This window comes from Faecalicatena contorta (assembly GCF_003149105.1).
GTDB classification, from domain to species: Bacteria; Bacillota; Clostridia; order Lachnospirales; family Lachnospiraceae; genus Muricomes; species Muricomes contortus_C.
Window position 1 is genome coordinate 1 of the sequence record NZ_QGDS01000004.1, and the last position, 57671, is coordinate 57671.

Annotated in this window: 56 protein-coding genes and 2 pseudogenes (1 of these 58 running past the window's edge); 11 read left to right on the forward strand and 47 right to left on the reverse strand. The window is 41.9% G+C overall.

What is annotated here, in order from left to right:
* Positions 1-193: transposase (locus A8805_RS07950; RefSeq protein ID WP_146199435.1), on the forward strand; the 193-nt coding region annotated here is incomplete at its 5' end.
* 283 nt (positions 194-476) lie between these two features.
* On the opposite strand, the pseudogene A8805_RS07955 reads toward A8805_RS07950, so the two are convergent.
* The 3 genes and pseudogenes from A8805_RS07955 to A8805_RS07965 form a co-directional block, all read right to left on the reverse strand.
* A pseudogene (locus tag A8805_RS07955) lies at positions 477-845 on the reverse strand (desulfoferrodoxin); the annotation flags it as partial.
* A gap of 198 nt (positions 846-1043) precedes the next feature.
* Complete coding sequence (locus A8805_RS07960) at positions 1044-1625, reverse strand: hypothetical protein (protein ID WP_109709818.1); 582 nt, start codon at positions 1623-1625, stop codon at positions 1044-1046.
* Positions 1618-2508, reverse strand: coding sequence for a DegV family protein (locus A8805_RS07965; RefSeq protein WP_109709820.1), 891 nt, complete (start codon positions 2506-2508; stop codon positions 1618-1620). The genes A8805_RS07960 and A8805_RS07965 overlap by 8 nt, the downstream gene beginning before the upstream one ends.
* Before the next feature lie 127 nt (positions 2509-2635).
* Between A8805_RS07965 and A8805_RS07970 the strand changes: the two genes are divergently transcribed.
* Positions 2636-3172 carry a TetR/AcrR family transcriptional regulator gene (locus tag A8805_RS07970; protein ID WP_181392776.1) on the forward strand — a complete coding sequence of 179 codons (537 nt, stop codon included), beginning with the start codon at positions 2636-2638 and terminating at the stop codon, positions 3170-3172.
* Positions 3173-3253: 81 nt separating this feature from the next.
* Here A8805_RS07970 and A8805_RS22505 read toward each other — a convergent pair whose 3' ends face one another.
* Together A8805_RS22505 and A8805_RS22510 are read right to left on the reverse strand one after the other, a co-directional pair.
* Positions 3254-3562, reverse strand: coding sequence for a hypothetical protein (locus tag A8805_RS22505; protein ID WP_242992303.1), 309 nt, complete (start codon positions 3560-3562; stop codon positions 3254-3256).
* Positions 3510-3797, reverse strand: coding sequence for a hypothetical protein (locus A8805_RS22510; RefSeq protein ID WP_242992304.1), 288 nt, complete (start codon positions 3795-3797; stop codon positions 3510-3512). The genes A8805_RS22505 and A8805_RS22510 overlap by 53 nt, the downstream gene beginning before the upstream one ends.
* A 231-nt stretch (positions 3798-4028) precedes the next feature.
* On the opposite strand from A8805_RS22510, the pseudogene A8805_RS23100 reads away from it, so the two are divergent.
* Positions 4029-4127: pseudogene (locus A8805_RS23100) on the forward strand (lipoate protein ligase C-terminal domain-containing protein); the annotation flags it as partial.
* An 11-nt stretch (positions 4128-4138) separates the two neighbouring features.
* Here A8805_RS23100 and A8805_RS07985 read toward each other — a convergent pair.
* The 16 genes from A8805_RS07985 to cls all read right to left on the reverse strand — a co-directional run bounded on the left by A8805_RS07985 (position 4139) and on the right by cls (position 22857).
* Positions 4139-4528 (reverse strand): (deoxy)nucleoside triphosphate pyrophosphohydrolase, encoded by a 390-nt coding sequence (locus A8805_RS07985; RefSeq protein ID WP_109709826.1) that lies wholly within the window; start codon positions 4526-4528, stop codon positions 4139-4141.
* The gene (locus tag A8805_RS07990; protein ID WP_109709828.1) at positions 4525-5421 is read right to left on the reverse strand and encodes an HNH endonuclease; all 897 of its coding nucleotides are present in this window, start codon (positions 5419-5421) and stop codon (positions 4525-4527) included. The genes A8805_RS07985 and A8805_RS07990 overlap by 4 nt, the downstream gene beginning before the upstream one ends.
* 188 nt (positions 5422-5609) lie before the next feature.
* The gene (gene guaA / locus A8805_RS07995) at positions 5610-7157 is read right to left on the reverse strand and encodes a glutamine-hydrolyzing GMP synthase (protein ID WP_109709830.1); all 1548 of its coding nucleotides are present in this window, start codon (positions 7155-7157) and stop codon (positions 5610-5612) included.
* A 199-nt stretch (positions 7158-7356) separates the two neighbouring features.
* Complete coding sequence (locus A8805_RS08000) at positions 7357-8706, reverse strand: MATE family efflux transporter (RefSeq protein ID WP_109710511.1); 1350 nt, start codon at positions 8704-8706, stop codon at positions 7357-7359.
* A 312-nt stretch (positions 8707-9018) separates the two neighbouring features.
* Positions 9019-9249 (reverse strand): HPr family phosphocarrier protein, encoded by a 231-nt coding sequence (locus tag A8805_RS08005; protein ID WP_109709832.1) that lies wholly within the window; start codon positions 9247-9249, stop codon positions 9019-9021.
* A 120-nt stretch (positions 9250-9369) separates the two neighbouring features.
* Positions 9370-10899, reverse strand: coding sequence for a response regulator (locus A8805_RS08010; protein ID WP_109709835.1), 1530 nt, complete (start codon positions 10897-10899; stop codon positions 9370-9372).
* A gap of 235 nt (positions 10900-11134) precedes the next feature.
* Complete coding sequence (gene spoIIID / locus A8805_RS08015; protein WP_089982845.1) at positions 11135-11386, reverse strand: sporulation transcriptional regulator SpoIIID; 252 nt, start codon at positions 11384-11386, stop codon at positions 11135-11137.
* A 199-nt stretch (positions 11387-11585) separates the two neighbouring features.
* Complete coding sequence (locus tag A8805_RS08020; protein WP_109709837.1) at positions 11586-12146, reverse strand: ECF-type riboflavin transporter substrate-binding protein; 561 nt, start codon at positions 12144-12146, stop codon at positions 11586-11588.
* A 150-nt stretch (positions 12147-12296) separates the two neighbouring features.
* A complete protein-coding gene (locus A8805_RS08025; protein WP_109709839.1) occupies positions 12297-13139 on the reverse strand; it encodes an SAM hydrolase/SAM-dependent halogenase family protein in 843 nt (280 codons plus the stop codon).
* A gap of 41 nt (positions 13140-13180) precedes the next feature.
* Positions 13181-14011 carry an energy-coupling factor transporter transmembrane component T family protein gene (locus A8805_RS08030; RefSeq protein WP_109709842.1) on the reverse strand — a complete coding sequence of 277 codons (831 nt, stop codon included), beginning with the start codon at positions 14009-14011 and terminating at the stop codon, positions 13181-13183.
* Positions 14008-15726: an ABC transporter ATP-binding protein gene (locus A8805_RS08035; protein ID WP_109709844.1), complete on the reverse strand. Its 1719-nt coding sequence runs from the start codon at positions 15724-15726 to the stop codon at positions 14008-14010. The genes A8805_RS08030 and A8805_RS08035 overlap by 4 nt, the downstream gene beginning before the upstream one ends.
* A gap of 15 nt (positions 15727-15741) precedes the next feature.
* Positions 15742-17319, reverse strand: a complete 1578-nt coding sequence (locus A8805_RS08040; RefSeq protein WP_109709846.1) for a GNAT family N-acetyltransferase — start codon at positions 17317-17319, stop codon at positions 15742-15744.
* A 334-nt stretch (positions 17320-17653) separates the two neighbouring features.
* On the reverse strand, positions 17654-18514 hold the full coding sequence (locus tag A8805_RS08045) for an SAM hydrolase/SAM-dependent halogenase family protein (protein WP_109709848.1): 861 nt from the start codon (positions 18512-18514) through the stop codon (positions 17654-17656).
* A 110-nt stretch (positions 18515-18624) separates the two neighbouring features.
* Complete coding sequence (locus tag A8805_RS08050; RefSeq protein ID WP_109709850.1) at positions 18625-19899, reverse strand: serine dehydratase subunit alpha family protein; 1275 nt, start codon at positions 19897-19899, stop codon at positions 18625-18627.
* A gap of 257 nt (positions 19900-20156) precedes the next feature.
* Positions 20157-21251 carry a trigger factor gene (gene tig / locus A8805_RS08055; RefSeq protein ID WP_109709852.1) on the reverse strand — a complete coding sequence of 365 codons (1095 nt, stop codon included), beginning with the start codon at positions 21249-21251 and terminating at the stop codon, positions 20157-20159.
* Between the two features lie 130 nt (positions 21252-21381).
* On the reverse strand, positions 21382-22857 hold the full coding sequence (cls, locus tag A8805_RS08060) for a cardiolipin synthase (protein ID WP_109709854.1): 1476 nt from the start codon (positions 22855-22857) through the stop codon (positions 21382-21384).
* Positions 22858-23075: 218 nt separating this feature from the next.
* Here cls and A8805_RS08065 point away from each other — a divergent pair, with 218 nt between their 5' ends.
* Positions 23076-23501 carry a hypothetical protein gene (locus A8805_RS08065; RefSeq protein ID WP_420319469.1) on the forward strand — a complete coding sequence of 142 codons (426 nt, stop codon included), beginning with the start codon at positions 23076-23078 and terminating at the stop codon, positions 23499-23501.
* A gap of 54 nt (positions 23502-23555) precedes the next feature.
* Here the strand turns inward: A8805_RS08065 and A8805_RS08070 are convergent, their stop codons facing one another.
* The 13 genes from A8805_RS08070 to A8805_RS08130 form a co-directional block, all read right to left on the reverse strand.
* Positions 23556-24023 (reverse strand): DUF1934 domain-containing protein, encoded by a 468-nt coding sequence (locus tag A8805_RS08070; RefSeq protein ID WP_109710513.1) that lies wholly within the window; start codon positions 24021-24023, stop codon positions 23556-23558.
* A gap of 9 nt (positions 24024-24032) precedes the next feature.
* Positions 24033-24860 carry a glutamate racemase gene (gene murI / locus A8805_RS08075; protein WP_109709859.1) on the reverse strand — a complete coding sequence of 276 codons (828 nt, stop codon included), beginning with the start codon at positions 24858-24860 and terminating at the stop codon, positions 24033-24035.
* A 12-nt stretch (positions 24861-24872) separates the two neighbouring features.
* The gene (gene pfkA / locus A8805_RS08080) at positions 24873-25886 is read right to left on the reverse strand and encodes a 6-phosphofructokinase (protein ID WP_109709861.1); all 1014 of its coding nucleotides are present in this window, start codon (positions 25884-25886) and stop codon (positions 24873-24875) included.
* Between the two features lie 121 nt (positions 25887-26007).
* Positions 26008-29481, reverse strand: coding sequence for a DNA polymerase III subunit alpha (locus A8805_RS08085; protein WP_109709863.1), 3474 nt, complete (start codon positions 29479-29481; stop codon positions 26008-26010).
* A gap of 112 nt (positions 29482-29593) precedes the next feature.
* Entirely contained in the window at positions 29594-29833 is a 240-nt protein-coding gene (locus A8805_RS08090; protein ID WP_109709865.1) for a polya polymerase, read from the reverse strand.
* A gap of 365 nt (positions 29834-30198) precedes the next feature.
* On the reverse strand, positions 30199-31026 hold the full coding sequence (locus A8805_RS08095; RefSeq protein WP_109709867.1) for a S1 RNA-binding domain-containing protein: 828 nt from the start codon (positions 31024-31026) through the stop codon (positions 30199-30201).
* A 13-nt stretch (positions 31027-31039) separates the two neighbouring features.
* Entirely contained in the window at positions 31040-31741 is a 702-nt protein-coding gene (locus tag A8805_RS08100; RefSeq protein WP_109709869.1) for an acyl-[acyl-carrier-protein] thioesterase, read from the reverse strand.
* 135 nt (positions 31742-31876) lie between these two features.
* Positions 31877-33061: a cation diffusion facilitator family transporter gene (locus tag A8805_RS08105; protein ID WP_109709872.1), complete on the reverse strand. Its 1185-nt coding sequence runs from the start codon at positions 33059-33061 to the stop codon at positions 31877-31879.
* Positions 33062-33090: 29 nt separating this feature from the next.
* Positions 33091-33759 (reverse strand): stage II sporulation protein R, encoded by a 669-nt coding sequence (gene spoIIR, locus A8805_RS08110; RefSeq protein ID WP_109709874.1) that lies wholly within the window; start codon positions 33757-33759, stop codon positions 33091-33093.
* 137 nt (positions 33760-33896) lie between these two features.
* Entirely contained in the window at positions 33897-34574 is a 678-nt protein-coding gene (locus A8805_RS08115; RefSeq protein ID WP_109709877.1) for a GntR family transcriptional regulator, read from the reverse strand.
* On the reverse strand, positions 34564-35451 hold the full coding sequence (ispE, locus tag A8805_RS08120) for a 4-(cytidine 5'-diphospho)-2-C-methyl-D-erythritol kinase (protein ID WP_109709880.1): 888 nt from the start codon (positions 35449-35451) through the stop codon (positions 34564-34566). The genes A8805_RS08115 and ispE overlap by 11 nt, the downstream gene beginning before the upstream one ends.
* A gap of 48 nt (positions 35452-35499) precedes the next feature.
* Positions 35500-37059 (reverse strand): DUF3794 and LysM peptidoglycan-binding domain-containing protein, encoded by a 1560-nt coding sequence (locus A8805_RS08125; RefSeq protein ID WP_109709882.1) that lies wholly within the window; start codon positions 37057-37059, stop codon positions 35500-35502.
* Between the two features lie 12 nt (positions 37060-37071).
* Positions 37072-37479 carry a protease complex subunit PrcB family protein gene (locus A8805_RS08130; RefSeq protein WP_109709885.1) on the reverse strand — a complete coding sequence of 136 codons (408 nt, stop codon included), beginning with the start codon at positions 37477-37479 and terminating at the stop codon, positions 37072-37074.
* A gap of 225 nt (positions 37480-37704) precedes the next feature.
* Here A8805_RS08130 and A8805_RS08135 point away from each other — a divergent pair, with 225 nt between their 5' ends.
* The 7 genes from A8805_RS08135 (at position 37705) to A8805_RS08165 (ending at position 44887) form a co-directional block, all read left to right on the forward strand.
* Complete coding sequence (locus tag A8805_RS08135) at positions 37705-38439, forward strand: lysophospholipid acyltransferase family protein (protein ID WP_109709887.1); 735 nt, start codon at positions 37705-37707, stop codon at positions 38437-38439.
* Positions 38440-38612: 173 nt separating this feature from the next.
* Positions 38613-39629, forward strand: coding sequence for a GGDEF domain-containing protein (locus A8805_RS08140; protein WP_109709889.1), 1017 nt, complete (start codon positions 38613-38615; stop codon positions 39627-39629).
* 156 nt (positions 39630-39785) lie between these two features.
* Positions 39786-41240 carry a nicotinate phosphoribosyltransferase gene (locus A8805_RS08145; RefSeq protein WP_109709892.1) on the forward strand — a complete coding sequence of 485 codons (1455 nt, stop codon included), beginning with the start codon at positions 39786-39788 and terminating at the stop codon, positions 41238-41240.
* 18 nt (positions 41241-41258) lie between these two features.
* On the forward strand, positions 41259-42311 hold the full coding sequence (locus A8805_RS08150; protein WP_109709894.1) for a D-alanine--D-alanine ligase family protein: 1053 nt from the start codon (positions 41259-41261) through the stop codon (positions 42309-42311).
* A gap of 23 nt (positions 42312-42334) precedes the next feature.
* Positions 42335-43705, forward strand: coding sequence for a UDP-N-acetylmuramoyl-tripeptide--D-alanyl-D-alanine ligase (locus A8805_RS08155; protein WP_109709897.1), 1371 nt, complete (start codon positions 42335-42337; stop codon positions 43703-43705).
* A 2-nt stretch (positions 43706-43707) separates the two neighbouring features.
* Entirely contained in the window at positions 43708-44517 is an 810-nt protein-coding gene (locus tag A8805_RS08160; protein WP_109709899.1) for a Cof-type HAD-IIB family hydrolase, read from the forward strand.
* A gap of 16 nt (positions 44518-44533) precedes the next feature.
* On the forward strand, positions 44534-44887 hold the full coding sequence (locus tag A8805_RS08165) for an Hpt domain-containing protein (RefSeq protein WP_109709901.1): 354 nt from the start codon (positions 44534-44536) through the stop codon (positions 44885-44887).
* Between the two features lie 152 nt (positions 44888-45039).
* On the opposite strand, the gene A8805_RS08170 is transcribed toward A8805_RS08165, so the two are convergent.
* From A8805_RS08170 to A8805_RS08230, 13 genes are all read right to left on the reverse strand, one after another.
* Complete coding sequence (locus A8805_RS08170) at positions 45040-45984, reverse strand: DMT family transporter (protein WP_109709904.1); 945 nt, start codon at positions 45982-45984, stop codon at positions 45040-45042.
* A 226-nt stretch (positions 45985-46210) separates the two neighbouring features.
* Positions 46211-47260: an ABC transporter substrate-binding protein gene (locus A8805_RS08175; protein ID WP_109709906.1), complete on the reverse strand. Its 1050-nt coding sequence runs from the start codon at positions 47258-47260 to the stop codon at positions 46211-46213.
* 59 nt (positions 47261-47319) lie between these two features.
* Positions 47320-48111 (reverse strand): ABC transporter ATP-binding protein, encoded by a 792-nt coding sequence (locus tag A8805_RS08180; protein WP_109709909.1) that lies wholly within the window; start codon positions 48109-48111, stop codon positions 47320-47322.
* Positions 48105-49076 (reverse strand): ABC transporter permease, encoded by a 972-nt coding sequence (locus A8805_RS08185; protein ID WP_109709911.1) that lies wholly within the window; start codon positions 49074-49076, stop codon positions 48105-48107. The genes A8805_RS08180 and A8805_RS08185 overlap by 7 nt, the downstream gene beginning before the upstream one ends.
* 74 nt (positions 49077-49150) lie before the next feature.
* The gene (locus tag A8805_RS08190) at positions 49151-50653 is read right to left on the reverse strand and encodes a nitrogenase component 1 (RefSeq protein WP_109709913.1); all 1503 of its coding nucleotides are present in this window, start codon (positions 50651-50653) and stop codon (positions 49151-49153) included.
* Positions 50654-50665: 12 nt separating this feature from the next.
* Entirely contained in the window at positions 50666-52009 is a 1344-nt protein-coding gene (locus tag A8805_RS08195; protein WP_242992305.1) for a nitrogenase component 1, read from the reverse strand.
* A 64-nt stretch (positions 52010-52073) separates the two neighbouring features.
* Positions 52074-53012: a cysteine synthase A gene (gene cysK, locus A8805_RS08200; protein ID WP_109709918.1), complete on the reverse strand. Its 939-nt coding sequence runs from the start codon at positions 53010-53012 to the stop codon at positions 52074-52076.
* Positions 53013-53024: 12 nt separating this feature from the next.
* Positions 53025-53882, reverse strand: a complete 858-nt coding sequence (gene nifH / locus A8805_RS08205) for a nitrogenase iron protein (RefSeq protein WP_109709920.1) — start codon at positions 53880-53882, stop codon at positions 53025-53027.
* A 38-nt stretch (positions 53883-53920) separates the two neighbouring features.
* Positions 53921-54262, reverse strand: a complete 342-nt coding sequence (locus tag A8805_RS08210; protein ID WP_109709923.1) for a NifB/NifX family molybdenum-iron cluster-binding protein — start codon at positions 54260-54262, stop codon at positions 53921-53923.
* 31 nt (positions 54263-54293) lie between these two features.
* Positions 54294-55187, reverse strand: a complete 894-nt coding sequence (locus A8805_RS08215; RefSeq protein WP_109709925.1) for a radical SAM protein — start codon at positions 55185-55187, stop codon at positions 54294-54296.
* A gap of 107 nt (positions 55188-55294) precedes the next feature.
* Positions 55295-55462, reverse strand: coding sequence for a YezD family protein (locus A8805_RS08220; RefSeq protein ID WP_109709927.1), 168 nt, complete (start codon positions 55460-55462; stop codon positions 55295-55297).
* Positions 55463-55764: 302 nt separating this feature from the next.
* Complete coding sequence (gene xylB / locus A8805_RS08225) at positions 55765-57243, reverse strand: xylulokinase (protein ID WP_109709929.1); 1479 nt, start codon at positions 57241-57243, stop codon at positions 55765-55767.
* Between the two features lie 18 nt (positions 57244-57261).
* On the reverse strand, positions 57262-57671 hold the 3' portion of the coding sequence (locus A8805_RS08230; protein ID WP_109709931.1) for a fructose-6-phosphate aldolase. The gene runs 262 nt beyond the window's last position; 410 of the gene's 672 nt are visible here — the last part of the coding sequence; its start codon lies off the right edge, out of view; its stop codon occupies positions 57262-57264.

A 57671-nucleotide genomic window follows, 5' to 3' on the forward strand; every position in this document is an offset into this window, starting at 1 on the left:
TGAGGGATTTAACCGTCAGCTGCGAAAGGTTACGAAAAGCAAAACGATTTTCCCATCAGATGATAGTCTGCTGAAAATGCTATATCTGGCTATGATGGATATCACCAAGAAATGGACCGGCCACCGGCAAGACTGGGGAATTATACATTCCCAACTAGAAATATACTTTGAAGAACGGCTAAACGGTCATTAAAAATGAGGCTGATTCTATCGGCTTTATTGACATGCTCTGAAATAGGGCTATAATACATACAAAAGGCAAGGCCTGAAAAAAGGCCTTGCCCAAGATGTAACTATCAACATATCTTATATCAGTTTTTGATTTTACACAAAACTTGAAGCTCTCTCAAACTTGCCTTACCGCTTTACATTCTCAGTAGACCCTCACCGGGCTGCTTTTAATTATCTTATACGAAAACACATCCAGCTGGAAATTCTGGTGAACAAGCAGCTTCGTTAGGGATAACGTAATCTAATTCCGTCTTCCATAAACCATGTAAATTACAGTATGCATAAACGCATCCGCTCTTTACCTCATCAAATTCAACAACAGGCTTATCTCCCGGCTTAAGGTATTTTATCTCTACCTTGTCATCCGTTACAAGAGCAATCCACTCAATATAGTGTTCCTCCGTCATAGGATGAATGGTAGATCCCACCGTAACTTTAATCTTATCCTCAGATTCTGCTACATCTGGTACATGTTTCTCCTGGGCAGCATCTGTAGAATTGGCAGATAGTTTAGTCATGGGCTGTCCACAGCAAACCAGCTCTCCGCCACCCTTTTTAATTAAAGCAACCATATTTCCACAAAGTTCACAACGATAAAATTCAACATTAGACATATATAGCACTTCCTTTCTTCTGATGTACATTTTTTATGGCCGTAAATGAAACATTAAAACAGAATCATCCCTTTGCCTTTTTAACTAGTCTTACTAATCTTTATTATACGTGCTATTATTACAGATTGCAACCGAATTTCAACCATTTTAGAAAGGTCATAGTGATAGTAATTTCAGGAATGTTCTTTATTTACCTAACTACATTATTACTAATGCAATAGCAAAAGATACAAAACATACAATACTGCCCGCCAGCAAATCCGTGGGCAAATGCCTTTTTAGTTTCAAAGATGCCCAAAAGCTCATTCCACCAATGAAAATACAAAAGGCAGCCATCTTCCAACTGACAAAATAAGTTAAAAATATGAGTGGTGCTGTGATACTGCAGGCATGTCCGCTTGCTCTTTTTTTCATGACCTTATTCAGAAAATCAAGAAGAACAACTGATAAGATATAGGTATTAAAAATCAATTGAAGCTCTGAACTTACATTAGCCAGCACACCGTATACCGCAGCAATCAGATAACCTATCATAGAGCAAATAAATGCAAGATTCCTCTGCCCTGTACGGCCTTTCTCTTTCCAACCAGGAAGAACTTTCTGTAACGGATAGGCCAGAATCGGGCAAATACCAAGCCATATCAGTGACATCCACAAATCCCTGACTCCATGAAAAATCGTCGGACACTTTTCATACAAAATTACCAGCATCAGTATAACTAACACCGGTGGGGCAGTAATTACACGAATACACTTAGCTATTTTTTCTTGATTATTCATTTCTTATATCCCCCCAGAAAAATAAAGCCACTGTTCCCGGACCAGTATGACTGCCAATTGTGGTTCCCACATCATTTATCTCCACGTGTCCTCTTAGATTTGGAAATCTGGCTTCCACTAATGATGCAACTTTACTGGCGTCTTCATAACAGCCTGCCTGAGATATATAACATTTCTCCGAATACCCAAGTCCTCCCACAGCATGCTGTTCCATACAGTCAACAATGGCATGAATCACTTTATTTTTGCTTCTGATCTTTTTTCTTGGAATTAAATGTCCTTCCTGATCCATATTCAACAATGGACATATGCCAAGCATTCCACCCACAAAACCGCTGGTTTTTGAAATACGCCCACCTTTCACATAAAAAGACAAATCCGTGGAGAAAAACCAGTGATGCATTTCCAATTTGTGCTGTTCTGCCCACTCATTCACTTTCTCAATCGCTAAACCTTCGTCTCTCAACTCTGATAGTTTATCCATAATCAGTCCATAGCCAGAGGAGGCTCCTAAAGAATCCACAATATAGATTTTTCTTTCCGGATACCTTTCTTCCAGGGTTTCTTTCGCAATATTAGCTGAATTTATAACCCCGGATAAACCAGAAGACAGGCATACATGCAGAATATCTTTTCCCTGTTTCAGAAACTCTTCAAAATAACGTTCAAACTCCTCTGCATTTACCTGTGATGTTTTTGTTTCTGCCCCCGCTTTCATGGCTTCATAAAAATCCGAAAACGACACTGACTGTCCCAGGTCATCGTTATACTCTTTTCCATCTAACTCATAATGAAAACATATATATGCGATATTACTTTTCTCAAAATGCTCCGCTGTCAGATCAGCTGTCGAACAGCAGCTGATGATATAATCCGAATTCATAAATAAATCGCCTCCTTGCTTACGCTCTTTCATTCAGTTATAATAGCTATGTTACAAATTGTAACATCTGATGTTTTTTGATTCAATATTCGAATCCACAACTGTTACAAAAGGGGGCTTTTTGTTCATGGAAAACACAAAAAACGCAGCTAACCAGATTGCAAAGGAATGCCTGGTCACTGCGCTCATACAATTATTGAAAGAAAAGAATCTGTCCGAAATCACCATTTCAGAATTAGCCAGCAAGGCTGGCGTATCCAGAATGACTTACTATCGAAATTATACAACAAAAGAAGATATCTTTATACGTCATCTGCAAGAAATTTTTGAAGCATACCGTCAGGAATTTTATGAACAGGACTGCCAGACCGAATTCTTTGATATGCCCAATATGCTGCATTGCTTTCATTATTTTTCTGTTTATAAAGAGTTTTTAAATACCCTGTTCGCCAGCGGTATGGGGCATCTGTTTTTAACTAAGCTGTCTGATTACATCCTGTCAATCTGGTACCATGACTCCGACTCTATAAGGCGCTATTATACTCTGCAGGCTTTCGCAGGGTCTCTATATAATGTTTATTTATCCTGGTCCTCAGATCATTCTGCTCTCTCAGATGAGGAACTGGCTGGTATTATTTGTTCTATCTATAAAAAACCCCATTAATGGGCAAAACAAATATAATTACCTTGGTAATACTGACGTTTCTCCTTGCAAAAATTCATAAAGAAGACTTTCTGACTGTGCTTATACATATTGTTTCAAATCTTCCATGGCTTTATCATCGAGTTTTGACTTGTCAATTTTGGCATATTTCAGATATTTCCGCCAAACCAGAATCAGGATGAAGCCTACTACGATGACTGCTGTCAGGAAATAGAAGAAGTAACGGAATCCCGCTGCACCTGGATGATTATCAATAATATTCCCGGCGAGGAGGGAAACAAATGTCTCCGGAATCGCACCGGACATACAAATCAGTCCTGCAGCAGTACCGGAATATTCAACAGGTACTGCGCCCTCGCTCATCATAGTCCATGCCATTGCATAATTCATATGGAATATAATAGTAAATTGACAGGCAAAATACATGGTTGCAGAACGAAACCAGGCAAATAATCCATACAGCAGGATTCTTTAATACTTTCGCAAGCCCCTTGAATGAACCCCTGTCTGCTCTAAGTATCATTTTCTCGTCTTTCACCGCAAAGAATGCAAATATTCCCATTGCAATATTCACAAATGCATAAAACAGAATAACATACTTCATTGCATGGACTTCATTTGCCATCCTTGAAGCTCCCCAGTTAAAAAAGGCTACCGCAAATGGTATAATTATAAGGATTATATGTCAGATGACATCTCACTCCAACAGTTTAAAGAAATCCTGCTGGATCAAATGTTTTTAAACGAACCACTCAAGCCTTATCGCCTAACTACTCAAGATATCTAAAAAACCGTTCAGATTAAGGAAGAAAAATATGATACCTGGAAATAGAATTATGGGCATTCGCCAGACTACAGTATTGTAAAAGAGAGAAGAATAGAGGGATGTGATTCGATTGAACTACATATGGACATTCAAAATGGTATCATCCGTGGTATTGATATTTATGGTGACTATTTCTATTCTTATAAAAGGCTATTTTTTAATCTTTCTACTAATTTTATATCTGCTGGCAACCATTCCACACTATCAATATTTTCTCTTCCGAGCCATTTTATAACCTTATGCTCATTTAACATAATATTTCCCTCTGTAATTTTGCACAGATAACATTGCATTATTAAATGAAACTCCAAATAATCATATTCCACTGTATCAAACAAATCATTTACTTGTATCTCTATTCCCAGCTCTTCTTTTATCTCTCTATGCAAAGCCTCTTGCGGAGTTTCACCTATTTCTATTTTTCCTCCAGGAAATTCCCAGTTTCCTTCAAATTCCCCATATCCTCTTTGTGCTGATAAAACTTGACCGTCTTTTTGTAATATTGCTGCGACTACATTAATCTTTCTCATATGTACATCTTCTCCAATTCTTCATAGGATATGAGTATACCTGCTTTTTGTAATGCTTCTTTTCTTCTTTGATATAATTTTTGAAGTATTATTCTAAAATCTCTACCATAATGAATTTCATTATGACAGTTACTACATAATGAAACTATATTAGCTTCTACATCCAACGAAAACAAAAATTGGTCCGAAAATTTCAACGGTATCAAATGATGTGGCTCTGTATACTTTTTATTTACATTTTTTCTTAAAAATGTTGGATGATCTTGATCCACTTCACATTCATAATTAGCGTATGCTAACGCTCTTAATGCTGTTTGTTTATTCCTATTATAGACTGATACGTTTTCACACAAGATAGGTGCTTGCTTTTCCTTAGGTTCTGGAACATATATATAATCTATTAAAATTTCTGACTCCTCTATTTTATTAAACGTCTCAATTAATTCAACATCCTTTTGCTTCTCAACTAGGTCTAATTCTTTATCAATAATTTTTAATGGAAACATCCATACTCTTCTTTTATTTCCTTCATCGTCCTTCTGCATATCCATATAAGGATCATCTGCGAGCTTAACTTCTCCCCTATAAATATATCTGTTCTTATATTCGACTTCAAATAAATGTATTTTGACATTATTGTGTGTTGATTCATACAAGGTTTTGTTTTGATTGCCTTTTAATGTCTGGTCTCCTATCTTACCCATACCGGTGTAATAAAGTACATCTTTTTTCCACACATCCTGATACAATTTTTTTGTTTTATCAGAAACAAGCACAAGTGTTCCTGTCTTTTTTGATCTCCGCATACCTCCCATATTTCCGCACTGAAACTTCTCTACGATTTCTGTGTTTGTCAATATTGTTCCTCTTGCTATTTGAAGATCAAATTGCATTCTATCACCTCATTTTATTGAATCTTTTAATATTTTTTTGTTATCAATATAAAAGTGCTCCTATATATTATTTACTAAAATTCTTTATACCAATTTGACACCTTTCATTAATTATAATATAAATACTAAAAAAATGACAGATAATCTTAAAGACCATCTGCCATTACATATACCACATTTACAATTTATTATTCAAACTCAATCGTCCCCGGTGGTTTCCCCGTCAGATCATACACTACTCGATTAACATGTCCCACCTCATTCACTATCCTACTTGTCACCTTATGCAGCACCTCCCAAGGCACCTCCGCAGCTTCCGCAGTCATAAAATCAATCGTATTCACAGCCCGCAACGCAACTGCATAGTCATAGGTCCTCTCATCCCCCATAACTCCCACAGACCGCATATTTGTAAGTGCCGCAAAATACTGTCCCACAATCTTATTCATCCCAGCTGCATCTATTTCTTCACGGTAAATAGCATCCGCATCCTGTACTATCTTCACCTTCTCAGCCGTAACATCTCCAATAATCCGGATCCCAAGCCCTGGCCCCGGGAACGGTTGTCTGAACACCAGTTTCTCCGGTATCCCAAGCTCCAGTCCTGCCCGGCGTACTTCGTCCTTAAACAAATCTCTCAGCGGCTCAATAATCTCCTTGAAATCAACGTAATCCGGCAGACCGCCTACGTTATGATGTGATTTAATCACTGCCGACTCACCGCCCAGGCCGCTTTCCACTACGTCCGGATAAATAGTTCCCTGAACCAGGAAATCTACAGTCCCTATCTTTTTCGCCTCTTCCTCAAACACACGGATAAATTCTTCCCCTATAATCTTACGCTTTTCCTCTGGCTCTACCACGCCTGCCAGTTTAGCATAAAATCTTTCCTGTGCGTTAACTCTAATAAAGTTAAGGTCATATATCCCATCCGCACCAAATATTCTCTCTACTTCATCGCCTTCATCTTTCCGCAGCAGACCATGATCCACAAATACACAAGTCAACTGAGATCCAACCGCTCTTGACAGCAATACCGCCGCTACAGATGAATCAACACCGCCTGACAATGCACAAAGTACCTTTCCACTCCCGACTTTCTCTTTGATTCCCTTTATGGTCTCTTCCACAAATGCATCCATTCTCCAGTCACCGGCGCACCCACATACATTTTTCACAAAGTTATTTATCATCTTTGTTCCTTCTACTGTATGAAGTACTTCCGGATGGAACTGAATCGCATATAGCTTGTCCGCCTCGTTTTCTGCTGCCGCCACCGGACAGTCCGCCGTGTGCGCTGTAATTTCAAACCCTGGTGCCACCTGGGAAACCGCATCAAAATGACTCATCCAGCAAATCGTAGATGCCGCTACATCTGCAAATACTTTTGATGACGTCTTATCAATCAGCACTTCTGTTTTTCCATATTCACGTACATCCGCACGTCCTACCTTGCCGCCCAGCACATGCATCATAAGCTGTGCGCCATAGCACAGGCCAAGAACTGGAATTCCCAATTCAAACAGTTCCTTTGTATAAGTTGGAGAATCCGCCTCATAACAGCTATTCGGTCCTCCGGTCAAAATAATCCCCTTGGGGTTCATTTCTTTTATTTTCTCTATATCTACCTTATAAGAGTAGATTTCGCAGTACACATTACATTCTCTAACGCGTCTTGCGACTAACTGATTATACTGCCCGCCAAAATCAAGGACAATGACTAATTCGTTTTTCAAATTTATCCTCCTGGTCAAAATACGACATGAACTTCTCTTTTTAATTTACTTTCCTATTATAATGTAGCATTTTTAGATTTACAATACTCTATTTTAAAAAACTACAAAGGCGGCAACTGCAAAAGGGACTGTCCCTTTTGCAGTTCATTTTCAGAATATTCTCAAATTTTACCATTACACGCTGGTTTTCTTCTTATATCTATATAGTTCGTATCATCTTCCATTTTCCTTTGTGATAGCGTACTGTCATGCACACAGCTCTGAAGCACCAGTCTATTACCATGGCTACCCAGATTCCAAATACTCCCAGGCCCATGTATCTGCCAAGTATATAGCTGAATGCAATTCTAAATATCCACATGGAAATGATGGAAATTATCATTGTTATTTTTGCATCTCCGGCAGCACGCAATGTTACGGGCACTGTAAATGCCATGGGCCATACAAGCATACAACTGATACTGTGGAAGTATATGATATGTTTTGTGGTCTCAGCGGTCAAATGTGATAAATGATAGGCCTTTAATATCAGAGGCAGCAGCCCAAAGATGATTGCATTGGTAACCCACATGGCTGCATAAGTTATCCCAACCAGTTTTTTTGTATAGTAATGGGCCTGCTCATAGTCTCCTGCCCCTACACACCGGGCAATTACCGGCGGAATAGCCAGGCATAATGCCATTCCCGGCAATATTTGAAACAGTGCCACGGCGTTGCTGACTGCATTTGCGGCAATTGCATATGTACCCATGGAGGACACCAGGTTCAGCACTAATATTTTCCCCAGCTGAAACATACTGTTTTCCATGCCGTTTGGTACGCCAATGGACAGGATGCGCCGTATCATTCTCCAGTCCGGGCGGTAACGGAGGCTCCGGCTGATATGAAGTTTTCGTTTTTCGTTTGTAAGCAAAGAGATAATTACTACCGCCGCAACAATTCTAGACACTAGTGTTGGAATTGCCACACCCTCGGTTCCCCGGTGAAAGCCATACATCAAAATTGCATTCCCGCTGATATTAATAATATTCATAAGAAAGGAAACCTGCATAGAGACTTTGGAATTTCCCATCATCCGGAATGTAGCGGCTCCGGCATTGTAAAGTGCTATGAACGGGATGGATGCAGTTACGATCATTAGATATGTATTTGCATGGGCCATAACGTCGGCATCTATTGCTCCAAACACTATATGTAAGATAAACCATTTCCCACAATAGACAATCACCATAATGACAAGTGCTATACCGGTAATGAACCAGACAATCTGATTGGATGCTTCACAGGCCAGTTTTTCATTTTGCTGTCCAAGGTACTGCCCTGCTATTACTGCGCCTCCTGTTGCAAGAGCTGCGAAGGCATTGACAAAGAGTACCATGATGTTATCTACCAGCGATACCCCCGATACCGCCGCCTCTCCAACGCCTGCTACCATAATGGAAGCCGCCATTCCCACCAGCACTGCGAGAAACTGCTCAATAATCAGGGGAATAATCAGTGATACCAATGTTTTGTTATTAAACAAATAATTACTTCTGTCTACTTTCATTTTCATAATCTCATTCCTAATATTAGCCACCCAGGCTTATACATTACAGAACCAAGAGTTTGCAAGCAAACTCTTGGTTCTGGGCTGGCCGCATAGCGGCATCTGCCGCTTACACCGCAGTGCAGTCCCCTGCCGGGTTTATATGTAATAGGAAAGTGCTTTTCCTATTACATATAAAAACTTCCCAACGTATCCTATTATACGCCGAGAAGTTTTTAAAAACAAGCAACTCACTTGTTTACTTAAAATCTCATGTTATAAAAGCAATGTTTACAAATACCCAAATGGGCAAATACGAAACCAACGGGCTGCTTACGCTGACATATACTCAGAAATTTCTGCTTTTAACTGTTCACAGTCTTCGTCATATATTCTCAGTTCAATCGGATTATTAAATCCCAAATTCATGATTCCCAGTATAGACTTTGCATCTACAACAAATCTTCCTCTTTTCATATCCATATCATAAGGATATTTTTCTACCTTATTTACAAACGCCAGCACTTCATTAGGATCTTTAAATTTTATAATCATTTCACGCATTGTTACATCTCCTTTTTAAGATATCTATTAAAATTGGTTAACATCTGTCTTTTATTATCGACATGATATCACAATTTTTCATGTACGCAAGGGTGAAATTTTTAAAAAAGGTAGAAATTTTTAATGTTCTAGCTTTCGGAATTCATTGGGAAGCATGCCTACTTCTTCCTTAAATACTCTGCTCATATACTTAGGATCGGCATACCCGGCAAGTTCGGCAATCTGATTTAGCTTTAAATGTGAATCTCTCAGAAGTTCTTTTACTTTCTCTATCCTGAGCTTTCGGATAGTTTCTGAAAATGTGGCTCCTGTCTGTTTTTTAAACTGTGCACTCAGGTATTCTACGGAGACAAACAATTTGTCCGCAACTTCTTCCAGTGTGATTCCCTGGTCATAATATTTTAAGAGCATCTGCTGCGCTCTTTGGACCAGCTCGCTCACAAGCATCTGTTCTTCTTCCTTTACATTCAAATCTATGATTTGAAAAATTCTTTCTATATTATAGTTAATCTGGCTCCAGCTAAAAGCCTCTGATATTGCCTGCAGCAGCTTCTGAATCTGCAGGCCCGCATGAATCCTCTGAACATTTCCATAAGAGTTCGCTACTGCCCAGTTAAAGCGGATTACAGACTCTTTTATCTCTCCGGGCAGATGCAGGGCTTCCTGATAATAAGAAACCAAAGCCTTGTAGCAGTCCGCCATAGTCTCCCGGTCTCCCCGCTTCACTGCCTGGCACGCTTTATCCTCCAGCTCCGCGGGGTGCTTTAGAGGAACTATTTCCAGATTTTCAATATCTTCTTTTCGAATCAGCGTTCCTTTTCCCAGGAGAAGGTTCCACTCCCTCTCCCCTTTCATCTCACGTATTACTTCGGGCAAGTCTAATATTCTGTCTATGCTCCTCCAAATACAGATTACAGGGCTCTTCAGGTTATCGCACAGCATCGGGACAACAGAGCTTTGGAAGTACTGATACTGAGAGGTATCTTCGGGAATATGGTATAAAACCATAATCAGCGTATTCCATGCATCCGCTTCCAAAACACAAGAATCAAATTTCGCCGTATGGGCTCCCACCTCTACTAGCAGCTCCCTTGCCACTTTTTTCTGTTCCTCATAGCCATCGCCCAGCCATAATACAAATACCTCAGCTGCATCCTTCACGGAGAACCCGTATCTTTCCATGGTAAGCTTATGAAACTGCTTGTCCGGCCTTAGCTGTCCATTTAGACAGCCTAGAAAAATGCCGGGAATTGAAAAGGCTTTTTCCAGGCTCCGCTCTTTTTCAATTGTCCGCTCTGCCTTTTGCACCGCCCGCTTCAATTCTGGTATCTTAATGGGTTTTAACAAATAGTTTTCCGCATCAAGTTCCATAGCTTGCTTTATATACTCAAAATCGGGGTGCTCAGACAGAACCAATACCTTACAAGGATTCTTCTCTCTCCTCAGCTTTTTTAGTATCCTAAGGCCATTCATTTTGGGCATATGAGTGTCTAAAATCACCAGGTCCGGCTCAGTCCGGCAGATTAGTTCATATCCTTCTCTGCCGCCCGCAGCTTTTCCCGCCACTTCATAATCTGGATTTATTTTGGGCAGAATTTTTGCCAGTTCTTCCCGAACTGTCTCTTCTGCTTCTACAATTACAATCCTCATTCCCGGACCTCCTTTTCTGACGTGGTTCAAATCCCCCCTGCATGCTTGTTGTGAGTACAGCAGAGAATGTTGCAAAATCATTATTTCCCGGAGAGCATATACTAGGTCTTGGGATTACGAATGACACAATCCGAAAATACTAGTACCCTACCTTAAAATATTTACATTTTGCGTCATTCCCTGTGCACCCGCCAACCACTGCACTCTCAGGCTTCCTGCCTCCATTATATCATATTTAATGCTGGTGAAGATACTTTTCTCTTGTAGCCAATCCACCGCGTATATGTCTCTCTGACTTATTCATGTCCAATACCTTGCGCGCTTCCCCCGCCAAAGAGGGATTAATCTGAAGAAGCCGCTCTGTTACATCTTTGTGGATTGTAGATTTTGATACCCCAAACTTCTTAGCCGCCTGTCTTACAGTCGCCTTCTCTTCAATGATATAATTTGCTATCTCAATCGCCCGCTCTTCTATGTATTCTTTCAAGAATATTCTCCTCAAATACGTTTTTTACATCCTATGGAAAATAGAGAAAAAATATGCAATTATTCTGAAAGTTCTGTGAACAAACATGGACAGAATTTACTGCAGCAGTAAATTCTGTCCATTTAGGGATTTTTCTTATATTTCTAGCATATTCTATCTATTACTGTATCTGTTCAGAACCATGAACAGATACCTATTACTATTCTTTAGAAAGACTTCCTTTTTTAGACCGGGTCTTGCTGTAGAGCACAAGTAAGATGGTCCCGATTACCCCTGCTGAGATGGCATTTGAAATTGCTGCCACAACACCCTGGACAAATACCAGATTCACAGGCTCTGCATAGATTACGATATCAAGTACAGGTGCTACAATCACCCATGCAATTACATTTGCAACAATCTGATAAATATTGAAACGGATAATATCCCTCATTCCAAATTCTCCGTCTTCTACCCTCATTTTAGGGTAAACCATACCGATAATAAAGCAGGATATACCGCTGGCAATTACCCAGCTCCACCATGCGGAACCATACTGGATAGAATCAGACAGTGCATGTCCGATAAATGCAATCAATCCCCCGGCAATCGGTCCGAACAGAGCAGCGAAAAATGCACCGATTCCATAAGCCGTCTGAATATCTGTCTCCGGGATTCCTGTCGGAACTTTCACATACATGAACATTAATGTAAACAAGGCAGCGCCAAGTCCGGTGGCAACAATCGTCTTTGTTTTGAACTCAAACATCTTTTTACCCATATCTCTTCCTCCTTTAAATAGAACAACTATTACAATGAAAGATTACTTCGTTTTCCATATTTTGTCAAGCAGCAAGGCATAACCAAGGTTCTGAGCAAACTGATAATATTCACTCCGGTTTACTCCCCTAACCGCACTTAAGCCTGCTTGTTATTTTGTAAATTCTACTGTCCACTCCGGTCCGTAGCTGAGGCTATATTCGCCGCAGAAATCCCCCTGGCTGACAGCAACTGCCACCTTCATTAACTCATTATTATAAATCATCGGTTCTCCCTTTTGAGCATATCCAAAGCTCTGATGGAACAGAACCTTCTTCTCAAATACAGTCTCACCCTCATGTTTTACTACAAGATTCACGTTATCCCCATACTCAAATCCTGCTTTTTTAAATTCATTGAGCGGAATATTCGTCCACAGGTTACCAAAGTTCGGATCATTGATTTCAAAAATCCCCTCTACTTTTCCAGGTGTTACAGTTGGTTCTAAGATTGGATGCTCTACAATTTCCTCTACTGGATATTCCGGGCCTACTCCTTCAAAATCAATGATTCCGCTGGCAAGACGTGCCGCTGTATAGCCAAATAAATCTCTGCCGTGGAAAATTGCCACACCTTCTGTTCCTTTTCCCCGCAGCCTGTTCACAGATTCATCTATTTCACGCACCGATTCAATTCCTATCATCCTCTTTACATGAGTCAGGGAGCCGTTGTCCGGTGATACAATATAATAGCCGTCTACTGTTTTTGCCACGCAGGCACGTCTGCTTGTTCCTACACCAGGGTCTACAACAGATACGTAAACTGTTCCTTCCGGCCAAAATTGCAGGCTCTGGTACAAGCGGTAGCTAGCGCTCCATGTATCATACTGGGGCAGCTCATGAGTCCCATCCATAATTTCCAGCTGCCTGTCTACACACTTTACAACTCCGTACATGGAGCTGACTGCTCCTTCCTTATAAGTAAAATCTGTCTGAAATACTAAAATTGGTTTCATAAATAATTCCTCGCTTTCTATTATTTAAAATTTTTCTATTGTTAAAATGGATTGTAAAACCTAGAGCCATTTACAAAGAACGTTACAAACAATGATCCTGCAAGTATCAGCGCGCCAAACACCATAGCGCCCCAGTCTCCCTTTTTGAGCGGCTTTGCCGCATACCAGGTCCTCTTCTTATGTTTTCCAAATCCCCGCAGATCCATTGCATTACTAATTAACTCTATCTTGTCCAATGTAGAAAATATCAGCGGAACACAAATGTTCATTACATTTTTTACACGGGTACCCAGCTTTTCTTTCCTGGACATATCCAGTCCCCTGCTCTGCTGTGCCAGAGCAATGTCCTGATAATCCCGGATCATATCCGGAAAATACCGGAGTGTAAGAGAAAGTGCATACGCTCCCTTGTAGTTGCAGCCTACCCGGTTCAGGGAAGCCGCAAATTCACTGGGGTTTGTCGTCAGGAGAAAAATCATTCCCATAGGTACCACCGATGCGTATTTCGTAATCTTTGTCACCTGATAGAGCAGTTGTTCCAGTGTCACCGTATAGCGTGCGTTGAGCCGGAACAGTTCATGATTCGTTCCGTAAATCTCAATCCCATATTGGGGACTGAATATATAGGTCAGAATAAAATTCATCAGCAGGAAGATAGCCACATAAATTGTCATCAGCTTAATCTGCTTAAATTTTATTTCAGACATCCGGAAAAATACAACTGACAGCGCCATAACAAGCAGGATATACCGGATGTCATAAGAAAACATAACGGAGAACGTCATACAGATAAAGCAGACCAATTTCGTCAGGCCTGACAGGTTATAAATGAAATTGTCCCTGTCAATATAGTCAAATAGTTTTGCTTTCATGAACGGTGCGTCCTCCTTTCATAATTGATGAAATTCTGCACAAATGCAGTCGGGTCCGGTATTTCCGTCTTCATCGCCAGCTCATATAAGGATGTTATCTTTAGGTTTGCCCGTTTCGCAATGTCTTCATTGGTAAGGATTTCAACCGCACTGGCATCTCCGATTTTCTTTCCCTCTGAAATTACAATTGCATGGGGCGTATACTCCAGCATCAAGTGCATATCATGAGTAATCAATATAATTGTCACACCCTGGTCATTCAGGCTCTTGAGAAACTCCATAATTTCTGTATAGTGATGGTAATCCTGCCCTGCTGTAGGCTCGTCCAAAATCAATATCTGGGGGTCCATCACCAGCATAGAGGCAATCGTCACACGTTTTTTCTGACCAAAGCTCAGAGCAGATACCGGCCATTTTTTAAACGGAGCAAGGCCGCAGATTTTTAGTGCTTTATCTACCCTGGACTCAATCTCTTCCTCCGGAATCCGACGGATACGCAGCCCCAGGGCAACCTCATCATAAATCATAGGCTTGCAGATCATCTGATTCGGGTTCTGCATTACAAACCCTATTTTCTGGGAACGCTCCTTAATCGTCTGTCCTTTCAAATCCTCACCATAATACAGAAGTTTTCCTTCATCCTCTGTAACAAATCCGCAGATAACCTTTGCAAGGGTACTTTTTCCGGCACCATTGGTTCCTACAATGCTGACCATCTCACCCTCCTGGATTTTGAAGTTAATATCCTGCAGGATTTTCCGTTTCTTCGTATATTGGAAGCTTAAATGTTCAGCCTCCAGTATGATCCGGCGTGCTTCCTCACCAGGCATTTCCCCCTGCTCCCGGTTCCACTTCTGGAGGGCGTCCTTGACCTGGGCAATATCCAGGGTATCTATACGTCCGGCACACATCTGGGGCGTTAACTGAATATCCGCATATTTCATTGCGGTGACATACAGCGGCTCCCGGATTCCAAGCTTGGGAAGAATGTCGGCTGCCATCAGTTCATCCGGCGTCATATCGGCCACAATCCGGCCCTCACTGACCACAATAATACGGTCCACTTCCCTGTATAGCACATCTTCCAGACGGTGCTCTATGATGACTACTGTTTTCTTCGATTCTTTCCATACCCGGTCAATCAGATCAATTGCAGTCTTCCCTGTGGCAGGGTCCAGATTGGCAAGGGGTTCATCAAACAGCAGAAGCTCCACATCATCCACCATGACCCCTGCAAATGATACACGCTGTTTCTGGCCTCCTGATAATTCAAAAGGAGAAGATTTCAGCAGTTCCCCCATATCTACAATATCCGATACTTTCTGGACCGTTTCCTTCATTTCTGAAATAGGCACACAGTCATTTTCTAAGGCAAATGCAATGTCCTCCCCTACCGTCAGACCGATAAACTGCCCGTCTGCATCCTGCAGTACTGTCCCAACTTTCTTGGACAGCTCAAAAATATTCATTTCCCTTGTTTCTCTTCCGCTGATTTTCAGACTTCCCTGTATCTCCCCCTTATAAGAAAATGGAATCAACCCGTTCAGGCAGTTCCCAATGGTACTTTTCCCGCTGCCGCTGGGACCGACTATCAGAACTTTTTCCCCCTCATATATTTTTAGGTTGATGTCGTGAAGTGTCGGATCCGCCTGGCTGAAATATTGAAACTGAAAATTTTCAAATTCTATAACTGGCTTTTTCGCTGTCTGGCTCATAGGTTCCCCCCTCCTTTATAGTCTGTACTGTATCTGATATTTCCCTGAACGGAAATAATATTTAATTCTGCCGATGGCCCGGTTTTCCCGGTCATACAGCAACTGCTCAATGTGAAGAACAGGGGTCCCAGGTTCTACTCCCAGATAAGGAGTTACCTGTTCGTCTGCTTCCATAAGCTGAATGCTCACCTCAGCTTCTACTGCTTTCCTGTAAATATTCCAGTCCATGAATTCAAGCAATGCTTCTTCAGAATTAAGGTCTACCTGGCATTCATTCAATATTGCTACTGGTATTTGCAGAAAACTCTGTCCTATAGGGCCATTTTCGCTTTCGTATACGTTATTACTTGCCAATACCTCTTCCTCTCCTGCAAGCCCCAGTTTTTCCCGGGCAATCTGGGTAGGAAGCCCGAAATTATAGTCCATACTAATATGAACAATATCCTCCAGTGCGTCCTCTAAAAGGAAATTATATATCTTCTCTTTGCACTTTTTGTCCTTATCATAGGAAACATAGGTCCCCTTTCCCTGATGCTTATAAATATAACCATCCTGGGTCAGAATCGTCAGTGCCTGCCTCAGTGTGTTGCGGCTGACATGGTACCTTTCTGAAAGCACTGTCTCCGAGGGAAGGAGGCTTCCCTTTTCATAAATTCCCGACACAATATCGCTGTATAACTGATTATACACAGGAATATAGGAGGGAAGCCTGCCCTTTGCACCGGGGTTTTCTCTCCTCATCCTCACCTCCCCGGTTTCCTCTTGTCCTTTCCCACTTTCCTCTCCAACTTCGTCCTGTTCCTGGGACTTGTTGGACATTTGGGCCAGTGTGGCCCACTCTCCTATATATCTGAATCCAATTCGGTAATATAGGTTATGTTCCTCTTTCCTGCTGCAAAAGAGACAGGGGAGCTTCCCCTTTTCAAGTATTTTCCGGCACAGTGTACTCACTATCTGGCTTGCCAGCTTTCTGCCCCGGTGTCCCGGCTCCACAGCGACTCCACCAATCATAACAGTGTCCTCGCATTCAGCCGTACTGTTTGCATGGGCAATAATCCTGCCGTTTTCCCGAATCAAGTAATGAATACCGCAGTTTTTGTAAATCCGGTCTGCAATCATTTGCTTTGATTTGTAGAGATTCTTCAGTTCAGGGATACTCTGCAGAAAGGCAAAAATATCATCCACATCCTTCTCAGATGCCTCCTGGATTTCGGCATTTTCCTCTGTCAGGCAGTCTGCATCATGGAATAAGTACATCCCTCTTGCTTCCAGCCGGTAATCAAACAAAATCCGCTGTGCAATTCTTACATCCTCTATCTTTCCCATAACAACATCGGGTATGTACAAGGAAAATAACTGCTCTAAAAATGAAATGTTTATATTTCCATCTTTGCTGTAAAGGATTAAGTTGTTATAAAAACAAAGGTAAACACCCCGGCACTCTCCCTCTTCTATGTCCATATATACCGTCTGAAACGTTTCGTCAAACCCAAAGTCCTCAATATCTGCCAGCATAAACGTATTATAAACCGGTTCCTGCTTCAGGTAAGCAAGCAGGGCAGGGCGGTCCTGTTCTGTACATTCTTTAACCATAAATCCTCCAATCTGATGCTATAATAAGGAGTCTGGGAAACCAGACTCTCGCGCCGAAGCGCGGTCGCTTTAGCGGCCATTTTCATTATGCGCGTAGTGCGCATCCCCGATCGGGTTTTGTATAACAGGAAATTCGCAAGAATTTCCTGTTATACAAAAAACGCAGAGCAAATTCCCACTATATTGTGAAGATTTGTTCTGCCTTTCCTTGTCCAAAATTAGCTTGTTCAACAAGCTAATTTGAGTATAATCTATACATTTTCAGTTGTCAAGATGGAAATTCAGCCTCCTTTTCCGGCAAATTTACACCCCGGCTTCACAGCCGGCACATTGCTTAATCATCGTAAATAATTCTTGGGGCTTTCCGTATTGTAATTCTCCAGTTTGTTCCCGTTCCTACATTGTATGCCCTTGAGAAATTTCCCTGGTTAATTGCCACAGCCATGCAGTCCAGACTATTGACATATACCAGCGGTTCCCCTACATATACATCTGCAAAACTCTTCGCATAAACCAAAATATTTTTGTACAGTGTACGAGTCTCGTTCTCGATACTGATTTCCACTCTTCCGCCGTGGCTAACTCCAAGGTTCTTAAACAGTTCCCGCGGAATGTTTGTCCACAAGCTTCCAAACCTCACATCCAGCACGTCTATCGTACCACTGGCCTTTTCACCGTCATAAGTAGCCTCTACAACAGGCAGTTCAATTACACTCTCAGCAGGCACCTCCGGTCCTACTTCCTCGAAAGTAATAATACCTGCTGCCAGCCTCGCCCCTGTATAAGCATAAATATCCCGCCCGTGGAAGGTATAGCTCTCCCCTGAATTCGGCAAGCGGTTCACACTTTCATCGATAACCCTTGCTTTTTCCAGGCCGACAATCCTCTTTACATGAGTCAGTGTCCCATTATCCGGCGTGACAATGTACTGTCCGTTCTTTGTCTGCACAACAATGCTTCGTCTTGTGGAACCTACTCCCGGGTCAACCACGCTGACAAAAACAGAACCTTCCGGCCAGTAGCTGACAGTCTGAATTAAACGATAGGAAGCTTCCCATATATCATACTGGGGAATCTCATGGGTCAGATCTGAAATATTCAACGCTTCCGACACCCCATAAGCTACTCCGTACATGGCGCTGACTGCACCGTCCGCTGTTCCAAAATCCGACTGTAAAATAAGTGGTTTCTTCATAATTCATCTTTCCTTCTCGGCTAAGGGTTTTCGAGGATGCCCTTGCAAAGTCAGTATAAAATCTTTTTATTTTTCTGTCAAGCTAACACAAAACTATATTTATTCCCCGGCTATTCTACCATAATTTTTATAATCTCTTCATTCGTCCCGCGCATACCATCTCTGCCCAGACGACAGACATTTTGGATAGTCTTTTCCACATCCTTTATAACAATCCCGTCTCCGCCGTAAAACTGCTGACCGCGAACATACATATCATATCCCAGAATTCCTGCATCCACAGCAGACGCTATTTTTGCCGCACAGGAGGCCTTTGCTCCATCACATACCATGCCTGACACAATTGCCAGGGCATTTACAACTGTGTGGGCAATTTCGTTATAGCCGCCCCCGTTCAGATAGGCAATCCCTGCTCCTGCCGCTGCTCCCGCACTGACTGCCCCGCAGTATGCAGACAAACGTCCGATTCCTGTTTTCTGATGAATTGTCACCATGTTTGACAGTATAAGCGCACGGCATACTTTTTCCTCATCCGCCTCAAGCTCCCTGGCATATTCCAAAACAGGAACGGAGCATGTGAGCCCCTGGTTTCCGCTTCCTGAGTTGATAATAACCGGCAGTTCGCAGCCATTCATTCTCGCATCTGATCCTGCCGCTGCCATGGCTTTCGCCCGGTTCCTCACATCATTTCCATATGCATCCAAAAGAACCCTTCCTATATTCGCACCATAATTCCCCTGAAGCCCCTCTTCGGCAATAGCCATGTTATAATCTATCTGCCTTTGCAGTATATCCCGGACATCCTCCACATCTACTGACTGCACAAAATCCCATATATCTTCCACATTCAGCATACTGCGGTCTGCGATTCCCGCTTTTGTCTCTCCCCGCACCGGAATATGCAGCAGCACTTCACCGTCTTTATCTATATGTACAATATTCGTGTGGTACTCCGCTATCCTTACCTGGGCATAGGATTCTCCGGCAGAAACTGTTACTATAATATCAAATGTAATTCCATTGTCAATGTGTTCCACCTTAATTTCCTTTTCTTCTAAAAACGCCTGGATTTCTTCAATCTCTTCAGGATGCACCTGGGAAATAACCTCCAGCTCCTTCTCAGCCCTTCCTGCAATAATTCCTGCAGCCGCTGCAGCCTCAATTCCCTTTAAATTTCCTGTATTTGGTACAAATACACTCTTTGCATTCTTGATAATACTTCCGCTTGCCCCAATATGTACACGCTCTGGAAGGCACCCCAGCACATCCCTTGCCTGTGCAGCAGCATAGGCTAAAGCAATAGGTTCCGTACATCCCATTGCAGGAATCAGTTCTTCTTTCAAAATCTGAACATATGCCTGGTATTTTTCATCTGTTTTTTTCATTGGAATCTCCTCTCATGACATTATCCGTACTAGCATTTCAGCTCTTATTCTATCACAACTTGTTTCTCATTAACAGCTCTTGGGACCGGAAAAAATACGGAAAGAATATGATAAATATTTTTCCTGGCTAAGCAGACAAAGGGCCGGTATCCCATCTGTCTGGTACCGGCCCTTCTTATACATATACCATATTGAACATTAGTAGTTCAATAAGTATACCTTCTTGAACATTAGCCGTTCAAGAAGTATAAAATATTCTATTCTTTAGCACTGCTGTCTGTGGTATTCTCCCCAGTCTGCTCAACCTGTACACATTTGTCTACAAGATACTCAGCCACTTTCTGCTGAAGAATTGTTGTTTTCAGCACATCTTCTCCAGCCTGCTCCTTGAAAGCATCCACGTCATCGTATCCTGAGTCTTCTGCATATTCCTTGATCTGTTTTTCATATTCTTTATCCGAAGGCTCCAGCTTTTTCTTCTTTGCAATCAGCTCACATGCAAGTTTTCTTGCTACTGACTGCTCTGCGGCCTCCTTTGCCTGAGTGTTAAAGTCATCTGCCGACAGTCCCATGTACTGCTCTGCAAAATCTGCAAACTCCATACCATAGGCCTGTGCCATTCCCTCATAATACTCTTTAATCGTCTGAAGCTGTTTATCCACTTCTCCATCCGGATACTTCTTCACTTCTGTCTGTGCAAGAAGTGCATCCATCACTCCGGTCTGAAGTGTAGCATCCGCACTTTCCTTACTGCTCTCTTCCAATTGCTTTTTGATTTCTGCTTTGTATTCTTCTATTGTCTTTGATTTCTCGCTGTTCGCTTTCACCCACTCATCTGTAAGCTCAGGAACTTTTGATACTGTAATTCCATTCAATGTAATATTAAATACAGCTACTTTATCGGCCATATCAGCATTTTGATAGTCAGCAGGAAACTGTACCGTTATGTCAAAGTTTTCTCCAATATTATGTCCTGCAACCTGTTCTTCAAACCCTTTGTGTTCCCCGTTGGCACCAATATATGATTGCGAACCCAATTGCAGGCTTGCACCTGTTGCTGAACCGCCTTCAAATTCCACTCCGTCTACGGTACCTTTATAATCAATATTTACAATATCTCCCTCCTGGGCCGCTCTGTCAGTAATCTCTTCTGAAGTGGCTGCCGCAGAAAGATTGCCGTTTACAGTGTTCTCAACCTGCTCGTCGCTCACTTTGGGTGTCTCAACCTGTGCAACTTCCAATCCTTCATACTGCTTTATTGTAACATACTCATTGGAGAGTTCCTTGCTGCATCCCGCCAGGAGAGTCACCATAAGAACACTCAATGTCACTGCTAAAGTTTTCTTTTTCATTCTTTCACCTCGTATTTTTTCATCTTCACTGCAGAACAAAATCCGCGCACTTTTATGTTATATCATATTTCCTTCCTATTGAAAAGGTTTTTCATACTTATTTCACTTTTGCCTCTGCAAAATCTATTTTCTATAAAAGAGGTGAAAGCAGCCTTGAAAATTGTTCCTTGGCACGAACAACCAAACCTCTCTTATCATAAACCTTCCGGGTCACGTGAGTACATTTTGTCATATCATTTTCAAAGGCCCGCTCCAGGCGCTGAACCGTACGCTCACTGTAAACAACTGCATTTACTTCAAAATTCAGTCCAAAACTGCGCATATCCATATTAGCCGTCCCTACACAGGCTACCATACCGTCCACGCTCAATGCCTTGGCGTGCAGGAATCCATTATTATACACATAACATTTAGCTCCCGCTTCCACCATGTCTCCCAAATAAGAATAGGTTGCCCAATAGACAAAGGGATGGTCGGGCTTGCAGGGAACCATAATCCGCACATCAATCCCGGAGCGGCTGGCAATTTTCAATGCATCCAGGATAGAATCGTCAGGAATAAAATACGGAGTCTGCAAATATACATGATCCTTTGCACTATGTATCAGCCTTAGATAATTGTCATGAATGGTTTTTATCTGAGAGTCCGGACCGCTGGAAATAATCTGCACCGGATCACGCCCGTTTCTTACATAGTCAGGAATTTCAAACAAATGGTCCTCTACAAACAGATTCTCCTTTGCCGCATAATTCCAGTCTAAAACAAAGCGGACCGCCAGGGAAGTTACTGCTGCTCCTTCTATACAAAGATGGGTATCCCGCCAATATCCAAATTTGCGGTCCAGTCCCAGGTATTCTCTGCCCACATTGAATCCGCCCACAAAACCAATGCGGCCGTCAATCACCACAATCTTCCTGTGGTTCCGGTAGTTGACACGAAGCTGCAGCTGCCCCAAAAGTGCCGGGAAGAACTCGGCTACAAGCACACCGGCTTTCTCCAGCTTCTCCCAGTCTTTGTTATGCATGGTGCGGCATCCCATACTGTCAAACAGTACCCTTACCTCAATGCCCTCTTTTGCCTTGCTTATGAGCACTGGTTCAATCTCCTGCCAGAGTTCATCGTTGCGTATAATATAATACTGCATGTGAATATAACGCTTTGCCTTTTTCATTTCTTCAATAAGCGCCCGGAACTTTTCTTTTCCGTCCGTATAAATGCGGACATCATTATTATCTGTCAGCACCGCCTCACCGGCCTCCAGGTTGTAAAGGATCAGGTCCTTGAAACGGGCCATCTCAGGGTTTGCAAGGCGAAGCTGTTTTCTGTATATTGTTTCTTCCTGCCTGCGCACTGCATATTTCAGCTCACCTTCAATCTCTTTCGCCTTAAACATTCTGTTTTTATGAAAATCCTGCCCGATAACCAAATAAAGGAAAAATCCGAGAATTGGAATAAAGTAAAGCAAAAGCAGCCAGGTCCAGACCGTCTGGGGAGATCTGCGCTGGAAGAAGATTATAACCAGGGAAAGAAGGACATTAATAATAACCAGATTATCCATCACAAAATTATAAGCTGCCGTCAATCCATTCCATATTGTTTCTGCCATAAAATAAAGACTCCTTTTTCATCTGTATGTAACCTATTTGATTATACTATTTTCTCACAGGAAAAGTAACCCTAAAATATCAAATTACTTGCACTTCGCCAAAAAGGATGATACAATACTTCTTGCGTAAGGTGAAGTCTGCCGGACAGGCTTTCTTTTACATAATCGTGGAAAAGAGTATTTTAGGAGGGTTCGTCGTGAATTTAGGATTATGGATCATGCTCATCGTATTAGCTGTTTTAATCGTTTTGCTGGTTGTCCTCTATCTCTTCGGCAAGAGAGCTGAGAAAAAGCAGGCGGCACAGAAAGAACAACTGGATGCGGCAGCACAGAATGTAACCATGCTGATCATTGATAAAGGCAAGATGAAACTAAAAGACGCCGGTTTTCCTGCCATTGTAATCGAGAATACACCCAAGTATTTAAGGCGCAGCAAAGTACCGGTAGTAAAAGCGAAAGTCGGACCAAGAGTCATGACACTGATGTGTGACGCGAAAGTGTTCCCATTAATTCCTATTAAGAAGGAAGTTAAGGCAACAGTCAGCGGTATTTACATAACAAGTGTAAGAGGTGTCCGCGGTCCTTTGGAAGCTCCCCCCAAAAAGCAGGGATTCCTGGACAGATTCAAAAAAGACAAAAAGTAAAAACAACCGCAGCAATCTGAATATCCTCAGAAGCTGCGGTTTTTTGTTACTCCTTTAACAGTTCGACGCAAAAGGGTCAGACCCCTTTGCATAAATCTCCATCTTTATCTTGCAATCTGCCAAAGGTTCATAGTTGATATCCAGCTCATAATCCACACTGACATCAATATTTTCCTCTGTGACATTAATTTCCATGTTCCTGGTTTTGACACCAATCAACATCTGCCCAAAAGGAGTCTGATAATAAGTAATATTCTTTTTATTCTTTTCAAAAACCATATGGGTGTTTGACAGGCCGGTCTTCATAATTTCAACACTGTCTGTACCGGTAATCTTTATCCTGTTTTTTATTGTCCCGTGCATTCCTTCCATTACTTCATCGTAAATAACGTAATGTTTTCCATTCTTACAGTAGTAGTTTCCAGGGGTTAGGACTTCTATGGCCTCCTCATCTCCGTTCAGCATGCCTGAAAGAGTGTCCATATGCAGTCCTGATATACTGACCAGTACATCCTTTGTCATATTCTTCACCTAATATTCTTCTATATTCACCACATTGGTTGTTGAGATGTCAAATGGCATCACAGTGTTTGCAAAATGACGGAACTTTTCCGCGGCATCGCTGACAAAGAATTCGTAGCGGCTATGCGGTTCTTTTATCCCATCATTAACCATATCCCGCTCCTCCAATAGTTTCTTTAAATCCATTGCAGTCTCATATGCAGGATTGACTATCTGTATCTTTTCTCCCATATATGCGCGTATTTTGGAACGCAGAAGGGGATAGTGGGTACAGCCAAGTATCATAGCATCGATATCTGTTTTTTTTATGGAATCCAGATAGTAATCTATGATTTCCTGTGTTACCTTATGCTCTTTAAAACCTTCCTCCACCAATGGTACAAACAAAGGGCAGGCTTTTTCTATAACAGTAATCTCCGGGTTCATCCCGTGAATTATTTTAGTGTACACGCCGCTCTGGACCGTTGCGTCCGTACCTACCACACCTACTTTTCTGTTCCTCGTAGCTTCTACGGCAGCTCTTGCCCCAGGGGTTACAACCCCGAGAATAGGGACGTCAAACTCATCCCGGACGGCATCCAGTGCAAGGGCACTGGCAGTATTGCACGCAATTACAATTGCTTTTACCTGCTTCTTTTTCAGGAACCGGATAATCTGCTCGGAAAACCGGATAATTGTATTCTGGGATTTACTCCCATAAGGAACACGGGCAGTATCCCCAAAATACACGATATTTTCGTCGGGAAGCTGTCTTATCATCTCCCGCACGACCGTCAGACCACCGACACCTGAATCAAACACACCAATAGGTGCCGTCCTTTTACATTCCACACTCAATGTCACCGTCTCCTAGATTGCTAATATTTTTGAGATTTCATACTGGTGGGCAGGAATCTCTTTCTTCATAGCCAATGCTTCCTCTATATCATAATCAACAAAGCTTCCGTGCTTATAGCCTACTACCCTGTTTGACTTTCCTGAACAGAGAAGTTCCACTGCAATGGCTCCCATAGTAGATGCATACACTCTATCCTTGCATGTAGGGCTTCCGCCGCGCTGCATATGTCCAAGAATTGTTGCTCTTGTCTCAATTCCGGTAGCTTCCTCAATTTTCTTTGCCATATTGATGGAATCACCCACACCCTCTGCATTGATGATAATGTAGTTTTTCTTACCACGCTTTTTATTCTCCAGAATATCCTGAATCAGCGCTTCTTCATCGTAGTCTTTTTCCTCCGGCAGCAGAATTCTTTCTGCACCGTTGGCAATACCGCACCACAATGCCATATATCCGGCATCACGTCCCATTACTTCGATAATACTGCATCTTTCATGAGATGTTGATGTATCACGTACCTTATCAATGGCTTCCATTGCTGTATTCACAGCAGTATCAAATCCGATGGTATATTCTGTACAGGCAATGTCCAGGTCAATGGTTCCCGGCAGCCCTATTGTGTTCACGCCGAGGTTTGCCAGTTTCTGTGCACCGGCGAAAGAACCGTCTCCTCCGATGACCACAAGGCCGTCAATTCCATATTTCTTGCATATAGCTGCTGCTTTCTGCTGTCCCTCTTCTGTACGCATGGACTGGCAGCGTGCAGTCTGAAGAATCGTACCTCCGCGCTGGATTGTATCAGATACGTCTCTTGCGGATAAATCTATGATTTCCTCTTTTAAAAGCCCGTGGTATCCTCTTCTGATTCCTCGGACCTTTATGCCCTTGGAAAGAGCTGTTCTGACTACGGCACGGATTGCCGCATTCATACCAGGGGCGTCACCGCCGCTTGTAAGAACGCCAATTGTGCGGATTCTATCTTCGATTTCCTCCAGATTTTTTTTAACTGCCTTTGTTTCTGCCATGTTTTTATCCACCTTTCTAATAATGCCTGTATTTCACTATACACCTTTTCAAGCCGTATACAGCAAACAGTACAATAGGGACTGCCTAATTTTTAACACTTTGGGTACTATTTTAACCTATTTATAAATGGTTTTCAATAGGTTTTTCCACCACTTTTACCCGTTTCTCGCCAAAATGGTTCATCAATTTGCTCAATACCTGGGAACTTATATTAATATTACGGTTTCTTGGAAGACGCTTTACAGCCCTCTCCCTCTCACAATAAATTACGACTTCATCCTCTCCCTCGGAATCTGCCAGATACCCATATACAATCTGTTCCTTTTCCAAAAACGCCTCTTTGTCCGGAAACTGAAGCCAAAGCTCTTTCTTTGTCTGCTCAAAGGGAATGATACGCTCACATATGAGTTTACTTGCTTTTTCGTCTTCCTCGGAAACTCTTCCGCGGATAAATATTTTATTGTCCACCTCGAGAAGAAGACGGTTTTTTTCATAATCTCTGGGGAATACCACAACTTCCACAGTCCCCAGAAGGTCTTCCAATGTCAGGAAGGCCATCATCTGATTGTTTCTGGTATTTTTCACCGTTTTATCAACAATCATGCCTCCTATAATTTCGATTGCACCGTCATGAACCTTTGTCTGCCCGGTTTCCTCATCCGGCTGAAAATCTGCGGTTGTAACCGAGATGGACCTGCGCCACTTCTCTTCGTATTCTTCCAATGGATGACCGCTGATATACACACCCAGAACTTCTTTTTCAAAGGCAAGCAGATTTTCCTTGGAATACTCTCCCACAGGCGGGAGCTTGATTTCAAATTCACTTTTCTGCTCCTCATCCACCAGGTCAAACAGAGTCATCTGCCCTGTCATGGCATATTTCTTTTCCTGATTTACGTGGTCTACAATCTGTATATAAATACTCATAAACTGCTTTCTCGTGCCACCCAGACCATCCAGAGCGCCTGCTTTGATGAAATTTTCTATCACACGTTTATTCAATACATCTTTCACAGATAATCTGCTGATAAAGTCTTCCAGATTTTTGAATGGTCCAAATTCTTCCCGGTCCGCTACGATTTCTTCTATGACCGGCTTCCCCACACCCTTAATTGCTGCCAGTCCATATCTGATTTTCCCATCGTCTACAGAGAAATTTGCGATTCCCGCATTAATATCCGGGGATAGAATCTGAATATTCATCTGACGGCAGCTATAAATATATTCTGCCACCTTGGATGGATTTTCAATCACAGATGTCATCAGGGCCGCCATAAATTCCACCGGATAATAGTATTTCAGATATGCTGTCTGATAGGAAACCACCGCATAGGCCGCCGCATGGGACTTATTAAACGCATACTTGGCAAAATCAATCATTTCATCGTAAATTTTATTGGCAATCTTTTCATCAATGCCGTTGGCAATGCAGCCAGGAACATTTGTCTCTTTATCTCCGTAAACAAATACCTGCCGCTCTTTCTGCATGACATCGCCCTTTTTCTTGGACATGGCACGGCGCAGCAAATCGCTTCGTCCCAGGGTATATCCTGCCAAGTCCCGTACAATCTGCATAACCTGTTCCTGATATACGATACAGCCGTAGGTAGGCGAAAGAATCGGCTCTAATTGAGGGCAGTCATAAGTAATGGCTCCTGCTTTATTTTTCCCGCGGATATACTGGGGAATAAAATCCATTGGCCCCGGACGGTACAAAGAGATTCCGGCGATGATATCCTCAAGGCTGTGGGGCTTCAGTTCCTTCATAAAACTCTTCATCCCCGCACTTTCCAACTGGAAAATACCGTCTGTCTTTCCGGTTCCTATATAATCCAGCACCTTCTGGTCATTATACCCAATGGTGTCCATATCCAGTTCCGGATTCTTGTTTTTCGCCAGTATTACGGCATTTTGTATTACCGTCAATGTCCGAAGGCCCAGGAAGTCCATCTTCAGAAGGCCCAGCTCTTCCAGGGTATTCATTGTAAACTGAGTCGTGATAGACCCATCCTGAGCTTTTGACAGAGGCACATATTCGTCCACTGACAACTGGCTGATTACAACACCGGCAGCGTGCATCGAACTATGGCGCGGCAGGCCTTCCAAACGTTTTGCCATATCAATCAGATACTTTACCTGCTCGTCAGTCTCATAGGTTTTGCGCAGTTCCGAGTTCACCTGCAAAGCCCGGTCAATGGTCATATTTAATTCAGTAGGAATCATCTTGGCAATAGTATCCACAAAGGCATAGGGCAAATCCATGACACGCCCCACATCCCGGATAACTCCCCTGGCAGCCAGGGTACCAAATGTTACAATCTGCACCACCCGGTCTTTGCCATATTTGCGCACCACATAATCGATGACCTCCTGCCTTCTTTCATAACAGAAGTCTATGTCAATATCAGGCATGGATATACGGTCTGGATTCAGGAAACGCTCAAACAGAAGCTGATGATGTATAGGATCTATATTCGTAATCTCCAGGCAATAGGAAACAATACTTCCTGCCGCAGAACCTCTTCCCGGCCCTACAGCGATACCGTGGTCCTTCGCATATTTAATGAAGTCCCATACAATCAGAAAGTAATCCACATATCCCATGTTCTTTATGACATTCAGCTCATATTCCAAACGTTCCTTCAATTCCCTGCCAGGATTCCCATAATGCTTATCCAAACCCTCAAAACACAGTTTATTCAAATACTCCCAGGAAGTGAGACCTCCAGGCACATCATATTTTGGCAGCTTTGTCACGCCGAACTCAATTTCCACGTCACATCTGTCGGCAATCCGCTGTGTATTATCTAATGCCTGCAGCGCATATGGAAATAAACGTGCCATCTCCTCCGGGGACTTCACATAGTACTGCCCCCCTTCATAGCGCATCCTGTTTTCATCCTGCAATTTCTTTGCAGTCTGAATACAAAGCAGGATATCATGAGCTTTCTCATCCTCAGCATAAGTGTAGTGCACATCATTGGTAGCAACCAGTTCAATCCCCGTCTCTTCGGACAGCTTCAGCATACGCTGGTTTACAAGGGCCTGCTCCGGTATCCCATGATCCTGTAATTCCAGGAAGTAATTTTCTTCCCCGAAAATATCCTGATATTCAAGGGCGGACTTTTTTGCCTCCTCATACAGTCCTTTCGTCAGATACCGCTGTACCTCCCCAGCAAGACAAGCACTCAGCGCAATAATTCCTTCATGGTAATCCCGAAGCAGTGCCTTGTCCACACGGGGCTTATAATAATACCCTTCCACGAAACCTTTGGATACAATTTTCATCAGGTTTGCATATCCAGTATTATTTTCAGCCAGCAGCACTAAATGATAATATCTGTCATCTCCGCCATTTATTTCTCTGTCAAACCGGGAGTTGGGCGCTACATACACTTCACATCCAAGGATGGGCTTGATTCCCTGTTTCTTGGCCTCCCGGTAAAAGTCTATGACACCATACATCACACCATGGTCCGTAATGGCAGCGCTGTTCATGCCTAATTCCTTTACTCTGGCCACATATTCTTTTATCTTATTTGAACCATCCAGAAGACTATATTCTGTATGGACATGTAAATGTGCAAAATCCATCCTTCACCTCTTAATTTGTATAGTAGGAATGCAGTGCCATACTATACATGAAAGAGGGCATTCCCCCTAAGAGAATTGCCCTCATACACTCATTTCTTATTATCAATGCTGATTATTGTCCGCCATTAATCATAAAATTGATCAATTTGTCTGTATCTTCCTTTTCATATGCAATGATTTCCAGTTCTGGAATCTCACCGTTAGAGAAGATGTTAGCCATTGATACGTACTGAGACAACTTGGACTTCAGGTTCAGTCTGTCACCTTCACCTGTCACTAATTCTACTTTTCCTTTACATGCATCTACTACTTTAAAAAATGCTTCTATGTCTGTAATATTTTGTACCTTCATATCTTACTATCTCCTTTCTTTCTATAAGTTTGTGTTGAAGCTCAGTCATATAATTATAACTGAACTGTAATGATTTTATCTACTCTTCCATTATACCCGATTTAATGGGGATTGCAACATTTTTTACAAGAATTTTACCATATCCTTTTATATATCTTAAAATCGAATAAGAAACAGCTTATGTTTACTTAATTCAATTTGAAGATAACACACGAATGCCAGGACTAAACCTTTTTCACCTCAAAAGTTTATCCCCAACTTGTCCGCACATTCCATACACAGTTTACTAAGGTACTCTCTCTGAAATTTTTCATCGTCACATATGCCGATCCTCATAACAGCCCCTTCTTTATGCGATAAAAGCCTTACCGGCCAGTGCTTCTAATATCTTTTCCTGTAATTTCAATCTTACCGCCCTTTAACAGACGTCCCACGCCTCTTTTAAAAGCTGCCTTGCTCATGCCAAACTCCTGCTTAATTGTTTCAGGGTCCGCTTTATCGGTAAAGGGAAGTATCCCATTATGGCTTTCAATCACCTTCATGATATATTGTGCATCCTTATCCATCTGCTCCGGAATCTTGTCCCTCACACTTAAATCCAGCTTGCCGTCTTCTTTCACAGCGGTAACCCTGGCTTCTACAATATTCCCGACTTTAAGGTTCCCGAAGGCCTCCTTTTGAGGAATCAGCGCTGAGTACTGGTTGTCCACCGCCACGAACACCCCGAATTCCGGACTGGTATCATAAATAATCCCACTCACTTTGTCATCCTTTTTATAAGGGGAATCTGTCTGCAGTAAATGATAAACTTTCATTGTAGCGCACAGACGGCTGCTCTTATCAATGTAAAGGGAGACCAGGCACTTGTCCCCTTTCTGCACCTTTTCTGTCTGTTCTTTAAAGGGCAGGAATAAGTCTTTTTCTAATCCCCAGTCAAGAAATGCGCCCAAACGGCCCACATCTGCGACCTCCAGCACCTCTAATTTTCCTAATGTAATCTTTGGCTCATTTGTAGTCGCAATCAGCCTGTCGTCAGAGTCTTTATATAGGAAAACCTCCACCGGGTCACCTAATTCAATCTCTCCGGGTATCTGTTTCTTGGGGAGCAGTACACGCTCTTCCTCACTGCCCAGGTATACTCCAAAATCTACTTTCTTTACAACGGTTAAAACCTGTTTTTCTCCTAATTTCATTGCCACATCTCCTCTATTTGAATTCTATCACTGCATATAGGTTCCCATTCTTGTCACACAGCTCCACTACTGTCCTCTCCGTTTCAAAAGCCACCTTAGGGCAGATGATATCTCCGTACACGGCAGACTTTTTATATTCCACACGAAGCTGGCGGACATTTATTTCATCCGGCAATACTTCCAGTGCCATTTGAACATACTGGCAGTTATTTACATGCTCATTTGTGTCTATATGGTATTTCTGTACCGGAAAAGAAGGGAAGTCTTCGCTGGACTCGGGAAGTCTTATTTTCCTGCCCTCATATACCATCTCCAAAGGCGGCTCCATACCGTAAGGCAGGATATCCTCATCCCCCGGTTTTGCCGGCCTCCCTTTTTCCATATCCATAAAGACCCATATAGAATTGGCACAAGCGATCCGGTTTCCCTGTTCATCATTCATGAAAAAGTTCCGGTCTCCATACAGCCCTTTAAATCCGGTTGCAAATGTCCCTACTGTTACTTGCTCTCCCATCTTGGGAAACCTTTCAATTATAACCTGCCAATAGGATAAAATCCATGCCTTTTTCCGCTTTTTCAATTCCTTCACACCCAGTCCGATATCCTCGGACTGAAAGGTACTGCAGTCCTGAAAATAATTTATCAGGCCAGGCAGTGTCATAGTTCCATGATGTCCAATTTCACTATATCTTACTCTGCTGCCAAATGAATACATATCTTACCTTCTTTCTCCCTTTCGTCTTTTAGTACAGTGAAAAACTTATACTTCTTGAACTACTAATGTTCAAGAAGGTATGCTTATTGAACTACTAACGTTCAATAAGGTATCTTTCATTTCTTTATGCTGCTCTTACTCACCTTTACTGGACATAAAGCTGTGTTCTACAGTGATGACACACTGGTAACGGGTATCATTCCTGCAGATTCTTGTTTCCAATTCCTCCTGCAGCTCTATTCTCTTTTTCTCATCATATAGGATTGGGACAACTACGTCAAATATCAGATTAATCCGTTTCTCTCCTTCTACCACCCGAAAATCATGAATACTGCAGTTTTCATCCAAATCCGAAAGTATCTTTGTAACATGACCGCGGATTTTCAGAACCTCTTCGTCCTTCGTTTCAATGGGGTCCATATGTACCACAAGAAATATGCCTAACTGTTCCAGTGCATCCCGCTCAATTTTATCAATTACTTCGTGAGATACTTCTATATCTACATTATTGGGAACTTCCGCATGGATAGACGCCATGCTTCTGTTTGGTCCGTAATTATGGACAATTAAATCATGGGTACCCTCAATGCCGTCATATTTTTCTACGAAATCTTTTATTTCAACATACAATTCCGGGTCTACTCCTTCCCCTATCAAAGGTTCCAGAGTATCTTTTGCAATCTCCACACCAGCCCACATTACAACAAGAGCTACACCAACTCCCACAAATCCGTCGATGTTTATTCCGGTCACCGCAAAGAAGATCAAAGAAAGAACCGTAGCGCCTGTGGTAATCACATCTCCCATAGAGTCTGTGAATACTGCCATCATAACTTTAGAATCAATCTTCCGCCCCAGCTTCCGGTTAAAGATACCCAGCCATAGCTTTACTCCAATAGACAGCAGCAGGATAACAACTGATATCAGATGAAAATGCAATTCCTGGGGTGTCCTTATTTTGGCCAGAGAGTCTTTCAAAAAAGTAAATCCCACCTCCAGCACCAAAAAAGATACAATCAGGGCCGCTATGTATTCCATTCTTCCATGACCAAAGGGATGGTCCGCGTCTGCGGGTTTACCTGCCATTTTCACCCCAATGAAACTAATAATGGAAGAACCTGCATCGGACAGGTTATTAAACGCATCCGCCGTTACAGATACGCTTCGCAGGCTCAGGCCCACAATGATTTTTACAATAAATAAAAGCACATTACAAAAGATGCCCACGATACTGGCTAATACACCATAAGCTGTACGCACGGACACCTTTTCCACCTGCTCATAATCTTTCACGAAATGTTTTACCAAAAATTCCGTCATTCTTCCTCCGTTCGGATTCCCAGATTCATTTACTGAACTTCTTTTGAATCTTTCTCTTTAAACTGCTCCAGGAAATACCACTTTATCTTAAAGTCCGACTGTGCCGTCACCTGAGAATATTCTTCCTCTGTCAGCACATTTTTCAACTCCTCTTTTCCTTCCTCCGGCACCACTGCATTTGTTGCATCTGTAAAACATAAATTAGGATACAGAACGCACCACCAGTTATGTCCCTTTGCAGCGCCAATTTCAATTCTCAATGCCTTATAATTTCCTGCCGGGAATGTCACATCACCATACGTCTTCTCCGGAAAATAACAGGTTGTTACTGCTGCACTCACCGGATAATCTTTTCCCTCTGAAAGAACCGTATCCCGGCTTACTTCTTCCAGCTTGTCCGTATTTCTGCGCATCCATTCTTCAGTTTCCTCTACACTCAGTCCCTCCGGCACGGAGTCTTTTAAAAATGCCAGCACCTGCGCCTTCACGTCCATCTTCAGCTCCTGATCCTCATCACTGTCACTGTTTGCCAGGATATGGAACCGCAGCACCTCGTCAGCCAAATGCTCCTGCAGCTTCGCCTGAGCTGTCAGATTCACGCGCCAGCCAATCATCCCAGTAATTAAAACTGCAATAATCATCGCAAGAATTAAAATAATCCTATTTTCAAATTTGTTTATAATATATGTTCCATTCATATGTAACTCCCTCTATCTTTCTTAATGATATAGGGAGTATTGACACAATTATCAGAATTATACAACAATAGTGAGTAAAGGGGACAGTCCCTTTTCAAAAGGGACTGTCCCCTTTGCTTTTCATTGTCAGAATATTCTTACTCTTCTCTGCTGCGCAGTTTACCGGTGACTGCTGTTACCTGGTTATTGATATGCTGGTTCGTTAATTTTGCCGCAATATCTTTTTCCCGTTTTTCTATGGCATGGATGATCTCTTGATGCTCTTCCAGAAGCTGGGGATGGCATTCTTTTTGTTTCAGATGCTCTACCCGGTACCGGTACATCTGCTCTCTCAGGTTATTCAGTAGCTGTATCAGCCTCCGGTTTTCTGTGGCAAGATATATGATATCATGAAATGCCACATCTGCCTCGGCGATTTTTGTAATGTCCTCACTGCTTAACGTGGCCTCAAAGTCTTTTGCTGCCTTTTTCAGGCTTTCTATTCCTTCATAGCTTATCCTGGTGCAGGCGAGCTGTACTGCAAGTTCCTCCAGGGCTGCCCTGACCTCCAGCACATCCCGCAGGTTTTTCTCTGTAATTTCTGCAACCTCAGCGCCTCTTCTCGGAATCATCAGTACGAGGCCCTCCAGCTCCAGCTTTCGGATTGCTTCACGGATGGGTGTGCGGCTCACCCCCAACTTGTTGGCAAGCTGAATTTCCATCAGTCTTTCTCCCGGTTTCAGCTCCCCCCGCAAAATAGCTTGTCTTAATGTATTGAATACTACATCCCGTAGGGGCAGATACTCATTCATTGTTACTTCAAATTTAGGTTCCATATTCTGTCCTCCCCGCACTGTGTATGTTCGTCACATACACCTGCTTTGCCAGTGCCTTTTCTCTAATTTTATCCTGTGCCTTCCTTGCCTGTGCCTTGCTGTTAAATAGACCGAAAACCGTAGGGCCGCTTCCGCTCATCATTGCATTCAAAGCCCCCGCAGCCTTCATCTCATTCTTGATATCCTGTATAACAGGATGCATAGGTATGGTCACATCCTCCAAAACGTTTCCCATCGCCGCGGCAATCTCAGGAAGGCTCCCTTTTTTCAAACCTGCTATCAGGCCGTCAATGTCCGGGTGCTTTGTAATCTCCTGGGAATCCAAAGCACTATATATGGTTTTTGTAGATACGCTGATGGGAGGCTTTGCTACCAGGACAATGCATTTGGGCATGGCCGGCAGTTCCGTTAATTTTTCGCCGATCCCCTCCGCCAGCACCGTCCCCCGCATAATGCAGTAGGGCACATCTGCCCCCAGCTTTACCCCCTTGTCCATCAATTCCTGCTGCGACAGCCCAAGCCCGAACATACGGTTCATTCCAAACAGGACAGCAGCGGCATTGGAACTGCCGCCCGCCATACCTGCTGCCACCGGAATGTGCTTATTTAAGGTAATAATGACGCCTTCTTTTATCTGAAATTCTTCTCTCAGCATAGCAGCCGCTTTGTATGCGATGTTGTTTTCATCCAGGGGAAGGAAATACAAATTCGTCCTTATTTCAATTCCCGGTCGTTTCATCCGCTCAATTTTCACATCATCGTATAAATAAATAGACTGCATTACCATCCGTACATCATGGTATCCGTTCTCTCTTCCCCCCAGTACATCCAGCCCCAGATTAATTTTGGCAAGTGCCTTTAACTCTATCTGTTTCATCCTGTGTCCTCCAAAAGATATATACGCTGTATCTTGTATACATTATACCTATATTATACTCATGTTTTCTTTAAAAATCAACAGCTTATCACCAGGCTTTATACAATCTGATTCCAGTCCGTTTATTTCCTTTATTCCCTCTATTGTAGTCATGTAATCTTTCGCGAGATTCCAAAGCTCATCTCCCTCTTTTACAATATATCCCACAATTCCCGGACGTTTTTCCATTTCTTCCATAGATATAGGAGTGAGTTCCACATCGGTAATCACCTGCATATGGACCGGTTTCCTCATAAATGTGTCAAATGCCAGGACAGCTTTCACTTCTACCGCCTCACTGCCAGCAAGGTTTACAGATAATTGTTCTACGTGATAAGAAATATTGTAGCGTGCGTCAGCGGTCATCCCCGGGCACTCCAGCAAGTAAGAAAACGGCATAATTCCCTGCCAGCTTCCGAATGGCGCAGCGTCATCCGCTTTCAGATATAAGAAAGAAATATGCAAAATTCCTTCTATTTGAATTCCGTCATCGGTCAGCTCCATATGCTCTATCTGCACACTGCCGTCGCTGTGGCAGATTTGCAGTACATCATCCTTTAACTCCGGAAGAGACAAGCGTTCTGACACTTTGCATTTTGAATAATTTTGAACAAGCAGTTCTTCGTAGACTGCATCTCTTGTATCAAAATTACAGTTCTGCTCCAAAGAATACATGTCTTCCAGCAGCTCAACTTCTTCTTCCTGATAAATATTCATGCGCAGGCTTAGTGTTCCCTCTATCCCCAGAACACGCATTTCCCCGTCTTCATCCATGCGGACATCCACAAGTGTGTCTTCCAGGTTGTTGTGGACATAATAATACATTCCTTCCTCCGCACCGGCGCACTCAATCCTGCCTTCATAGGGAACGCTTTGTTCCAGCCAGTCCGTCTTTCCGTCCTCTGACTTATACATGCAGAATATAAGCAGTTCACCCTTTATCTGCATTTCATCCTGCCCCAGCCTGATTTCTAATTTTCTGCTGCCCACATCCGTCAAAAGAAGCTGTCCGATACTCTCCTTTGTGCCAGGGAGGGTAACCTCTTCTTTAATCCGGTATGTATCTTTCTTCGTTGTGTGCAGTTCCAGAAGATTTACATTTTTCATTTTCTTGTGAATCGGGACTGAACAGTCCACATCTACGGTGGTCTCCTCATCTTCCAGCTTTTCCCTTCCGATTTCCATCTCTATCATAGCCCGGATACTTAACTTTCTGGAATGAACCAACGTTGCGGCAAATTCTATACGAATGTTCTGTATGAAATAGTTTTCCATTTCCCCGCCGTCCGTATACACCATCTCTTCAAAAGGAATTTTTCCTTCCAGAACTGCAGGCTGTGGATCACCTGTTGCTGTCAAATAAAGAATCTGAAAATATAATTTCCCGGAAATGCGTATGTAATTCTCAACTAATTTGATATCTTCAATTTTTATCGTTCCGGTCCCTCTGATAATCTGCTGTACATCATCCTTTGCGTCTGGAACGTTGTAATCCTCATCCAGGTAAAACTGGTCAAAGGTCCGTTTCCCCTCCTGTGTGTAATGAATCGGCTTCTTGATTAATTCCATATGCATCCTCCTCTAATCAAAAACAACATTTTTTGCTATATATTCCATTCTTACCACTACATAAGGGTAAGTCGTCACATCTTTCGTCTTTTCCCCCTTTTCAGGGCCCAACAGATTCGTATGTATATAAACAGCATTTTCTGTTTCATAAAGTCCTGTCACTTCCACACTGTACCCACTTTTCGGCTGGGGGCCATATCCTTCTGCAATAAACAGATACCCCTGGTCCGCATATGTGAGCTTAAATGGCAGTTCTCTGCTTTCCAGAATTGCCTGCTTTAGTTCATTCGGTACCCTCTCCTTATCTATAACAGTAAACTCCAAATCCCGCAGCTTTTCGGTTTTCTGTGGCCGCGAAATACATCCCGTCAGCATCAGCACAAGCAAAAACCCCGCCAGATACAATATTTTCTTCTTCATATCCAATCCCCGCGGTATATTCTCATTATTATCTTATTATGTAAATGTCCCGATTATTCTTTTTTCGGTACTGCATATAACTAGTCTGAAGCAGAACCTTTTTTATCCGTTTCCTCTATAAAAACTTACGTTTTCTATTGAATATTCCTTACATTACTTGTTTTTTAATGTCTGCTTTTGTATAATTACAAATGCATGACATTTTAAAGAAAAGAGGTTCCTCTGATGTTCCGGTTTATATGTATTTCAATTTTTTTGGTTTTATATTTAATTTTCTCTATTCCTGTGTTTTTGGTGGAATGGATTATTGGAAAATTCAGCCGCAGTAAGCGGGACTACAGCTCCCTGCGCGCCGTACAATGGGCATTTCGTGTGATGTTGAAAATGACCGGTGTCCGGACCACCATCATCGGTGCGGAAAACATTCCCGATGAGCCGGTACTTTATATCGGCAACCACCGCAGTTTTTTTGACATTCTGCTTACTTACAGCCGGTGCGAACGCTTGACCGGATACGTTGCCAAGAAAGAAATGGAGCATATTCCGCTGCTCTCCACCTGGATGCGTTATCTGTACTGTCTGTTTTTGGACCGTGAGAATCCAAAAGAGGGGTTGAAAACTATCTTGCAGGCTATTGATTATATTAAAGAAGGAATCTCTATCTGCATTTTTCCGGAAGGTACGAGAAATAAGGGAGAGGAACTGAGTATGCTGCCGTTTAAAGACGGGGCTTTTAAAATCGCGGTTAAAACAAACTGTGCTATCGTACCGATATCTCTGAATAATACCTGCGCTATATTTGAGAAGCAGTTTCCGCGGATTAAGAAAACTCATGTAATAATTGAATATGGAAAGCCTATCTATCCAAATGTTTTGGACAAGGAAGATAAAAAGCATATCGGTAATTATGTACAGAATATAATCCGGGAGACGATTCACAAAAATGCAGACTTGGTATAATCTGCCCGGCCATGCTGAGGATACAGTGATAAGAAAGAGGTGAAAGCTGGATGCAGAATCCACCTATTATCCAAATTCAAGAGGAAGATGCAAGAATCGAAGACCGCTGGATGGAATTACACAAAAGAATCAATCTTTGGTCTGTACTTACTGCTTTTTGAGTAGAACTATTAATGTTTTGGGTATTATACCGTTTGGATATTCCAACGTCAACGATACCAGTTTATATATTCAAATATATTGTGTCTCCCGCAGTACTGAATTTAATAGCAGTCGGCATTTTATATTTAGTGCTTCAAAACAGTAAAAGCAGAACTCTGAAAAAATATGCAGTATCTCTTTGCCTGGTTGTGATTTGTTTCATCCTGCTTATTGTCCATAATATCTTTCCGGCTCTCCATATGCTGTTTGGAATCCCAATTATACTGACCACAGTATATGGGGACTACCGTCTTACGACTACAACGGCACTTCTTGGCCTGATTACGGAAATAGTGGGAGAATTACTGATTTTCTGGGATCCGGATAAAGTCAGTATTTTTAAGGACAGTGAGGGAGTCATCAATTTCGGGATTACTCTGGCGATACTGATTTTTATTTATGCTATTTCATTAGTCGTCCTTTATTATGAGCGGCTAAAAAATGAAGCCAGTGTCAGAAGAGAAATAGAACGGTTCCAGCTAAAGACAAAGCTGCTGAGTGACACCCTGACTTCTCTTTACAACCGTACAGCCTTGCAGGAACATTTGGATGCGATAGAAAGCAGTCGTGATAATTTTATATTTGCCATGATTGATGTGGATGATTTCAAAAAGATAAATGATACGCTGGGACATATAAGAGGCGATGATTTTTTGAAAGAATTTGCCGCCATATTAAAACAGTACAGTGAGCCCCACCCGGCATTCCGCTTTGCAGGGGACGAGTTCTGTATTTTATTTAAAAATGAGCCTATGGAAAATGTTTTAGAAACATGTCATGGCATCCAGCGGGAGCTCATGGAGATTAAGCATTTTGAGGACTTCCGGGGAGTCACCGCCAGTTTCGGGATTGCCCGTTACGAGCACGGCATCACTACCCTGGAACTGCTTGAACATGCTGACCATGCACTGTATGAATCCAAAAAGAATAAGGGCAGCATCACCATCTATCAGGCTAGTGATGGTGCATTGGAAAACTGTCATACCTGAATACAAACTCTTTTCCTTTTACTTTCTTTTTACATATGTTATACTTGATTCCATAGAAAATGAAAGTGAAAAACAAACTTTTCACTGCGGTTAAATTTACATGTCACTACCCAAAAAGTTCAGAATGAATATTGATGACTCAAAAGGAGATTATTTATGGGTGCGCAAAATCTTACACTGTTGACAGACCTGTACGAGCTGACTATGATGCAGGGCTATTTTGAAACTCAGGAAAATGAAACCGTTGTATTCGATGTATTCTTCCGAAGTAACCCAAACAGAAGCGGGTACTCTATTATGGCAGGACTGGAACAGGTCATTGAATACATTAAAACCCTGCATTTTTGCTATGAAGATGTAGATTACCTGCGGGGACTCGGTATATTCAGCGAGAATTTCCTCCATTATCTGAGCGGCTTCCATTTCAGCGGAAGCATCTATGCAATTCCTGAGGGGAGTGTCATTTTCCCAAAAGAACCAATCCTGAAAGTGGTTGCTCCTATCATGGAAGCACAGCTTGTTGAAACTGCAATTTTGAATATTATCAATCATCAGTGTTTGATTGCGACAAAGACCTCCCGTGTTGTTTTTGCCGCCCAGGGTGACGGTATTATGGAGTTTGGCCTGCGCCGTGCCCAGGGGCCTGACGCCGGTCTGTATGGTGCAAGAGCCGCTATGATCGGAGGCTGTGTAGGTACCTCTAATGTACTGGCAGGCAAGCTTTTTAACGTCCCGATTATGGGAACGCATGCCCATAGCTGGATTATGACTTTTAAGGATGAATATACTGCTTTTAAAGAATACGCAAAGCTATATCCGAATTCATGCACTCTTCTTGTAGATACTTATGACACCCTGAAATCCGGTGTTCCCAATGCAATCCGTGTCTTCCAGGAGCTGCGTGACGAGGGAATAACCCCAAAATCCTACGGTATCCGTCTCGACAGCGGTGATTTGGCATATCTGTCCAAAAAGGCACGCGCCATGCTGGATCAGGCTGGTTTTACAGACGCCTTTATTGCTGCATCCAATGATTTGGACGAGCTGTTAATCCACGATTTGAAGATGCAGGGTGCTGCAATCACCTCATGGGGAGTAGGCACAAATCTGATTACATCCAAAGACTGCCCTTCTTTCGGTGGTGTGTATAAAATGGCAGCTATACAGAATGAGGCGGGAGAATTCATTCCCAAAATTAAGATTTCAGAAAATGTTGAAAAGATTACAAATCCGGGTAACAAGACAATCTATCGTGTATATGATAAAAAGACCGGTAAAATCCGGGCAGATTTGGTTTGTTTCGTTGATGAAGTTTATGATACCAACCAGGAGCTTTTACTGTTCGACCCCAATGCAACCTGGAAGAAAACCCGGCTTCCCGGAGGCAGTTACACTATGCGCGAGATGTTAAAGCCCATATTTATTCACGGTGAATGTGTATACAAATCACCATCTGTCATGGAGATTGCAGAATATTGCAAACAGGAGAAAGATACGCTTTGGGACGAAACAAAGCGTCTGTTCTATCCTCACCGGGTTTACGTAGACTTATCCCAGAAGCTTTATGATACAAAGACAAAGCTTTTGAACGATATGAACAAGGAGTATTAAAAAGGAGATTTTATTGTCATGAGAATTATTGTATTAGCCGGAGGACTCAGCTCAGAACGCGACGTGTCACTTTCCTCCAGTGCAGGTATCTGTAAAACATTATTGGAAAAGGGACATGATGTATTTTTGCTGGATGTTTTTCTTGGTCTGGACTATGACCCGGACCGTTTAGAGGAAGTTTTCAAGCTTCCCGGACATGGACTTGAGATTGCAAAAAGCATCAGTACCGACGAGCCTGATATTGAAGCAATCAAGGATTCCCGCCCCGGCGAATCCAATTGTTTCCTTGGACCGAATGTGATTGAACTCTGCCGTATGGCTGATATTACATTTTTGGGCCTCCACGGGGGAGAAGGCGAAAACGGAAAATTGCAGGCCACTTTCGATTTACTCGGAATTAAGTATACCGGCCCGGATTCACTGGGCTGTGCCATTGCTATGGATAAAGGCTTTACCAAGCAGGTATTCCTGCAGTCAGGCATTGATACTCCCCAGGGGGTAAGCCTTCATAAAGATGTCTCTGACAAATCTCTGGAATCACTGGGGCTGCAATTTCCGGTAGTTGTAAAACCATGTTCCGGCGGCAGCAGCATCGGTGTTTATATTGTAAACATTCAGGAGGAATACACACATGCCCTGTCCAAATCCTTCCGGTATGAGGACGAGGTTGTTGTTGAATCCTATATCAAAGGACGTGAATTTGCCTGCGGTATCATAGACGGCGAGGCGCTTCCTCCCATTGAAATTATTCCGAAAACGGGCTTTTTTGATTATGCCAACAAATATCAGGACGGAGCCACTCATGAGGTCTGCCCCGCCGACATCAGCCGGGAAATCTCTGAAAAAATGCAGGCTCTTACAGTAAAAGCTTATCATGCGTTGAAACTGAACGTATACAGCCGGGCTGATTTTCTCCTGGATGATGAGGGAAACCTTTATTGCCTGGAGATGAATACTCTTCCCGGCATGACTCCCGCCAGCCTTCTTCCAAAAGAAGCTAAAGCTGCGGGCATAGAGTATGGTGATTTATGTGAATTGATTATCCAAAAATCCCTGAAAGCAAGATATTGATGTAGTAAAGGATGGTATGTACCATGAGAAATATGACATTAAAAGAAATTTCCGTCGCATGCGGCGGCATTTATTATGGGGATGAAGAAAGTTATTATAAGGAAGTCAGCAGTGTTACCATAGACAGCCGTAAGATTCAGAAGGATTGTCTTTTTATAGCAATCCGGGGTGCACGTGTAGACGGGCATATGTTTATCCCCCAGTCTATTCATGACGGTGCATTATGTGCCGTATCTGAAAAGCGTATAGAAAATGCTGCATATCCTTATATTATGGTAAATTCCTGTGCCCAGGCACTCAGAGATATTGCAGAGCACTACCGCCGTTCCCTTCGCCTGAAGGTGGTGGGAATATCAGGAAGTGTGGGCAAAACAAGTACAAAAGAAATGATTGCCTCCGTTGTCAGTCAGAAATATAATATGTTAAAAACAGAAGGTAATTTCAATAACGAAATCGGCCTCCCGCTCACCATTTTTAACATTAAAGAAGAGCATGAAGTTGCCATACTGGAAATGGGAATCAGTGATTTCGGTGAAATGGAGCTGCTGGCCAGAATATCCCGGCCCGATATCTGTGTTCTCACAAACATCGGCTGTGCACATCTGGAGCAGCTAAAGTCCAGAGAAGGCATTCTGAAGGCAAAAACAGAGATGTTTTTATTTATGAATCCACAGGGAAGCATTATCCTTAACGGGGATGATGATATGCTTCAGACCGTCACTCCTGCTAACCGGATTCATCCCATATTCTTTGGGTTCGGCCCCCAATGTGGATATTCCGTTAAAAATGTAGAGAACCTGGGACTGAAAGGGACATCTGCAACATTCCTCACCCTTGATTCAGAATTTACAGCACATATTTCTGTTCCGGGAGAACATATGGTTTACAACGCCCTGGCGGCAGTTGCCGTAGGACGTGCCCTTGATATGAGCGATGAAGAAATCAAACGGGGAATTGAGGCACTGGTGCCTCTTGCAGGCCGTAACAATCTGATTGAAACCCCACTCTTGACCATCATTGATGACTGTTATAATGCCAACCCCGACTCCATGAAAGCATCCTTAGATGTTCTCAGCCAGGCAGATGGACGTACTGTTGCTATTTTAGGAGATATGTTTGAACTGGGGCCGTCAGAACAGGAGATGCACTACGAGGTAGGGCAATATGCTGCGAAAGCCGGCATCAGCCAGCTCATCTGTATTGGTACTCTCTCTGAGGAGATTGCCCGGGGTGCTGCAGGGGAAAATCCAGATATAGACATCTACCATTATGAAACAAAGGCTGAATTCCTGGAGCATATAGACTCTCTGATAACAGCCCGCGATACAGTATTAGTAAAAGCTTCCCATGGAATGGAATTTCCTGAAATCGTAGAAGCTCTGAAGGCGAGGTAATTATGGATTATCAAATGCTGGTACTTGATTTGGACGGTACGTTGACCAATTCTAAAAAAGAAATTACGGAACCTACAAGAAACGCTCTTATTGAATTACAGCAGGAAGGCAAAAAAGTGGTACTTGCAAGCGGCCGCCCTATTAATGGTGTGCAGCCTCTTGCAGAAGAATTAAAGCTGGACCAATATGGGGGCTACATCCTTTCCTTTAACGGAGCACGCATTACCCGCTGCTATGACGGGGAAGTACTTTACAGCCGGACACTGCCGCCTGAGGTTATACCTGAGGTATGTGCAATTACCGCCTCTTTTCCTAATCTGGATGTCCTGACATATGAGGGAGAGAATATCCTGTCCGGTATTACCCCCAACGAGTATACCCAGCGGGAAGCTTTCATTAATAAAATGCCGGTGGTGGAGGTTCCTGACTTTGTTGACTACCTGCAATTCCCGATAAACAAGCTGCTGGTCACAGGAGATCCAGCCATTGTAAAAGAGGCAATGGCTGCCATGAAGAAGCATTTTCACACATATCTTAATGTTTATCTCTCAGAACCATTTTTTCTGGAAGTCATGCCTAAGAGCATTGACAAAGCCTATTCTCTTCAAAAGCTGCTTAACAGTCTCGGGATGACTGCCGATCAGATGATATGCTGCGGTGACGGATATAATGATGTTTCTATGATTGAATATGCAGGACTGGGAGTTGCCATGGAAAATGCCCAGGATATTGTGAAAGATACTGCTGATTTTATTACCCGGTCCAATGATGAAGACGGAATTTTATACGTCATTGAAAAGTTTATGAGATAGAAGAAAGGGGATTGTTGTGAACCCACATGATTTTTATGAGGCAATCGGCGCTTCTTATTCCAACGCGCTGCGCCGTTTGTCAGATGACGAACGTATTTCAAAATACCTGCATATGTTCCTGAAAGATACCAGCTTTCTTCAGGTAAAAGAGACTATCGAGAAAAAGGATTACACAAATGCTTTCCGGGCCATACATACTCTCAAAGGCCTGTGCCTGAACCTGGAGCTGACACCCCTGGCGGAAGCGGCTTCCGAGCTGACGGAATTTCTCAGACAAACGCCTCTGGATACTCTCGATGAGAAAGCCTTGAACAAAAAATACAGCAAAGTAGATGCTGAGTATCATAAAATCCGGACTCTGTTAGAATAACAAAGAGTTTGCAAAGCAAACTCTTGCGCCTGAGTTGGCCGCATAGCGACATCTACCTCTTACAACCCAGTGCAATCCCCCGGAGGGTTTTTATATAATAAGAAACGTAGTTTCTTATTATATAAAATGACAACAGCCAGAACCCCCTGTTTTTAGGAAGATTCCAGCTGTTGTTGTTTTTTATCCCTCTGGGGCGCTTTTTCAGGAAGCTGTGCAAGAATAATGGCAATAAAGACTAAAACACAGCCAAATAATTCTTTTGGTGTCCGCGTTTCATTCATAATTACCCAGCTTGTCAATGCTGCAAACACAGACTCCAGACTCAATATCAGGGAAGCCACCGTAGGGTCTGCATTTTTCTGTGCAATTACCTGCAAGGTATAAGCAACTCCGCATGACAGAACGCCTGCATAAAGCAACGGCAGGTGTGCGGCAAGTATTTCACCCGTTGTCGGTTTTTCCCATATCAGCATAGGAGCCGCACAGAGAATGCCAGATACCAAAAACTGAATACAGGACAGCTTCACACCATCCGCCCTGGGTGCAAAATAATCTATAATCAGAATATGTATGGCAAACATAAGGGCGCCTGCCATCATGAGCAAATCTCCGAAAACAATATAGAACCCTTCCTTTATGCACAAAAAATAAATTCCCACAGTTGCAATTCCCACACCTGCCCAGATTTTAATCCCTACTCTTTTTCCAACAAAAATCCCAAGTATGGGTACAATTAAAATGTACAATGCTGTTATAAACCCAGCTTTTCCGGCACTGGAATAGAGAAGTCCTACCTGCTGAAAGGAACTTCCTGCTGCCAGAGCAATCCCGCAAAGGATTCCCCCAATCCACAGTGTTTTCTTATCCTCTTTTCCAGCCTGAGTATGAGAGTCCTGTACACCGGCACTTTTCGGCCTGCTCTTCCGCCCCAAAATCCAAATCACCGGAAGGAGCACCAGAGCACCCATCAGACATCTGATTGAGTTAAAGGTAAATGGACCTATATAATCCATCCCTACACTCTGCGCCACAAAAGCACTTCCCCAAATTAAAGCTGTCAGCATCAGCATACTGTTATTTTTTATTTTCTGTTTCATGTTCTATGTCGTCCTTTACTTTTGCATGTTCCCCTTTTGCCTCATACAGTATATCACTTCTTTAAAACATTTTGTAGGTATTTTTCTATTGTTTTGCAGTTACACATTGCTTATTTTAGACTGGGCCTATCTGCTATGACAAAACAGCAAGCCCCCAATTCCTTGCAAATACTGGGATTGAGGGCATCTTTCACTTTATTTTGCTGCAAAACTCAAAATATCCGGCCTATTTATATTCCTCGGGAAGTCCATCAAAGAGTTCAAAGCTATTTTCTATTAATTTTTCAACATTTACATCTTCACTAATCATTCCTATTTCCTGCATCTCCTTTGCTACTATGCCAAATGCTTCATATGCTCCGCTGGCGGATGGAATATAATTAAATGTTTTTAATACTTCTGCATTGGCTTTTGCATCACCTGCTACCCATTCATTATCCACCTGTATCTGAGTTGTTTCATCAGGGTTTTCCTGAACCCAGGCACTTGCCTTTTGAATTGCTATGGTATACTTTTCTGCAAGCTCAGGGTGTTCTTCCAAAAACTCATTTCTGATATAAATTGAGCAGCAATACTGTTCATTATAAGGTTCATCTATAGCTGAGTCGAATAAAGTAACAAATCCATATTCATCTGCTGCAATATAAGCAGTCGGATCATTCATTGCAATCGCATCCACTGCTCCGTTTTCCAAAGCCAATGGAAGATCCGCTGCTCCATATACTACAAATTCTACTTCTGCATTATCAACGTTAACCCCTACACCATTATCTGCCAATACCCTTCTTAAATATATATAAGGGCTTGCTGTATAACTTGCAACTCCAACTTTCTTACCCACAAAATCTTTAGCTGATTCAATTCCTGAATCGCTTTTTACCAATACTTTATCACATCCTGTATGTACTCCTGTTGTAATTTTTGCCGGAAGTCCATTCGCTAATGGATCTACCAGACTTGCCAAAAGAGCAAAATTTACATCTACCTTTCCTGTAGTAATTGCATCAAATCCCGTACCAGGATTCAGTTTAATAAGCTCAACATTAATTCCCTGTTCTTCAAAATATCCTTTTTCATATGCAATATGAACTGGAGCTTCGCACAAACTTCCTCCATACCCCACTTTAATAACATAATCATCCTTAACGGCAGTTTCCTGTGTTGAAGTCTGGCTTACCTCTTTACTGTCGCTTTGAGCCTCCTTTTTATCACATCCTATTACTAATAACATAAATATTGCGCTTACAAGTACTGCTGCTAATTTTTTTACTTTCATAAATAACCTCCTAATATAAAATTTCACTATGTTTATCATTTATTACAAATCCATTCTCCTTATATCATGTATTCAGGCTCCTCCCGCTTACCGGCAAAATCCAGAATCTGTAATATTTTAGTTCTCATGTTCAAAAATTCCGGCATATCCCTCCCCCTTGGACGTCCCATATCAACATCTATTATATCTTCAATTTTGGCCGGCCTGGCTGACATTACTACAATTCTGTCACTTAGATAAATTGCTTCATCTACATCATGAGTCACCATTATCATTGTAGTTTTTCTGTCTTTCCATATTTTAAGCAGTTCATCCTGCATATTCATTCTGGTAAATGCATCCAGTGCCCCAAAATGTTCATCCAGAAGAAGCACCTTGGGATGGTTTACCAATGCCCTTGCCAGAGCAGCTCTTTGTGCCATACCTCCAGACAATTGATGAGGGTATGACTTTTCAAAACCGTCTAAGCCCACCAAATGAATAAACTCATTCACTTCATTTTTTTTATCTTTATAGACTTTTCTCGTTTTCAGCCCATAAGCTACATTTTCCTTAATATTAAGCCAGGGGAACAGGGTCGGATCCTGAAATACCAATCCTCTCTCATAACCCGCATTTACAATTTTTTCTCCGTCCAGGGTTACTTCCCCTGAATTCGCCTTATCAAGACCTGCAACCAGTCTTAGAAATGTTGTTTTTCCGCATCCTGAAGGACCAATTAAAGAAATAAACTCTCCTGGCTTTATGGATACATTTACATCGTTAAGGGCGTATACCTTCTCTCCTTCCGGCTTTATAAAATATTTATGGACATGAAGAGCTTCTATTTTACCATTAATATCTTTTACCATTTAATCACTCCCTTCTGCCATACTAAAATTTTGTCTCTTGCTCTGAACAACAAGGTAATTAACAATGAAAATGTAACGGCTATAGTTATCAATCCTGCATAGACATTCGGATAAGAAAGCATATCCTTCTGCCAGTTAATGTACCAGCCAAGCCCATACTTAACCCCCAGCATCTCTGCTGTCATTAAAGTTAAAAACGAAGCACAGGTCCCATTAAATATTCCAATAAATATGCTGGGCATGGCAGAAGGTACTGCAATTTTAAATATATTTTGAATAGTAGATGCTCCCAGAGTACTGGACACTTCGAAATATGCCTGCTTCACACCTGAGATACCGGAACTTGTAAGCACTGTCGTTGGAAACCATACCGCAAGCCCTATTAAAAAAACACTTGCTGTAAAAGAAGTAGGAAATGCAACTAAAGCAATAGGTACCCAGGCGGTAGAAGGTATTGGTCCGATAACCTTTATCACAGGGTTAATCCAGTAATTCCATGAAGTACTCCATCCTACCAGGATTCCTGTCAAAATCCCCAATATACAGCCTGATAGATAACCCGTTACTAAAAGCTTTCCCGAGTATCCCAGACATTTTAGCAAGAATGCCCCGTCCTTTATAAACACCCTGAAAATTATTTCGGGGCTGGGAAAATAAATGCTTGGAATTAACATAAATTTAATGGTTGCAAGATTGTATAAATTTAGCAGTAAAAATGCAACTCCTATAAACCAGCTTTTATGGGCCATTTTTTTACGAAAACTTTTATGAAATATAGTAATAATCATAACAACAGTGTAAATTACCAGCATAAGAATTAAAAAACCAGTATAGTAGGCAAATTCCTTTTGCGTATAATTCTTATTAGCCGGCAGTAATATATGTAGTATCAGAGACAGGCTTAAGCTTATAATCGGCACCAGTACTCTAATATCCAATCCTGCCGGATATTTCTTTTTTTCCATCTTTTTCTCCTTTTAAAAAGGGACCTGAATTAATAGTTAGTTAATTCAAGTCTCCAATTTTTTTGGTCAACCTTCTAATTTTCTTTAATATAGGTGTATGGATTTTTTTCATACCAGGATTCTTTAAATGGCAATGGCCTGTATTTTTTTATATTTTTATTAAACTGATAATTCTTTACAACTCTTGCTAACCGCCTTCCAATCTCAAATACTCCTGTATACCCCATATAATTATAGCTGGGCCCATAAAGGGGAAGAATTGGCAGGCCATGTTTTGCACTAATGTTATTGCCTCCTGTATGAATAACAATTACGTCCGGCTTAATCTTCCTGACTATATTAGCCTGCTCAAAAGGATGCTGAGTTGCTATATTGATAGATACATCATCAATATTTTCTAAGGATTCAAAGATAGGCTCTACAAACTTGTCAATATGATGCCCTTTTAGTCCGACAATTTCCATATTAAAGTCCTGAAGCACCTCTGCAGTAGATAATATTCTAACCTCTCCGCCGCCTATAAAGACCTTTTTTCCTTTTAATATTTCCCGGAATGTATCAAGGCTTTTATTTAGAATTTCATTTTCTTTTTCAATTAAAGACTTTGCTTCATCCTCCAGGTGGAAGAATTCAGCAATTTTTAATATCCATCTGTCTGTATTTTTACGTCCGATGGGTATGGTATCAATGATATAAGGGATCCCAAAGTTTTCTTTTAAAAACTGTAAATAATAATCATCATGGGTACCACATATACTTACATTCAACGCTGCTTCTAAAGAAATAGAAAAATCATCAGGTTCAGAATAACAGGGCAGAAATGTAACCTCTAAGCCTAAAGCTTTTAGTAATCTTTCAAGCTCAACTTCATCTTGCCGGCTCATGGAACCCACATTAAAAATATTAACTTTTCTGCTGATTCTGTAATCTCTGTCAATCTTATCCTTATCTGATTCTGTGAGTTTTCTCCATTCTCCATAAGGATTTACCAGTTTCTTCATAATTCCATTATAAGCAGCATCATAGGCAGTAGCCATAACCTTTGTTTTAAATCCTTCACAGTTTACCGGTACCAGTTTTGCAGCCACATCACTTTGAAGGGACTGTACAATTCCATCAACATCATCACCAATCAGAGCCGGCACACAGGAACTTACTACTATGATTGTTTCCGGCCTGTATTCTTTATCTGCAAAAAGCACCGTTTTTCTAAGACTTTCTTCTCCTCCCCCAATAACTGCAGACTCATCCAGATTTGTACTTAGCCAAATGGTTCCGTTTGCCTGAGGATCTCTTAGCCGTTTATAAAACTTTCCTGTTCCAATGGTTGCCGTAGAACAAAATCCACATCCTATAGGGCCATGCATAATAACTACTGCATTACGTATGGTATTAAGTATTCCAAGACTTAACGTAAACTGGCAGCCATAAGTCTGGGAAAAGCTTCTGTTAGCTGCATTTAAACAGCCTCCCTTATTCATGCTGCATTTTAATTCTCTGCACGTTCCTCCAAAAGCAATTCCTGCCTTTAAACGCTCTTCTCTAGCGGGTGCTGAATTTTCTACCTGATAGCTCATTCTTCTCCTCCCTTATCTGCCTGCTACTAATAACGAAAATATATCTTCGGTCAATGTAAGTGCACCGTTTATGCCTGCATAGGAACGATTGAATATAACACGGTTAGTTACAGGAAAGGCGATGGATAATAATGGATAATTAAATTCATCTGCAAAATCCCTTTCAATCACACTGCCTAATATAAATCCTGGCCCCATGGCGTCATAATATCTTTCATTTCGATCTGCCGGCCACAGTTCTCTAATATATTTTTTTACTGCCGAAGCATCCGTATCAAATTTTACTAAAGGCTTTAATTCGGAATCATAATTCTCAAATCTGGACTCCAGCCTGCTCTTTTGATCTTCTGTTAAAAAATCTGTTATCATTGCCAACTGGGGAAGCCATCCTAATTCATCTGATATAAACCGGCTGACTGACGGTGCATAATTGGCATCTGCTACAACAATTCCGTATCTTTGTAAATCAATATCGTTATAAATATCCGTAATTCTTTCAAAATAATCAAAATAAGTCTCTTTCTCTGCTTCAAGAGCTTTTTCAATTACCTCATTATCTATATTTAAAGCTTCTCCAACCTCATATAAAAATTTTTCAACCTGCAAATAACCTATAGGAAGACCTGTCAGCAAATAGGGAATCTTATGTATCTCCTCAAAGACTTTGGCTGTTTCCACTCCATATACATCTGATAAAACTATCGTAAGACTTGCATTTCCAGCCTCTTTAAAATTATCCAGGGTTTCTCCTTCTCCTACAAAAGTATTGGAATCTATTCCAATAAGCTCCAATATCCTTTTAATTTCCTTTAAATTCCCTTTATAAAATACGTCTTCTCCCGGAACAATTCCGATTACATTCACCTTACAGACTTTTTTTTCTTCTTCCGCCTCTATGTATTCTTTCGCCAATGCAGAAAATACCATATCATAACCAGTATAGGAGTTGCCCTGAAAGCTTGGCGTAGATACCGGAATTACAGGTTTATCATTTTCTTCGAATTCTCTGGCTACCGAATAGATGTCATCACCAATCATCTCCACCATACATCCGGTTACAATAACATAAATGTCACCATCCATAATCTCTATTGTTTTCTCAACCTGCTCCGCAAGCCTGTCTTCTCCCCCAAATACTACGTTTTTCTCGATAATATTGCTGCTGGGCAATGCAGCTCCTCCACAATATCCTCCGCCAAAGTAGGCTGCCCCTGCATTGATTCCATTGTAAACATTGTAGCCGCATCCGGTAGAAGAGTGAATAATTGGAATTGCTCTTGGAATAGCCCGTAATAAGGATAAGGCCCCTCCCAATGCACACCCGTACCTGGGTCTGTCAACATACTTCCCCATCATTTTCCCTCCTTAATTTCTTCATTTTAAAAACAACTTTTCCCATACTGTAACCACATCTCTTTCTCTAATTAATCCAATCATATAATGGAGTTGACAGGTATCTTTCTCCTGTATCCGGCAAAATTACCACTATATTTTTTCCTTCATTCTCTTTCCTTTTTGCAACCTGGGCTGCTGCAAAAGCTGCTGCTCCTGAAGATATTCCTACTAATAATCCTTCTGTTCTTGATAAGTCCTGTGATGCTTCAAAGGCTTCTTCGTTTTGTACTTTAAATATCTCATCTATTACATCTGTATCCAGTACCTTAGGAATAAATCCGGCTCCAATACCCTGAATCTTATGAGGACCCGGCGCACCTCCTGATAATACGGGAGAAGGGTACGGTTCTACAGCAATTATTTTAATATCAGGATTCTTTTCCTTTAGAGCCCTTCCTACACCTGTAATCGTACCTCCCGTTCCTACCCCGGCAACGAAGATATCTATCTTTCCCTCCAGGTCTCTCCATATTTCCTGAGCGGTGGTCTCTTTATGTACCCGGGCATTCGCAGGATTATTAAACTGCTGTGGAATAAAAGAATGAGGAAATACTGCCGAAAGCTCTTCTGCTTTTCTTATGGCCCCCTTCATTCCATCCTTACCGGGAGTTAATACCAATTCTGCTCTTAAAGCAGATAAAAGCTTTCTTCTCTCTACAGACATGGTATCCGGCATGGTCAAGATAATTTTATACCCCTTGGAAGCTGCCACAAAAGCCAAGCCTACACCTGTATTTCCGCTGGTAGGTTCAATAATAACTGTGTTTTTATTAATCAGGCCTTTTTCTTCTGCATCTTCAATCATTGCCAGGGCAATTCTGTCCTTTACAGAACCCAATGGATTAAAATATTCCAGTTTAGCAATTAGATTACTTCTGATTTCTTTTTCTTCGCTATAGTCTGTTAACTGTAATAATGGAGTGTTTCCTATTAGTTCTGTAAGTTTTTTTGCTATTTTTGCCATAATCTCTCTCCTTTAAATTCTATAGTCATCCTGTAGATTATCCATTAATCCATACTCAAATAAAATTTCTTCTAATCTTTCCCCAGTCATTGGTTTAGGAATGACAAACATGGTGTTTTCTTTGATTTTTTTTGCTAAACTTCTATATTCATTAGCCTGGTTTGATTCAGAATTGTATTCAATAACAGTCTTTTTACGAATCTCTGCATGCTGTACAATATTATCTCTGGGAATAAAATGAATTAACTGGGTTCCTAATTCTTTTGAAAAGGCAGCTAATAATTCATATTCCCGTTCTACATTCCTGCTGTTGCATATAATTCCTCCTAATCTGACCCCTCCTTTGAGGGCATATCTTTGTATCCCTTTTGCAATGTTATTCGCCGCATAAAGAGCCATCATTTCTCCGCTTGCCACAATATATATCTCTTTTGCTTTTCCTTCTCTTATGGGCATTGCAAAGCCGCCACATACAACATCTCCTAAAACATCATAAAATACATAATCCAAATCATCTGTATATGCCCCCAGCCGCTCCAACAGGCCAATTGAAGTAATAATCCCCCTTCCCGCGCATCCAACTCCAGGCTCCGGTCCTCCTGATTCTACACATTTGACACCTTTAAATCCTTTTCTCATAATGTCATCCAGATTTACTTTTTCTCCTTCTTCACGCAAAGTATCCAATACTGTTTTTTGATGTAATCCACCCAGTAAAAGCCTGGTTGAATCTGCCTTGGGATCACATCCTACTACCATTACCTGGTTATCCGCTTCTACAAGACCTGCTGTCAGATTTTGAGTCGTTGTAGATTTCCCAATTCCCCCTTTCCCATAAATTGCAATTTGTCTAATAATCTTTTCCGCCATTTCTATCTCCTCTATTACTAATTTTTATAGCTTTTTGGTTATCTCAGCCTTCTGTCATATTGAATTATTTTTTGAACCGCATAATCTACAAAATGAGGGATTGCGTAGGGAGTAATTCCTATTTCTTTCAAATATAATTCTGCACCAGGGCCAATTTGGGAACAGAGTATATATTTACAGTCAGAAATAACTTCCCCAACTTTGGACAACCGCTCTTCACTATGTTCTCCGCCATTACATGGAGGTGTGACTTTCCTTTTTTCAAGGAAATGACTTTCTCCTTTCTCATCCACTTTCACTATTAGAAATTCTTTTGTATGGCCAAAATGCTGGTTCACTACTTTACCATCCGTGGATGCAATTCCAATCTTATATTCCATATTTGTCACCACCTTATTTATCTTTCAGACATTAGCCATGGGAAAAAGTCTGTTCTATTCCCCTATAATCATAAAGTAAGTCTGCCACCTCTTTCCTGCCGGGAATTCCACAGGCATCTGCCCTGCATCTTTGACAATGCCTGAAAACCGGCAGATATTTTTCCGCTGTCTGCCTGGCCTTATGTAAGTCATTACAAGTGGGTTCTGCTTTGTCTGCAAACATATGCTGGGGAATCAGCGGTATAATGTTTATAAAGGAAGCTCCCAGCTCTGCTGCGGTTTTGGCTATTTCTTCAATATGTCCGTCATTTACTCCAGGTATTAAAACAACATTAATTTTTATTACCGCACCTAACTCAACAGCTTTTTTAATACCTTTTTTCTGAGCTTCAATTAAGATTTCTGCTCCCTCAAGTCCCTCATACTTTTTACCTCCGTACATGATAAAAAGACAAATATCCTTTAGGATACAGGCATTTACTGCATTTACTGTAACTGTTATGGTTCTGACACCTACTTCAACAAGTTTTTCTGCATAATTTTCCAGTAAAAGTCCATTGGTACTAAGACAATTGATAAGATCAGGATGTCTTTTGCTTATAAGCTCGAATGTATCTATGGCGAAACAGGTATCTAATGTGTCTCCCGGTCCTGCAATTCCGGCTACAGTAATTTCCGGACAAAGTTCCAATGCTTTTTTTACAATGTCTGCTGCCTCCTGTGGCTTTAAAAGCTTGCCCGTGACTCCTGGTCTTTGCTCTAATTTGTTAATACTTCTTTTACAAAAAGCACATTGAATGTTGCAGGTAGGACTGACCGGCAAATGTACTCTTCCTTTGTTTACATTAGGACCTTGACCAAAACATGGATGCCTGTTAGAAACATAGGCAAGTTTCTCTTTATTTGGTTCTAGTGTTAAACTCATAGAATCCAAACCTCCTTCATTTCAATTTGGGTAAAATAAAAAACCGAACTGACTTTGACATGAACTATGTCCCAGTCTGTTCGGCTTCAGTTGTCTGATCACCATTTTTATTTCATCCTTACTTTTTCATTTTTTTCTATCTGTACTATTCTTCCATCCTGAATAACGAGAGTGATGGAACCGTATTGAACTGCTTCGATAAACTCAATTACCTTCTGAATGTCCTTTTCTGTTATTACATTTTTTTTACCATGCCTTTTATTGCTCTCCTCCATATCTCTATCCCTCGATTATTTCCTACTATTCTGATATGTTTTATATAGATTTTTTATAGTATAAATGTTTAAACATATTTTGTCAATAGGTATTATAGGTTTTTATTATAAAAAATAATAGGACAGGTTAAATAGATTTCTGTCCCTTGTCGAAATAAAAAAGTTTTTAGCACATACCAAAGAAGCAAAAAAACACTGGGACTTTCTTACGAAATAGCAAGCCCCCAACCCCTTATATATTGGGATTGAGGGCGTTTTTTCTCTGTTTTGCTGCAAGAGGCAGAATATACTACATCACTTCTTTAAAACATTTTATAGATATTTTCCAATGCATAATAACTGGCATCAAAAATTCGTTTCATTTTGTCATAAACAGCCTGATTTTCCTGGTTTGGAGCATACTCTTTCTGAAACTTCAGAAATCGGGTGACATCTTCAAAGCTGTCATAAGCCCCCACACCTACGCCTGCAATCATAGCTGCCGCTATAGAAGTCGCTTCTTCAACATGGTCCGGTGTGGAAAGCCTGGCACGGAACACATCAGAAAGTATCTGGCACACAACATCTCCTTTTGCGCCGCCTCCGGTGAGTATCAGGTTCTCTACAGGCAGATATTTTCTATAGGAGGCAAGAATTAACTCCAGGTTATATGCAACGCCTTCAATGACCGCCCGGATATAATCTTCTTTCCTGTGATGCATCTTAATTCCAAGATAGGCTCCGCTTGTCTCCTCATTCCAGCGGGGACTGCGCTCGCCCAGCATATAGGGAAGGAAAAGCAGCTCTTTTGCACCTGCCGGCGAATTTTCTATCAAAGTATTTAACTCACTGTATGGTTGGCCGGGTGCCAGAATGCTGCGGATATAAGAATAGGAACTGCCTGCTGCCTGCATTGCTCCGCAGGGCATATACCTGCCCGGAATAACGTTGGCAAAGCAGAAGAAAATTTTCTCATCATCCAAAAATTTCTTTTTTGTTGTTCCTCCCACCCATGCAGATGTTCCAAAGGTTACAAATAATTCATCATCGTGAATACAACCGGCTCCCACCGCGGCACACGGACCGTCCCCGCCTCCGCAGACAACCGGAGTTCCCTGACAAAGTCCGGTAGCTTCTGCGGCTTCCTTTGTAACCTTTCCTACAATATCCGTAGAATTACACAGCCGGGGCAGTAAATCCCGGTCAATGCCGGAAGCCTCCAATATTTCATCCGCCCAGCACAGGTGTTCCAGATCCAGTGCATGGGTACCGGATGCATCAGAGTAGTCCGTCACAAACTCCCCGGTCAGCCGATAAAGAATATAATCCTTCGCCTGGAGCGATTTGTAGGCCTTTTTATAGACTTCGGGTTCATGTTCTTTCAGCCACATAATTTTTTCCAGAGTATAGCTGGGACTCAGGCGGTGACCTGTAATCTCATACATTTTATCAAAACCAATTTCTCTCTCCAGATGTTCCGCCTCTTTCAGGGCACGCTGGTCGGCCCAGATAATCGAAGGACGAAGAGGATTTCCTTCTTTGTCCACCAGAAGACAGCCCTGCATCTGCGCAGAGAAAGAGAGGGCTATAATATCTGCCTTGTCAACACCCTCCAGTATATTTTTTGTTGCCCGGCATACTGCCCCCCACCAATCTGACGGATTCTGCTGAGCACAATTTTTCCCAAAAAAGTGTACGTCATATGGAATGGTACAGCTTTTGACCATTTGGCCGCCGACTGTAAATAGTGTAGCTTTGTTTCCTGATGTCCCCAAATCATGGGCGATAATATATTGAGCCATGGAAAAATCTCCTGTTTTCTAGAATTCGTAAATCCTCTTGTCCCCGTACAATGCCCTCCAATCATTTGCAAAGGCTGAAACTGCTGCGTCAATCACCGGGCTCTCTACCATCTGTGTATAAAGATCCACAGAAGCTGTAACCGCATGTGCACCTGCAAGAAGAGCATCCATAATCTGATTTGTATTTTTAAAGCTGGCAGCAAGTATCTTTGTGTCTCTCTGATAATGGTCAAACAGCCATGCAATGTCTTCAATTGCTTTCATACTGTCCATATTCATATTATTCATACGGTTGAAATAAGGGGCTACATAATCTGCACCTACAGTTGAGGCAAGCATAGCCTGCTGAGGCATATAGATTGCTGTCCCTGTAATTTTGTATCCCTGGGCCTTCAACGCCTTCATAGTCTTAATTCCTTCTTCATTCA

Coding starts and splice junctions, on each gene's coding strand:
- xylB (WP_109709929.1), bottom strand. CDS start 57,243: ATGGCTCAATATATTATCGCCCATGATTTGGGGACATCAGGAAACAAA.
- A8805_RS08185 (WP_109709911.1), bottom strand. CDS start 49,076: ATGGAAAAAAAGAAATATCCGGCAGGATTGGATATTAGAGTACTGGTG.
- A8805_RS07960 (WP_109709818.1), bottom strand. CDS start 1,625: ATGAATAATCAAGAAAAAATAGCTAAGTGTATTCGTGTAATTACTGCC.
- A8805_RS08135 (WP_109709887.1), top strand. CDS start 37,705: ATGTTCCGGTTTATATGTATTTCAATTTTTTTGGTTTTATATTTAATT.
- A8805_RS08025 (WP_109709839.1), bottom strand. CDS start 13,139: ATGAAACCAATTTTAGTATTTCAGACAGATTTTACTTATAAGGAAGGA.
- A8805_RS08070 (WP_109710513.1), bottom strand. CDS start 24,023: ATGACAAAGGATGTACTGGTCAGTATATCAGGACTGCATATGGACACT.
- A8805_RS08210 (WP_109709923.1), bottom strand. CDS start 54,262: ATGGAATATAAGATTGGAATTGCATCCACGGATGGTAAAGTAGTGAAC.
- A8805_RS08180 (WP_109709909.1), bottom strand. CDS start 48,111: ATGGTAAAAGATATTAATGGTAAAATAGAAGCTCTTCATGTCCATAAA.
- A8805_RS07965 (WP_109709820.1), bottom strand. CDS start 2,508: ATGAATTCGGATTATATCATCAGCTGCTGTTCGACAGCTGATCTGACA.
- A8805_RS08010 (WP_109709835.1), bottom strand. CDS start 10,899: ATGAGGATTGTAATTGTAGAAGCAGAAGAGACAGTTCGGGAAGAACTG.
- A8805_RS08195 (WP_242992305.1), bottom strand. CDS start 52,009: ATGATGGGGAAGTATGTTGACAGACCCAGGTACGGGTGTGCATTGGGA.
- A8805_RS08095 (WP_109709867.1), bottom strand. CDS start 31,026: ATGAAATTAGGAGAAAAACAGGTTTTAACCGTTGTAAAGAAAGTAGAT.
- A8805_RS08100 (WP_109709869.1), bottom strand. CDS start 31,741: ATGTATTCATTTGGCAGCAGAGTAAGATATAGTGAAATTGGACATCAT.
- A8805_RS08155 (WP_109709897.1), top strand. CDS start 42,335: ATGAGAAATATGACATTAAAAGAAATTTCCGTCGCATGCGGCGGCATT.
- A8805_RS08170 (WP_109709904.1), bottom strand. CDS start 45,984: ATGAAACAGAAAATAAAAAATAACAGTATGCTGATGCTGACAGCTTTA.
- A8805_RS08145 (WP_109709892.1), top strand. CDS start 39,786: ATGGGTGCGCAAAATCTTACACTGTTGACAGACCTGTACGAGCTGACT.
- spoIIR (WP_109709874.1), bottom strand. CDS start 33,759: ATGAATGGAACATATATTATAAACAAATTTGAAAATAGGATTATTTTA.
- A8805_RS07990 (WP_109709828.1), bottom strand. CDS start 5,421: ATGCAATTTGATCTTCAAATAGCAAGAGGAACAATATTGACAAACACA.
- A8805_RS08105 (WP_109709872.1), bottom strand. CDS start 33,061: ATGACGGAATTTTTGGTAAAACATTTCGTGAAAGATTATGAGCAGGTG.
- A8805_RS22505 (WP_242992303.1), bottom strand. CDS start 3,562: ATGAATTATGCAATGGCATGGACTATGATGAGCGAGGGCGCAGTACCT.
- A8805_RS08115 (WP_109709877.1), bottom strand. CDS start 34,574: ATGGAACCTAAATTTGAAGTAACAATGAATGAGTATCTGCCCCTACGG.
- A8805_RS08175 (WP_109709906.1), bottom strand. CDS start 47,260: ATGAAAGTAAAAAAATTAGCAGCAGTACTTGTAAGCGCAATATTTATG.
- A8805_RS08090 (WP_109709865.1), bottom strand. CDS start 29,833: ATGAAGGTACAAAATATTACAGACATAGAAGCATTTTTTAAAGTAGTA.
- A8805_RS08220 (WP_109709927.1), bottom strand. CDS start 55,462: ATGGAGGAGAGCAATAAAAGGCATGGTAAAAAAAATGTAATAACAGAA.
- nifH (WP_109709920.1), bottom strand. CDS start 53,882: ATGGCGGAAAAGATTATTAGACAAATTGCAATTTATGGGAAAGGGGGA.
- A8805_RS08125 (WP_109709882.1), bottom strand. CDS start 37,059: ATGGAATTAATCAAGAAGCCGATTCATTACACACAGGAGGGGAAACGG.
- A8805_RS08020 (WP_109709837.1), bottom strand. CDS start 12,146: ATGGGTAAAAAGATGTTTGAGTTCAAAACAAAGACGATTGTTGCCACC.
- A8805_RS08000 (WP_109710511.1), bottom strand. CDS start 8,706: ATGAAAGTAGACAGAAGTAATTATTTGTTTAATAACAAAACATTGGTA.
- A8805_RS08190 (WP_109709913.1), bottom strand. CDS start 50,653: ATGAGCTATCAGGTAGAAAATTCAGCACCCGCTAGAGAAGAGCGTTTA.
- tig (WP_109709852.1), bottom strand. CDS start 21,251: ATGAAAAAGAAAACTTTAGCAGTGACATTGAGTGTTCTTATGGTGACT.
- A8805_RS08040 (WP_109709846.1), bottom strand. CDS start 17,319: ATGGTTAAAGAATGTACAGAACAGGACCGCCCTGCCCTGCTTGCTTAC.
- ispE (WP_109709880.1), bottom strand. CDS start 35,451: ATGAAACAGATAGAGTTAAAGGCACTTGCCAAAATTAATCTGGGGCTG.
- A8805_RS07970 (WP_181392776.1), top strand. CDS start 2,636: ATGGAAAACACAAAAAACGCAGCTAACCAGATTGCAAAGGAATGCCTG.
- A8805_RS08085 (WP_109709863.1), bottom strand. CDS start 29,481: ATGGATTTTGCACATTTACATGTCCATACAGAATATAGTCTTCTGGAT.
- A8805_RS08065 (WP_420319469.1), top strand. CDS start 23,076: ATGCTCATCGTATTAGCTGTTTTAATCGTTTTGCTGGTTGTCCTCTAT.
- A8805_RS08215 (WP_109709925.1), bottom strand. CDS start 55,187: ATGAGTTTAACACTAGAACCAAATAAAGAGAAACTTGCCTATGTTTCT.
- A8805_RS08045 (WP_109709848.1), bottom strand. CDS start 18,514: ATGAAGAAACCACTTATTTTACAGTCGGATTTTGGAACAGCGGACGGT.
- pfkA (WP_109709861.1), bottom strand. CDS start 25,886: ATGGCAGAAACAAAGGCAGTTAAAAAAAATCTGGAGGAAATCGAAGAT.
- A8805_RS08035 (WP_109709844.1), bottom strand. CDS start 15,726: ATGAGCCAGACAGCGAAAAAGCCAGTTATAGAATTTGAAAATTTTCAG.
- A8805_RS08050 (WP_109709850.1), bottom strand. CDS start 19,899: ATGAAAAAAACAGATGAAAAATACCAGGCATATGTTCAGATTTTGAAA.
- A8805_RS22510 (WP_242992304.1), bottom strand. CDS start 3,797: ATGGCAAATGAAGTCCATGCAATGAAGTATGTTATTCTGTTTTATGCA.
- A8805_RS08160 (WP_109709899.1), top strand. CDS start 43,708: ATGGATTATCAAATGCTGGTACTTGATTTGGACGGTACGTTGACCAAT.
- A8805_RS08030 (WP_109709842.1), bottom strand. CDS start 14,011: ATGAAAGCAAAACTATTTGACTATATTGACAGGGACAATTTCATTTAT.
- A8805_RS08005 (WP_109709832.1), bottom strand. CDS start 9,249: ATGCGTGAAATGATTATAAAATTTAAAGATCCTAATGAAGTGCTGGCG.
- cls (WP_109709854.1), bottom strand. CDS start 22,857: ATGGCAGAAACAATATGGAATGGATTGACGGCAGCTTATAATTTTGTG.
- cysK (WP_109709918.1), bottom strand. CDS start 53,012: ATGGCAAAAATAGCAAAAAAACTTACAGAACTAATAGGAAACACTCCA.
- A8805_RS08130 (WP_109709885.1), bottom strand. CDS start 37,479: ATGAAGAAGAAAATATTGTATCTGGCGGGGTTTTTGCTTGTGCTGATG.
- A8805_RS08140 (WP_109709889.1), top strand. CDS start 38,613: ATGTTTTGGGTATTATACCGTTTGGATATTCCAACGTCAACGATACCA.
- A8805_RS07985 (WP_109709826.1), bottom strand. CDS start 4,528: ATGAGAAAGATTAATGTAGTCGCAGCAATATTACAAAAAGACGGTCAA.
- A8805_RS08150 (WP_109709894.1), top strand. CDS start 41,259: ATGAGAATTATTGTATTAGCCGGAGGACTCAGCTCAGAACGCGACGTG.